A 47,169-nucleotide genomic window follows, 5' to 3' on the forward strand; every position below is an offset into this window, starting at 1 on the left:
GAAGCCAATGTTGGGCCTAATTTAAAGACTTTATTTAACAACTCAGCACGAAGCTCAATTGATATCGTATAGGCAAATTTATCCAGAAATCGTAACCTAAAGAAATTAATTACTTCACGACCAAAGAAACAAATAAAAAAGCCGATTATAGCGACAAGAGCCGACTTCAACCCTTTCCCCATCCACATTGTTGTAAGCGCCTGGGCAATAAAATACGCTTGACCAATTATTACAAGTGCTTGTAAAACAGCAAGGACCATGATAAAAGGCAGCTTATTACGTAAGCCTGGTAATTTGAAAAGTGCTTTATCAATCATTTTTCTTCCTTTTCATATTGGCAATAGACCCAAAAGTGTCAAAGCACTCATTCAAATCTATTGAATAAATATTTGAATAATAGTATGTTAAAAAATTAACTAATAAGTCAATTATACCTAATTTCTAAAAAAAAATAGTGACGTAAAGATTATAAACTTTACGTCACCAAGTCATTCTATTAAATCGTAAATTTTGGTTTATTTTTTAATTCGTTTGCGGAAAACCCAGTATGTCCAACCCATATAGGCTAAGACGAATGGTAAAATTAAAATCACAACCCATTTCATTACATTCAATGTGTAAGGTGTTGATGAGGCATGTTTAATCAAAATTGAATTTGCAGGATCTTTGGCAATCATCACACGAGGGAACATGCCTTGGAAAATGAAAGCTACCAATGCAACAAAGGTAAAGCCTGATGACAAAAATGCTCCCATTTCATTCTTTTTGTAACTAAATAGATGTGCCAAGACTGATAAGAGCACAATTAAACCTAAAGTTGCAATCGTCCCCACCAAGTGTTTATCAAAGAAGTCTGTGTAAATCATGACTAAGATGGCAAAAACAACTTCTCCAGCATACAATACGAAATACAACTTGTTTGCCCATTGATTAGCTCGCTGACGAAGGTCACCTTCCGTTTTTAATGCGATATAATTTAAACCGTGTAAGTAACTCAAGAGAGCAACTGCTACACCACCAACGACTGACAAGGGATTGACGTATGTCCATAATGTTGCATAAACGTCTCCGTTAGCATCTATTGGTACTGGTTGAATCATCCCTGTAAACAATAAACCAAACAAGAACGGAATTGCAAAACTCGAAATTCCTAAAATTTTCACCCAAGTATTTTTAGCTTTTTCAGTGGCTGCATGATGACGAAACTCAAAAGTTACGCCACGAAGAATCAAGCCAACCAAAATAAGCAAGAGAATGTTATAAAAGCCCGAGAAAAGTGAGGCGTACCAGTAAGGGAAAGAAGCAAACATTGATCCTCCCGCTGTTAAAAGCCAAACTTCATTCATATCCCACACTGGACCAATGGTACCAATCGTTTGATCTACTTCTCTTTTATCTTTTGGCAATGTAATAGCAGACATTCCCACACCGAAGTCAAAGCCTTCGAGGAAGAAAAAGCCTGAGAAGAGAACGCCAATGAGGACGAACCATAAAATTTGCATACCTGTCATTTAGTCCACCTCCTTGTGTTCAGTAGGAATTGGATCTTTGGTATTTTTGTTTCCAACAGTTTGGGCTTCAGCTTCAAAAGCTTCTTTACTAAATGGATCCAATTCAACATATGAAGTCGTTGCATTTTCTACGTCACTATTAATCATCAAGCGTCGTGTATACATGATCATCAAGGTACCAAGAATACTAAAGAGGATAAAGTAAACAATATTCGAGAACAAGAGTGAGCCAACGGAGACGCTTGGTGAAACAGATTCTTTTATTGTAAATAATCCATATACAGTCCAAGGATAACGACCCAATTCAGTCACGAGCCATCCCGATGTAATTGCAGCAAATGGAAGGAAAAGTGACCAACCATAGATGCGCATCATCACATTGTTTTCATACATTCCTTGCTTCTTCTTCCGTGTAAGGAAAAGTCCTCCAGCAGATAGAAGCATGAACAACATGCTCAAACCAGCCATGATACGGAAAGTATAGAAAAGTACAGTTACTGGTGGATAATAGTTTTTATCCGTTCCATATTTTGCTTGCAATTCTTTATTGATGTCATTCATTCCATCAACAGAGCCTGAAGGTTTGCGATAGGTCAAGATTGACAACAAGTAAGGAATCTTGATTCCGAATACTTCTTTATGATCGGCTTCATTAAAGAATGCAATCATATCCCATTCAGCTGGGTCGCCTGTTTTTTCGTATACACCTTCGGTTGCTGAAAATTTCATTGGTTGTGATTCTTTAACTTCAAGCATTTGTTGGTCTCCAGCTACAAAGTTCCCAACTGAACCGATTAAGGCTACGAGCAAACCAAGACGAACAACAGGTTTCCAGAAATTAACATCTCCACGTTTTTTCAAAATTTGGAATGCCGAAATCCCTGCGGCTGCGAACCCACCCATCAAGAAGAAGCCCGTTCCAACGTGGAAAAATTCGAGAATGGTTTGATTACTGCTCAATAGGGCACTAAAGCTTGTTAGCGTTGCACGACCACCAATCACTTCATAGCCTACTGGCTTTTGCATAAAACTATTCGCTGCAAGAATCCATAACGAACTCAAAAGTGAACCTATGAAAACTAGGAATAATGCAAAAAGATGAAGTTTTTTACCCAGTCGGTCCCAACCGAACATCCAGATTCCAAGGAATGTTGATTCCATGAAGAATGCAAGTAATGCTTCAACAGCAAGTGGAGCTCCAAAGATATCCCCTACAAAACGAGAGTAATCCGACCAGTTCATTCCGAATTGGAATTCTTGGATAATCCCAGTAACGACACCGACAGCAAAGCTCAATAGCATGATTGAGCCGAAAAACTTGGTGCGTTGCTTCCATTTTTCATCATTCGTCTTAACGTAAATGCATTCCATCAGGAATGTCATAAAAAGCATCCCTACTGAGAACGGAACAAAGAAAAAGTGGAAAACAGTGGTCATACCGAACTGAAAACGAGCTAAATTTTCAATTGTTAACATGTTACCTCCTAATTGATAAGATCCATTCAAGCTCAGTGAAGTTCTTTTAAAAAAATTCCAAATAAATATAACTTAAAAAAACTTTAAAAAGGGTTGATTATTGATCTTAGTCAAACAATAAATACAGTACAATTTTACCATGCTCCATTTAGAAATAATAATCATTGAACTGTAAAAAACTTTTTACAATTTACACATCAATTGTAATGTAAACCATTACCTCATTATAACATTTTTAATCTTTTTCCGCTCATAATAAAAAATTAAAAAAATCTCATTTTTTTTGAACGAATTTATATAAATTTTTTCATTAAAAAGGTCCACAGTTTACAAACGAGGAAAAATCCTGTATAATTGATAAGTATTAAAAAAATTGGGAGGACAAAATGGCTAACATCAAATCTGCTATCAAACGTGCTGAATTGAACACTGCTGCTAACAGTCGTAACTCAGAACAAAAATCTGCAATGCGTACTGCTATCAAGAAATTTGAAACAGCTCCAAGTGAAGATACTTTCAAAGCCGCTTCATCAGCAATCGATAAAGCTGCTTCAAAAGGCCTTATCCATGCTAACAAAGCATCTCGTGACAAATCACGTCTTGCTACTAAATTAGGATAATAAATTGTCTTGTCAGTTTTGACAAGCTTTTTTATTTTGTCAGAGCTGAAAAGAACCTCGATTCTGTTAGAATCGGGGTTCTTTTAATTGAATATTAAAAAATCTCCTTCATTCAATCCAATAAGTGGATCAAAATCACCTGAATTAATCATTTGTTCAGTTAATATATTGTTCTGAATGAGTGACGAATCAGAGCTATCCTCAAACAATGATATTTCTTGATGCGATACGCTCTCTTGATTTAATTGTGATTGCTCATGATTGACTGTTTTTTTATTTTCAATGTTTGATTCATCAACTTTGGTTGCGAGTGGTATTTTAACCTCGTTCCCCTTTAAATCTTGAGGGTTACCACGTGTGACTTCAAAACGTTCAATCAAGAAAGTTTTTCGATTAGAACCTTCCTTAGCCACTGCTTGAGCAAATGCACGTTTTTCACCGAGTAAAATTAAACTTTGTTTTGCACGCGTAATTGCTGTATAAAGTAAATTTCGTTCAAGCATTCGTGAATAATTGGTTACCATTGGCACGATCACTGTCGAAAATTCCGACCCTTGTGATTTGTGAATCGACATCGCAAAGGCCAAGGTGATTTTATACCACTCCGCACGAGGATAGGTTACTTCTTGCCCGTCAAAATCCATGATGATCTCATCTTGTTTTGAATCCGTGTACTTTGCTCCAACTAATTCACTGATGATGCCAAGGTCACCGTTAAAGACGTTGGCTTGAGCATCGTTAACTAAGTGAAGCACCTTGTCCCCTTCACGAAATTGGATGTCATTAAATTTAAATTCATTTCGGTCTTCAAGCGGATTAAATAAATTTTGTAAAAGTAAATTAAGATTGTTAATTCCGGCTTGTCCCTTATACATCGGAGCTAAAACTTGTAATTCAAAAGGGTTATTCCCTTTTTTTTGCCATGCTCCAGCAATTTGTGAAATCAGCTGAGGAACAAATTGAGCATTTGTTTCAAAATAGGAACGATCTGCCTTTCGAGCAGTGAAATCGCTAGGGAGATGACCATCTTTTATAGCATGTGCAAGCGATGTGATTGTTGAATTTTCATCTTGCCTAAAGATTTTATTCAAGCGAACAGAAGGAATTTGCGGAATTCTAAGCAAATCAGCAAAAACTTGACCAGGTCCAACGGAAGGAAGTTGGTCACTATCTCCAACAAGCAAGACTTTCATTGAACCAGGAATGGCTTGGAATAATTTATTCGCGAGCCAAGTATCTACCATTGAGAATTCATCAACGATTAAAAGAGAGCCTGATAAATCGTTACTTGCTTCATCAAATGTGTCATCTGTATTCAAGCCCAGATGTCGATGCAGTGTGGCGGCAGGTAAGCCCGTTAACTCATTCATCCGACGACTGGCACGTCCTGTAGGCGCAGCTAATAATATGGGAAACAAATCATCATTGTAATGATGAATATTCAAATCAATCTTATAAACTCGAGCGTATAACTCAATAAAACCATTGATAATAGTCGTTTTTCCGGTACCTGGCCCTCCAGTCAAAACGAAAAATTGATTTTTCATGGCCCCAATAATTGCTGCCCGTTGTAAATCATCGTAAGCAATTTCTAAATCACGTTCGACTTGCGTTAATTCTTCTAATAATTTTTCTTCCTTAAAATCCGTTCCACGTCGATTTATCAGAGCATTGAGGCTATTTTTTATGCCTTCTTCTGCAAAGAATAGGCTATTTTCAAATAATTTTGTGCCTTCACTTTGAATCTTTCCATCGTCAATCAAATGATTAATTTCAACTGCCACTTCTGTTGGAATAATTTCGATATGTCGCGCGTTTTCTAGTAAATCAATGGCTCCTTCGAGTAAAGCTTTTGCTTCGATATAAGTATCACCCGTTTCAAGTGGCTGAGTGTTAAGCACATGCATAAGTGCTGCTTTAAACCGTTCTGGACTGTCTGCCTCGATTCCAAGGGTCTGGGCAATATTATCTGCGGTTTTGAATCCAACACCTTTAACTTCTTCAACTAAAAGATAAGGGTTCCCCTTAATTTTTTCTAATGTCTCATCTTTGTATATTTCATAAATTTGGAACGTTTGTTTACTTGTCAAACCAAATTCAGCCAGCTGTGACAGAATCTTTTCCATGCCATGATTTTCTCTTATTTTTTTAATAAAACTGTTTCGTTTCGTTGGGGTAAGCAAGTCAGATATTTCTTCCGGGTGCTCCAGAAGATTATCAACCGTATTTACAGGAAAACGTTGAACAATTTTTTCTGCCGTTTTTTTCCCAACGCCTGGAAATTTATCAGACGAGAAATATTTAATCAATCCTGAAGAACTTGTCGGAACTGCTTTCTCATAAGAATCAACAGCCAGTTGTTCCCCATATTTAGGATGTGTGGTAAGAGAGCCGGAAAACGTATAATGATCTCCTTCAATAACTTCTCCAATCGTCCCTGTGACAACAATTTCACTATCTTCATAATCCGCATTTGTGTCATCAATTTCAAGAAGGAGTACTTTATAAAAATTACTTGAATTGCTAAAAAAAATAGCGGCAATTTCTCCAGTAAAATAAATTTTATCATTCATCATAAATTCTTATTCCAAACTGTCATTTTAAAATGGTCATCAACAGATTCTAAAACGGTCAGTGAGTTATTTGTCAGACCACCTTCAGATCGTAATTCTGACTTGGAATATCCAGCCAAGTGTCTCATTCCAGCCGTTCCACTCGCTCCATGACCAACAAGCAAGATATTCTGATAAGGACTTGACAGTAACGTTTTTCCAAGGTCATCGAATCTGCTCAGTACTGACGAAACGGATTCTGCTCCAAATACAGAGCCGTCAAAATGGACCAGGTCATTTCTTGAAGTATACATTTCATGCGGGTAGAGTTTCAATGCCTCTTTAATAGGCATTCCTTCTAAGTCCCCAAAATTCCACTCGGCCAAACGCTCATCAGTGGTAACCGGAAGTTCAGTTAATAGTTGAGCCGTTGTCATTGCACGTTTTGCAGGACTTGACAAAACATAATCAAGCGGGATTGTCTTTAAGTAATCATGAACGCGTGCAATGGAAGTAAACGATTCTTCTAATAAAGGAGAATCACCTGATTGTCCTTGCAATCTTTTTTCCAAATTCCACTCTGTTTTTCCATGACGTACAAAATAAATTTTCATTTTCTTCATTCAACCTTCATAAATGCTATATGCTCCTAGCATTCTAACAACTATTCCTAAACTTTCTAATTCTTCTAATGCAAAACTAATCTTGTCATCACTGACCAAATCAATAATAAAAAAATATTTCCCCAATTTTGTTTTCAATGGTCTTGATTCAATTTTTGTCATGTCAATCCCACGCCAAGCAAAGGTCGAAATTGCTTTGTGGAGCGCTCCAGGCATATTTTCTGGTAAGGTAAGTGCCAATGATACTTTGTCAGAAGATTTTGACAGATTAATCTTAGGCTCATTTTTTCCTAATAGCCAGAAGCGCGTATTGTTTTCTTCAATATCTTGGATTCCTTTAGCAATCAGTTTGAGTGAATAGAAGTCTGCAGCCCTTTCATTTCCAACAGCAGCAATTGCTTCATTTGGATGTTCTTGAACAAATTCGGCAGCCATAGCCGTTGATGCAACTGGAATCAATTTGGATTCTGGATAATTTTTTCTTAAGTACTCTCGTGTTTGTGCTAGGGCTTGAGGGTGCGAATATATTTTAAGTGGCTTTATATTTTCACTCAGCGCCATCAAATTTTGGACGATTGGCATAACGATTTCAGCAACAACGGTGGCTGTACTTTGATGATACAATTTGTCGATGGCAATGCTCACAGGTCCTTCGATTGAATTTTCAATGGGGATAAGTGCATAATCAAATCTGCCGAGTTCATATTGTTCAATAATTTCAGGAATTGTTTCAATTGGCAACAATTGTTCATGTGGAAAAGCTGTTCTAATGGCTTGATAGGAAAAAGACCCTCGTGGTCCTAAGTAGGCAATTTTCATAAATTGTTTATCTTCCTCTTCTTTAGCGCTTGCCAGTTTAATATTTCCTCCGCAAGCTGTTCTGGACTTTTATCTCCAACATTTAATGTAAAATTAGCAACTTCTTCATACCAAGGTTTTCTTTTTTCATAGCGTGCTTTTAAAACATCAAATCCTTGGTTTGCTAATGGTCGAACATTATTCTTGTCCTCTTTCATTCGTTCAACTAAAGTCATCAAATCACCACTCAAATAAACAACATTTTGTACTTCTTGCAATTGCCGTCGATTCTGTTTGGATTCAACAATCCCCCCACCTGTTGCGATGACGACATCATCAAAAACATATTGCATGAGCAGCTTTGATTCAAGCTCACGAAACCTTGCCTCACCATTTTGAGTAAAATAATCCGAAATTGACATCTTCATCTCTTGTTCAATTAGGCAATCCAAATCAATGTAGTCAGCAGTCAATGCTTTGGCGACTGTTGTTTTACCAGATCCCATAAACCCTACTAATATGATACTCATTTTTGGCTCCTTTAATTTGATGAGTTAAGCAATCTTAAGTCATCAAAAAAACTAGGATAACTTGTTTGAATGGCTTCCTCGCCGACTAAAGACATTTGTCCCTCCTGAACTAACAAGGCCGCTATCGCTGCCATCATACCAATCCGGTGATCCCCACAAGCATCCACATGAGTCGCGTGTAAGGGTGTTTTCCCACGAATAATCATTCCATCAGAGGTAGGCGTAATTTCTGCACCCATGTTTTGTAAAAGATGAGTCACAACGCTAATACGATCGGTCTCTTTCACGCGCAATTCTTCTGCATCTCGGATAATTGTCTCCCCTGCAGCTTGAGTAGCCAATAAGGCAATGATCGGTAGTTCGTCAATTAGTCGAGGAATTAATTCCCCCGAAATCTCAGTCCCCACCAAGGCACTCGTGCGAACAACTAATGTCGCTGAATGATTCGTTTCGTCCTCGTGAATTCGAACAACTTGCCCACCCATTTCTTCAATGACATCCAAAATACCGGTCCGAGTCACATTAACTCCAACATTTCTCAATTCTATTTCACTGTTCGGAACAACCAAACCAGCAACTAGCCAAAAGGCAGCCGACGAAATATCCCCAGGAATTAGAACTTTTTGTCCCTGTAATTTCTGTCCTCCTGGAATCAAAATATTTTTTCCAGAAATTGCAATTTGACCACCGAATTGAACGAGCATTTCTTCTGTGTGATCACGCGTTTTTTCTTTTTCTACAAGACGTGTAACTGCTTTTTTATCAGTCTGTAGGGCTGCAAAAATCAAAGCAGATTTGACTTGTGCTGAAGCAACAGGCAGTTTATAATCAATTTCGTGAAGCATGACATTTCCACTGATTTTCAAAGGTGGTAAATCTCTGTCCGTTTCCCCTGCTATTTTAGCTCCCATAAGGCGCAAAGGTTTTGCAATTCGGTCCATTGGGCGCTTTGACAAAGAAGCATCTCCAAATAACTCACTGTCAAAAGGACGACCTGCAAGTATTCCTGAAATTAATCGCGTTGATGTCCCAGAATTCCCCATGTCTAGTGCCTTTTTAGGTGCCTTGAGACCAGAAAAACCTTTTCCTTCAATCGTAATTCTTGAACCATGTTCTTGAATTTGAACGCCCATTGCTCGAAAGGCATTCATTGTTGAAATGACGTCCTCCCCCTGCAAAATGCCTTCTACTTCCGTTTTCCCGTGAGCAATTGAACCAAACATAATTGAGCGGTGAGAAATTGACTTGTCCCCCGGAACTTTCAATGTACCTCTTAAACCTTGCGACTTCGTTTCTAATTTCATTATATTATTCCTTCGAGATAATTATCTTTTATTATAGCACAATAAAACTTAAGGCCGATTCCCTTTTTCATATTCAGACTTAGTAACTGCCCAATAATCGCATCGAACAGAGCGGTCCAACTTATTAACATAAACAAAGATTTGACCCATATTTGTCATTCCTATTTTTTCCATCACTCGGCCTGATTTTTTATTTTCCGAAAAATGTTCTGCCCAAATCAGATTCAATTCTAGCTCATTAAAACCAAATTCAAGCAAACATTTTGCCACCTCTGGAACATAACCTCGTCCCCAGAATTTTCGATTGATGATCCAACCAAATGCTCCCCCATCACCTTCGAGACGTAAATCTATCGTCCCGATAAATTGATTGGATTTTTTCTCGACAATTCCCCAAGAGACCAAGCGGTTCCGAACAAAAAAATCTGCAATACCAGCCTTTGTTGCTTCGATATCTTCATACGGTGGAATTGTTATAAACCGAACCGTTTCGGGATCAGAACCATATTCAAACATTGCTTCTGCATCTGTGATTTCAACTTTCCTCAATATCAATCGCTCAGTTTCAAATCGTTGGTGTTCCGCTAAAATTACATTTCTATTCATAGTTTGCCTCATAATCTTCTTTTGTTTGCGCATAATAGGCCGATAAATGGTAGGAATTATGAAAGAAAGCCCACGTATTAGCCATTTTTTTCAATCCAAGTTTTTCCATCACACGTGATGACTTCGTGTTCTCAATGTTACAACTTGCAGTTACAATATTAAGATTTAAATTATGAAAGGCAAGTTCTTGGATTGCAGACGCTGCCTCAGGGGCAAAGCCTTTCCCCCAAAATTTTTGGTTTAGCATCCACCCTAGCTCCCCTTGATCACCATTAATATGTAACTCGACAAAACCAATCATTTTCCCGTTTAACTTATTCTCAAGCGCCCAAACGATTAGAGCTTCAGGTATAAAATAATTTGCAATTCGATCTTTCGATTGATCCAGCTGAACGTCTGGATTTGTTCCGGTCCCCTCAGTAACATCTGGATTTGACCAAATTTCAAATAAATCAGGGGCATCAGACATTTCAAATTTTCTTAAAATTAAACGTTCAGTTTCAAGAATTTGATGTTCTGCCAATATCGTTTTAATATTCATCACATAATCTCCTCATTCTGCAATATCAAAATCAGTTGCACCCTCTATAATTTCTTTTGCCTGTTCTAGATCGGATGCAGATTTAAAACTAATCTGAAGTTGACCATGGATATCCTCACGATTTTCTTCATTGATTTTAATATTTGTTATCGAAATATCTTGCAAAAGGACTAAAATTTTTAAGATAACACCTTTTTCATCAGGTACTGAAACAAATAGATCATAAAAATTAGGAATTACCCCTCTTCCTTTCAAGATTTCCATATTTTGCCTTATTTTTTTGCCAGAATCAAAGAATTCACTTATTCTAATTTCATCTTTTTCTTCAATAAATTTTATAATCCGGTCTAAGTCCCCCTTAAAATCTTTGATGCGTTCAATGATTTCTTGGCGATTGGAAAGGATAACCGAAGTCCACATCTTACTATTCGCCTCTGCAATCCTAGTCATATCACGAAAGCCACCAGCAGCAAGATGGTTTACCAATGGGTGTTTTTTTGAATATGTATTCGATTGCTGGACTAAAGATGAGGCAATAATGTGAGGAAAATGTGAAACTTGACCTGTAACCTGATCGTGTTCTTTAGGATCAACGATGATAAATTTAGAATGCAAACCTGATAATATATCCTGCAATTCCTCATTTCTTTCAGTCAGAACATAATAAGCATTTTCAAAAAGATTGACATCCGCTGCGTTCACACCTGATTTATGTGAACCAGCCATGGGATGGCCGCCAATAAATTTAATATTTTTGCCATTAAAAATTTGATTTGCTCTTATCATAATCTCATTTTTAGTTGAGCAAGTGTCAGTCAGAACAAGTTCATGAGAAAAATTCATCTGACTTATTTTAGTTAATAAATCGAAAGTTGCATCAATTGGCGTTGCCAAAATAACCAAATCCATCATGGTTACCTGATCAAGTCGGGCAGCTTGATCAATCAAATGATTTTGCAATGCAGTATTAATTGTTGCTTCATTATCAAGGCCGAAAAGTTTGACATTTGGGTGATCACGTCTAATTCCCAAAGCCATCGAACTACCAATTAAACCAAGACCAATGATCAGAATATTTTTCAATTTATTTTCCATAATATAAAACTAATCCATTCTTTTTGTAATAATAACTGTCGTACCTTTTTCAATTTCCGATTCAATTTTAACTTCAAAATCCAATTTATCAAGAATCAAACGAGACAAGTATAGCCCCAGACCTGTTGATTTTTGCTGAATCCTTCCATTGTAGCCAGTAAAGCCGTGTTCAAATAAACGAGGTAAATCCTCGGCTAATATGCCAATCCCACTATCTTTAATTTTCAACTGATTTGTTCCGATATAAATACTCACGCCACCTTTTTTTGTATATTTCACAGCATTATTGATAAATTGTTCAAGTGCTAATTCAAACCAACGGGAATCTGTTGTTATTTTCCAGTCACTTTCTCCTTCAAATTTAAGAAAAAGGTTTTTTTGTATGAAAAAGTTACTGTATTTTTTAACAATTTTCTTTGAAATCTCATTTACTGAGACTGTTTCAAATCTAAAATCTGTCGATAAGTTAGTAATTCTTTGATACTCTAAGAGTATTGTCAAATAATTTTCTAATGTGAAAATCTGATTTTTCAATTCATCGTTATCAATTACGGTCTGAGTCATCAAATCAATTGCTGATAATGGGATTTTCATCTGGTGTGACCATACCCGAATGATATCCATAAACTCTTGATTGGCAAGGGCTTGCTTTTCTAATGATTTCTTAATTTGCCGATTTTCCTTATTTAGGTCTTCTAATCTTATTTCAATGGCTTTCCACCTTGAATAAGAAAAAAATAAATAAACAATGAAAATTAATAGTCCAAGTAAGGTACTATTAAAAAAGGCTATCAGGGGAAGTTTCCACAGCAAAAAATTGACAATATAGATTCCAATTATCAATATAAAAACACCAATTTGTGGTAATTTTACCAGAAAAAATCTACGCCAATACATAGCCTATTCCTCTCTTCGTAATTATGTGCTTATCAAGTTCAATTTCATGTAACTTTTTTCGCAATCTGGTCATTTTGACATTTAATGTATTCAAGTCAATGAATTCTTCCGTTTGCCAAAGTTCTTGCAGTATATTTTCTTTTGTCACAACTTGCCCCTTTTGTCTGAATAAAAGTGTTAATATCTTATTCTCCGACGTTGTCAATTCAACTTCGCTTTTGTCAGTACTGACAATGTTTTCGGCTAAAGCGAAATTCAAGAATTCCAATTTTTCCGCTCCCGAAAAATCATACGATCGGCGCAACAATGCTTTGATTTTAGCCGATAAAATAGATAATGAGAAAGGTTTGGTAACAAAATCATCCGCACCTTGATTCATGGCTGTGATTTGGTTCATGTCATCTGATGAGGAAGAAATAAAAATGATCGGAATTTGTGAGAGTTTTCTAAGTTCAGTCGTCCAATAAAAACCACTATAAAATGGCAATCCGATATCCATCAAAACCAGGTCCGCATCAAATTCTAAGATTTCTTGCTTCACCGCTCTGAAATTTGAAACGCTTTTTAATTTAAATTCATCTTTTAACGCTAATTTGATTGATTTAACAATTGTTTCGTCGTCTTCTACAATAAAAATTTTATTCATTTCCCTATTCCTAATTTATTTTTCATGTTTTAATGAATATCCTATGGCATCCGATCCTATGATTTAACCCCATCATCATTTTCAATTTAGTCCTGTAGGTTTGATATCATTATATCAATAATTCAGGCACACAAAAAGGTAAAATTATGCAATCCGTTTTTTTTGGACTCTTAATCTAAAGCTTTTCATTTATTATATCGCTTTTTGTCAAAATATTCTAAAAATAACAAAACTCTATCCGCATTGATAGAGTTTTGTTGAATTATCGTTCCACAATTTTGTAGTAAACACGAGACGTAATTTTATAGATCAGATAGTAAAGCAGACTTACAATAAGGATCGTGATGATACTCACCATTGCAACAATTGTAACATCTGTTATACCAAATAGCTCTAGGATTTTACTAATCATGATGTAAGCAAATCCGAAGTGAACTATCGAAACAACGATGGGGAGGAAGAAAAGTATTCTAACTTGTGATTTAATCGTTTTCTGAACTTCTCCCTTTGAGAATCCAACTTCTTGCAAAATCTTGAATGAACGTTTGTCCTGTCTTCCTTCCGACAGCTGCTTGTAATAAATTATCAATGCCGCGCCGAGAATAAAACTAATCCCCAAGATAAATCCAATAAAGACAAAGCCTCCAATTTGCGCTTTTTGGCTTTTCATTTGTTCAGACCTAAATGATAAGTCAAAATTCGAATTTTCACCTAAACCTTTTTTAAATTTATTTTCATCTTCAGGTTTAATACTGAACATGACTTCAGTAGAAGATAAAATGCTAACTGAATTATCCTTTTTCTTTATGGCTGTATTGTATTGCTCAACTGCTTGATCAAGGCTATCTTCATCAGCAAAAATCAAAAATACTTCTTGTTTGGTGTGAACATAATTCGGAATGGGAGGAATATCTTTGACCAGACCTTTGACAGGATACGTCGTCCCTTCAAGATTCACAACTTGCGCAGTTTTTAAGTTTTTCTCTGGTGTATAAAGGGCGATTTCATTTTTTGAAAGCCTCGGGAGTTGAGTTGCCCCCAATGCGTTCAATGAGTCAACTGTTATGAAGTTTAAGAAATAGATATCGCTGCTGTAGTAATTGCTACTTTCCCTAATCTTAATTTGATTCTTATTTGAGCCGTTTAATTCAGCACTCAAGCCAGTAGCTGAAAGGATGCTTTTTAGATTCGACACTTTTACGTGAGCGTCAGATGCTATCTTTTCCACTTTTTGTTCAAGTCCCTGACGTGAAATCCGAACTGGACTCTCAGAAGTCTCCTCTTTAGGAGTATAAAAATGATTGTAATAACTGATTTGTGCCTCTGAGGGATAGACATTGCGAATCATTTGGGCTGTTCCGAAATAGAGTCCCACAGTTACAACCATCGTCACAATCGCCATGGACAGCAGAATGGTGATATTTCCAAGCCCTACTGCGTTTGCTTTCATTCGATAGAGCATCGAACTGGTCGTAATAAAATTATGAGGTTGGTAGTAAGAATTTCGCTTCTTTTTCTGTTTTAAAAACCATACTGTAAAACTGATATAGAAAAAGTAAGTTCCAAAAATAACTAAGAGAACGGCAAGAAAAAAATTGGTAAAGGCAGAAATTGGATTTTTAACGGTAATCGCAATGTAATAACCAATCCCAAGTAAAAGGACAGCTATAAGGGCAAAGAAGAAATTGCCTTTAGGTTCTTTTTCACCTTTAGACTCTTCCCTAAGCAAATCAAGACTCGATGAGCGCCAAATAATAAATGTCCCAATCATCATTAGAATTAAGAAGAAAATAAGGAAAATCCCTGATACCATTAGAATTGCATTAAAATTAATCTCAAGATTGAAATAATTTCCCCCGATTAATCGAACAAAAATTAGAAAACTAAATTTTGAAAATGCAATCCCAATGATTGAGCCAACAAAAACAGTAATGATATAGGAAATCATTAACTCAAATAAGGAAACCATGGCGATATTTCCTTTATTGAATCCTAAAATATTATAAAGACCAAATTCACGAGACCTCTGCAATTGTAGAAAGCGGTAGGAATACACCAAGATCATCAACCCAAAAATCGTTAAAATTATGATAGCAAAATACATCAATTGTGCTACGATATCACCACCATAAGGCAATTTATTTACCGATGGGGATAGAGAAATTGCCGCAGCTACGAAAAGCATCACGAACATTGTCACACACGCAATTAAAAAGGGACCAAAACTTTTCATGCCTTTTTTAATATTGCGAATGGCAAGTTTAAAACTCAGCATTTTCATCACCTCCCAAAAAGGCTGTCATGGAGAGAGTGATTTCTTTGGCAAAATCTTGTGAATTTTTTTCACCACGATATAATTGATGATATAAAACACCATCTTTAATGAATAGCACTCGCTTGGCATGACTTGCAGCTAAACTAGAGTGAGTAACCATGATAATGGTTTGCCCAGATTGATTAATTTCTTCAAAAAGGGTCAACAAGTTTTCGGAATTTTTAAAGTCCAAAGCTGCAGTTGGTTCATCAGCCAATACCAAATCAGGTTGACTAATTAAGGCGCGAGCAATCGCAACTCTTTGCTTTTGACCACCTGACAACTCAAAGGGTTGTTTCTCTAGAAGTTCATTGATATGAAGTTGAGGTGCTAAAATATCCAATCGTGTCTTCATGACTTCCACTTTTTCCTTCGAAAGAACCAAAGGTAAATAGATATTATCACGTACACTCAGTGTATCAAGCAGATTAAAGTCTTGAAATACAAATCCTAAATGGTCACGGCGAAAAGCAGAAATATCCTGTTCTTTAATTGCTGTAATGTTTTTTCCATTAAGTAATACTTGACCTTGTGTGGGCTTTTCGAGGGTTGATAGAATATTGAGCAATGTTGTCTTTCCTGAACCAGACTCCCCCATAATTGCGATATATTCACCATCCTCAACACCAAAATCGATGTCTACTAATGCAGTCGTTTCCTCTTTTGAAAAGCGTGTTTTGAATATTTTTTTGAGATGTTTAACTTCTAATAACATATTAATCTTCCTCTTTTTTATGTGTTAATTGTTTCTTAACGGCATGTAGACTATAGGATAAACATCCTGCCATTAATGAGACCAAAATGAGTGTTAATGAAATTAAAGCGATATTAAGTTGAAATAATGTCATGCCAGCCTCCTTATTAATAGTGCGTTACTCTTTGACCAATTGTTCTGCCGCTTTTTGTGGTAAATCCTTGCTTTTTACTTCTTGCCAATTGGTCACACCTTTAACATTATTATATGTTAATTTTAAATATGCATCATGTCGCAAATTATGATCTGCTGTGTACTTTATAACTTTAGACATTCCATTTTCATTATAAGCTGTTTGCTTATAGTGATACAAAGCAAATTTTTCACCTGTGTCTGATTTAATATCTTCCTTTTCACCATCTTCAACAATTTTTACATAATATGATTGACCACCATAGCTGCTTTGATACCAGACATAACCAGCAGCTCCAACGATAAAGATTAAACCAATTAAAACTCCAATTATTTTTTTCATCTTAATCCCCTTTTTCTACTTCTTTATTTCATTTTAACAAGAAATGGCTGACTTTTATCTTACAAAATTGTAAGAATAAAAAAAGAAAAGTTTTTGAAAGACTTTTCTTATTCATTCATTATTGTTTCGGCATATCAACATCTAGCAAGAGCACCTCTTGCCCTTTTGGCTTGATGATTTTAGGATTATAGAAAATAATTGACATTTGAACATAATCAGAGTGCGTTTCTTTTGGTGCTCCAAAAATAATATTATCACGATATTCTAGTGTGAAGCCATCAATAAATTGATTACATTCGTCAATTTCATCAAAAATCATGATGTTCCTTTTATTTACAGTTACTTTGATTTGATTTTGTTCTGGATTCATCAGACCCCTGATTTCAATATGATTTTAACCGGTCACGATAAGCTGTCATGGCTGATAAAAGTTCTGCAAAATTATCCGAATTAAATTTTTCACAGATTTCTTGAGCAAGCACGGTAGCAACGACATTTTCCATAACTACCCCCGCAGCTGGTAAAGCCGTTGGATCAGACCGCTCAACTGATGCTTTATAAGCTTCATGGGTCATCGTATCAACCGACATCAATGGTTTATAGAGTGTAGGAATTGGTTTCATCACACCGCGAACGATAATTTGTTCCCCATTGGTCATGCCTCCTTCAAAACCTCCGAGACGATCACTTTTTCGAGTGTATCCCGTCTCCTTGGTCCAGAATATTTCATCCATAACTTGACTCCCGCGCATTTTTCCAGCCTCAAAACCAAGTCCAAATTCAGCACCTTTAAAAGCATTTATCGAAACGACAGCCGCAGCAATTTTCCCGTCTAACTTCCGGTCAAACTGAACATATGAGCCCAAGCCAGCAGGTACATTTTCGATCCGTACCTCAACAATGCCGCCAATGGTATCCCCAGCTTTTTTGATTTGGTCAATGTAAGCTCTAATTTCATCCGCTTTTTCTTGATCGACAATTGACAAATCATTTTCACGCGCCGTTTGATTAATGGTCTCTACTGACAGATCTTCAGGTAAATTTTCTGAAACATTGACGCCACCAAAATTGACAATATGATTGCCAATTTCAATTTCTAATTCGTGTAATAATTTTTTAGCAACTGCTCCTACTGCCACACGCATTGTCGTTTCTCGTGCTGAAGACCGTTCTAAAACATTTCGTAAATCATCAAATGCATACTTCATTCCGCCAACCAAATCGGCATGACCTGGTCGAGGCTTGGTGAGTCGTCTTTGTAATTTAATTTTATCAGGGACATCTTCTGCCGCCATAATCTGGTTCCAATTTTTGAAATCACGATTCGTTACATTAAGAGTAATGGGGCTACCAATTGTTTTTCCATGTCGAACCCCACTCGTTATTTCAACTTGGTCTGATTCAATTTTCATGCGGCCCCCACGACCATACCCGCCTTGGCGACGTTTCAATTCAACATTAATATCCTCAGCTGTCAACGGCAGTCCTGCCGGTATCCCTTCAATAATAGCTGTTAATCGTGGACCATGTGATTCTCCTGCAGTGAAATATCTCATTTTTCTACCTCATTAATTTCTCATAAAATGGAAGGAGTTGTGTCAATGTATCTACCATTTCATTTATCATTTTCTCATTCGTATTTTCTTCAAAATCTTGAGTTGACCAAATTCGTCCAAATTCCAGTTCCGCTTTTTTAACCTTACTAAACCTTGTGAGCACCTTCGAAAATTCGCTTGCATCGAAAAATTCAGGCTTCGTATGGTCGTTAGATACAACAAAATCTTCTGGGAGTTTAACCCCTTGTAACTTTTCAGCATAGAGCAGTTTGTCTTTCGGTTGATCAATCATTGAAAGATATAGAAAAACATAGTTTTCCCATATTCCGAGCTGAAAATGCACTTCCATTTTGTAGCCTCGTTTTTGGGTCGAAATAGCAGACCAGGTGTTTTCAGGTGCATTCGCTGTCCGTCGAATGTGTTGAGCAATGTGTAAATAAAAATCTTCTTTTGGGTAACGTTCTGTCAGTAATGACAAAAATTGTTCCCCCAGGCTTTGAAATATGGGTTGAATGTCGGCCTTGATTGCTGTCATTCTCGGTTCTAAACCCTCGATTTTAAATACGTTGAAAGAATTTTTATTAAACATTTTTACATCTGACACTATTACTTCCTCGATTACTCTAAATGTTGCAAATCAAAAGCAAACATTATTTTTTCTAAATGACAACTCATTTTTTATGTAATGAATAAATATTTTTACTGAATTTTAACAAAAAAATTTATACTACAAATTTTGATCTCACAAAAATTTAATGATGACAATCCCTACAAGCATGGTCGCGATTCCAACCACTTGCCAAACCTGTATTTGATATCGTTCTGATCGCCACCAACCAAATTGTTGAACGAGCATTGATCCTAAAATCTGCCCAAGGAGTCCCATCATAATGGTTAAGCCTGCCCCTATCTGTGGTACGGCGAGGACTGTAGCTAGGACAAATGTTCCTCCAAGAATACCTCCAATATAATTCCAGGGTTTCATTTTTTTAAAGTCACTTAAATTTGGCACTCGTTTATCAGCGAAAAGTGAAACGAAAAGAATTGCAAGAAAACCAATCAAAAAAGAGAGAAAAGCAGCTTGAGCTGAGTTACCTAGTAAGACACCCAAATGTCCATTAATTGCTTGTTGCATGGCCGAAAGCGCGCCAACAAAGATAGCCCATAAGCGCCACAGGATTAATCCTTTTTGTTTCTGATTTTGACTTTTTTCTTTCAAATTAGGTAATACTACAGCAACGAGGACACCAATTAGGGTGATAAGAATACCGGTAATTCTTGTCCCTCCTATTGAAAGTTGCATAGCACCGAACCAGCCACAAGTATCAATGAGCGTTCCCATGATGATTTGCCCTAAAATTGGTAAGATAACAGTTTGAACTGCCCCCAAACGAGGAAATAAAAGCACATTCGAGGTTAAAAAAATTCCACCTAGAAGGCCTCCTAACCAAATCCAAGCAGGTTGTTGAATAACAAATGTCCAAGATGGAAATAAGGCTTTTGTAGTAACAACAGTAATTAACCCGAGGAAAATAGAACCCATAAGATTAGAAAATGCTGAGGTTAGAAAAGGAGAGCCAAAAGTCTTCCGTAAATCGGCATTGATTGGATTTTGATTGGCCAGTAAAAATCCACCAACCATTGCTAAACCTAGATATAAAAACATAATTCCTCCAAAAATATTAATTTGGAGTTTTTGGGAGCTCACTCTCTCCTATTTGTCAGTCTTGATTGTACTTGATGATTCGTTCAATCGTGTTGATATTTCGACTCGTGAATTGTTCACGAAATTGTCGCTTTGATAATATTTTACCAAAATTTGTCTTCAAGGTCTGCCCAATTGGCACCTGCCAGAAAAAAATGTCGGAAATAATCAGTGCTTTTTCATTTTCAGCGGGCTTGACCTGAACAAATTCTCTCATCGCTGTTTGCGAAAAACTAGATTGGGCAATAAAAATATAAAGATGACAGTTATTTGCCGAAATTTTCGGTCTTTGTTCAAAAACTCGGAATAGTTCAGCATATGTCATTAAAAAGTAAGGAACGGGCAATATCAAATCGAGTAATTCTTTTATTTTGTCCTTGCTTAGATCTGTTTGAAATTGAATATTACCGCTGTTCAAAAAGACTTTTATTTTTTGAAAACCACAGGATTCAATTAAATGTGTCAAATCTTTTTGCGTTAATTTCAGACCTCCCACATTTATTCCTCGTAAAAATACAATATATTTATTCATCTTCTATTAAGAATTCTCTCATTTCTTTGAAAGGAATTTGAAAAATTTCTGCTTGTCCCAATTTGGGAACAAGAACAATTTTTATTGTATCACCTCGACCTTTTTTATCATGCAGTAAGGATTGGTAGAGTTCATCTTCAATCCAAGGGGCATAAGAAGTTGGCAGACCATATTTTTCTGCCATCTGTTTGATCGCATTTGAAATACCAATTTCCATAAGTCCCTTTTTTTCAGCGGCTTGAGCAATCTGAATCATTCCAATTGCAACTGCTTCGCCATGCATCACTTTACCATAACCGGCCGTCGCTTCAATGGCATGACCAATGGTGTGTCCAAAATTCAAATAAAGCCGCACACCATTATCAAGTTCATCCGCCACAACAACTTTCCTTTTGACATTGCAAGAATGATAAATGATTTCCTCCGCATGATTATTTAGTAAATCGGTACTGTCTTTTGCCTGTTCCAAAACATTCCACAACTCCAAGTCAGCAATGGCCGCGCATTTGATGACTTCGCCGAGACCTTCATTAAATTCTCGTTGTCCAAGCGTCCTTAGCACATTAGGGTCAATCAAAACACCATCGGGTTGTGTAAAGGTTCCAATCATGTTTTTTGCGATTTTTGAATTAATGGCCGTTTTTCCACCAATTGAACTGTCCACTTGCGCTGTTAAGCTCGTTGGAATTTGTAAAAAATGAATGCCACGCATATAAGTAGAGGCCACAAATGCAGCTAAATCTCCAACCACACCACCACCGAGTGCAATAATCCCATCAGATCGAGTTAGTTGAGCCTCAGCACAAGCATGCCAAGCCTTTTCCGCTGTTTCCAGATTTTTTTGAGCTTCACCAGCCTTGAAAATAAATATTTCAGTTTCAAAACCGACGTGGTTTAAAGACTCAATTACAGATTGAGCATAAATTGGAGCCACATGGTCATCAGAAATAATCAAGATTTTTTGTTCACGCCAAAGTGAGCTAACCCATGTTCCAACTTCATTGATTGCGCCCTGTTCAATCACTAAATCATAGGGATGATTAGGTAAATCAACACTAATATTCATTATTTACTTCCTTATATTCTCATTTAATTTTAATTTTTCTACTAAGGCTGCTTGAATTTCATCTACTGGCATTTCTTTTCCAGTCCATATTTTAAAACTTTCAGCTGCTTGATACACTAACATTCCGATACCATTTTGGGACAATGCGCCTTGGTTTTCAGACCATTCCAAGAATGGTGTTTTAAGAATCTTATAAATCACGTCAACTACGACTATACCTTTGGATAAACAAATTAAAGATGGGAGAGGCATGCTTTCCCCGTCCATTCCAATCGAAGTTGCATTAACGAGCAGACTTGATTGAGTTATTTTCTCTTGTAATACATGAAAATTATAATCTTTTTGGTTTGCATCTGTTTTGGCTAACTCAAATAAGTTGATCTTGCTATTTGTCAGCACTGACAGTTCATTTAATTTCTTTTTCAATGGTTCGTAGGAATTCGAACGACGTGCAAAGACATTAACTTTTTTTGCCCCGTTCAGGACGGCTTGTACAATAATTGCCATTGCTGCACCTCCGCCACCTAAAATTGTTATTTCTTGACCACAAACATGGTAAGGTATTTTCTCAAGAGAATTGAAAAAACCGATTCCATCTGTGTTATGACCAATCAATTTGCCATTCATTAGAGCGACCGTATTAATCGCCCCGATGATCTGAGCAGATTCCGTTAATTCATCCATGGCAAGCATGGCTTTCTGTTTGTACGGCATGGAAATATTCAAACCAAACATGTTAAGTTTTTTCACATTTGTTAGAATATCTTCTAAATCTTCTGAAGAAATATCCCATGCCAAATAAACACCGTCTAAACCGGTCATTTCGAAAGCCAAATTATGAATAAATGGTGATAAACTATGATTAATTGGTCGAGCCACAACAGCAGCCATCCTAGTGAAGCCTGAAATTTCCATTTGATTAATCCTCAAGTATTAAAAAAAGTATTTACAATTTGTAAATACTATTATACACTATTCTAATATTTAAAGGCTTAAATAAAGCAAAGTTTATGCCTTTTTTCCTTCGAAGTATCTTTTGGCAACGCCAAGCAATGCTGGCAATAACGAAACCACAACGATGGCTATCATAACAAGTTCAAAGTTCTTTTTAATGAATGGGACTTGACCGAACAAATAACCTGCTCCAAGAGCAACAGTGACCCATGCAAATCCTCCGATAAAATTAAAAAAGAGGAACTTTTTGTGAGGCATTTTTCCTGCACCAGCTGTGAAAGGAACAATGGTTCTAATTATTGGCATAAAACGTCCCAAGAAAATTGCCCATGACCCCCATTTTTTGAAGAATTGATGCGCTTCATCCATATATTCTGGCTTCAAGAAACGGCTTAATTTAGGGTGTTCTGGCAAAACCGATCCAAATTTTCGACCGATTTCGAAGTTAACCACGTTGGCGATGAAGGCAATAAGTCCCATCGTAACAATCAAACCTACAAGAGAGAGTTTATTGGGATATAGAGCCACCATTGAACCAACGAAGAATAAAATGGAATCCCCTGGTAAAATCGGAAAAATAACCAATCCTGTTTCGATAAAGATAATTGCTCCAAGAAGGACGTAAACCCAGATGTGAGCTCCTGGCACATTCAAAAAGTGGGTAATCCAATCATTGAAGAAGCCAAAAACTGATAAATTTATAAACATATTTAATTTCCTTGTTTTCTATATTAATAGATGTGAGCTCGCTCACATAACTAATTTTACACTAAAGTGTTGACTTTGACAAACAAGATTCGGTAAATATGATAAATTCACGCCAATTTCTCATATTATCATAAAATTTAACTTAAGCGCAACTGATGTTAGATGATATGACATGTATTGTTGGAAAAACAGTGAGTTTGTGATATAATATTCCAATCTAAAAAATTAAGGGGAAAAGAATGAAAAAGTTTTTTCTATCTTTGGCTACTATTTTGGCCATACTTACTGGATTCTCAATAAGTGCTGGTTCTGCTCATGCCGCAACAACTGTAAAAATTGCGAGTGACAACTCCTACGCACCATTTGAATTCCAGAATTCAGATAAACAATGGGTCGGTATCGACGTTGACATCATGAAAGAAGTCGCCAAAATTAATGGCTGGAATCTTGAAATGAGCTATCCTGGTTTCGATGCATCATTGCAAAATTTACAGGGAGGACAAGTTGATGGCGTAATCGCGGGAATGTCAATCACTGATGCTCGTAAAAAAACATTCGATTTTTCTGAACCTTATTACACTTCTGCACTGACTATTGCAACTACGAAAGCAACAAAAATTACTGAATTTAGCCAACTAAAAGGTAAAGCAGTCGGTGCAAAAAATGGAACAGCCTCTCAAAGTTGGTTGCAAGCCAATCAAAGTAAATACGGTTTCACAATTAAGACTTATTCTGACGGCACTCAAATGTACGCTGCATTAAATGCAGGAAACATTACCGGTGCCATGGATGATGCGCCTGTAATTGCATATGCAATCAAACAAGGACAGAATCTTGCCATTAATATGCCCTCAATTGCCATGAGTGGTGGATACGGTTTTGCTGTTATGAAAGGCCAAAACAAAAATTTGATTGATGGTTTTAATAAGGCATTCAAGCAAATGAAGGCTGATGGAACCTACGACAAAATTTTAGCAAATTATATCGGTTCTTCAAAAAAAGCAACGCCCAAAAAAGCAAGTTATACCATTGCTTCAGATAATAGCTTCGCTCCTTTTGAATTCCAAAATTCAAATAAAGAATACACTGGAATTGACGTAGACTTGCTCAATGCAATTGCTAAAAACCAAGGCTTTACTATCAAATGGAATTTTATTGGTTTCCAATCTGCAGTGGATGCCACACAAGCCGGTCACTCCGACGGTATGATGTCAGGAATGACGATAACGGATGCCCGGAAGAAAGTATTTGACTACTCTGAACCTTATTTTTCTGCCAATTTGACCATTGGTGTTCCTAAATCAAATGATTCGATTAAAGCGTGGAAAGACCTTAAAGGAAAGACCATTGGAGCTAAAAATGGAACTGCTTCATATGATTATTTGAACACCCATGCATCGGAATATGGCTTTAAAGTCAAAGCCTTTACAGATGCCACTACAATGTATTCTTCCCTCGACAATGGCTCAATTCAAGCCGTCATGGATGACGAACCAGTCTTGAAGTATGCCATCAAGCAAGGAAAACAATTCAAAACTCCTTTAAAAGCAATTGCTGATGGACAATACGGCTTTGCAGTTAAAAAAGGTGAAAATCCTGAACTTATTCAGATGTTTAATGATGGGCTCGCAAATCTCCGTGCAACTGGAGAATACGAAAAAATCATGAATAAATACCTTTCAAGCGACTCAACAAAAGAAAAAACAACCGCTGACGAAACTACGGTCTGGGGAATTGTTCAAAACAACTGGGAACAAATATTAAATGGGCTCTGGATTACCATCCAATTAGCACTTATTTCATTTGTTTTGGCTTTGATTGTTGGGATTGTCTTTGGACTCTTCTCTGTTTCACCAAGCAAAACACTTCGCGGTATTGCCCGTGTATACGTTGATATTAACCGTTCACTTCCTCTGCTCGTTTTAACCATTTTCTTATTCTATGGAATTCCAAACTTGCTACAAATGATTACGGGACACCAATCGCCTCTGAATGAATTCACAGCAGGTGTCATTGCCCTAACCTTGAACGAATCATCATATATTGCTGAAATCGTCCGTGGTGGGGTTAGAGCCGTCCCTATTGGACAAATGGAAGCCTCTCGTTCACTTGGTATTCCTTATGTCAAGACAATGCGTAAAGTCATCTTGCCACAAGCAGTTAAAATTACCATTCCAAGTTTGATCAATCAATTTGTTATTACGACAAAAGATACAACACTTGTTTCAGTTATTGGGCTTGTTGAATTACTCCAAACAGGTCAAATCATTGTTGCCCGTAATTTCCAAGCCTTCCGCGTTTATGGAATTATCGGCCTTGTTTATATGATTATTCTCTTATTAATCATGTGGTTAGGTCGCTACGTTGAAAAGAAATTGAAATAAGGAGGAGGATACGAAATGACAAAAACTCAAATTGAAGTCACAGATCTTCACAAATATTATGGCAAAAATGAAGTTTTAAAAGGAATTACTACAAAATTTAATAAAGGCGATGTTGTTTGTATTATTGGACCTTCTGGTTCAGGAAAATCAACCTTCTTACGCACATTAAATGGACTAGAGTCTGCAACCTCTGGTGACGTCATTATTGACGGATATAATTTGACAGACAAAGGTACAGATTTAAACCTGGTTCGTCAAAATGTTGGAATGGTCTTTCAGCACTTCAACCTTTTTCCAAACATGTCTGTCCTAGAAAATATCACTTATGCTCCCGTTGAACTAAAAAAGTTGACAAAATCAGAAGCAAAGAAAAAAGCACTAGAACTATTAGAAACCGTTGGTCTGATGGATAAAAAAGATGCCATGCCAGCCATGTTATCTGGTGGACAAAAGCAACGTGTGGCTATTGCACGTGCATTAGCTATGGATCCTAATGTTATGTTGTTCGATGAACCAACATCAGCGCTTGACCCTGAAATGGTAGGAGACGTTCTTGCCGTAATGCAAGACTTAGCTGAAAAAGGGATGACCATGTTGATTGTAACACATGAAATGGGCTTTGCCCGAAAAGTTGCCAATCGCGTTATCTTTACTGATGGTGGCGTTATCCTAGAAGATGGTACACCAGAAGAATTGTTTGACACACCGCAGCACCCACGACTGAAAGACTTCCTGTCGAAGGTACTGAATGCCTAATAAAAAAACTGTCGCAGGACAGTTTTTTTTTTGGCAATATTGAAATAAGAAACAGCTCTTTGAGCTGCTTTTTAACTAAACTGCTTAATCTTATCTTGAATTTCATTAGCAGATGCTTGCAGTTTCACCATTTCATCAGCGGAAAGTGGGAGTTTTACAACGGCTTCTACGCCGTCTTTCCCAATTATTGCAGGTGTTGAAATGTAAGATCCGAAGTCTGCATCATAATGTGAACAAATAGCTACATTTTTTGCATCTGAAAAGACCAAATTCATCAACCCAACAGTTGCAGCTGCGATGGCCACATTAGTATAGCCTTTTGTATTAAAAACGGCAAAACCACCTTGTCGAGTTGCCTCTTCAATGTCATCCAAACTTATCCCTTTTTTCTCAGCGATTTCTACAAAGGGTTGCCCACCGATACGTACCGTTGACCATGCTGCAAATTGTGAATTACCATGTTCTCCCAAAGCATAACCTTCAATTGTACGTGGATCCAAATTTAAACAATCTGCGACTTGTCGTTTGAGACGAGCCGTATCCAAATACGTTCCCGTTCCCAAAATATGCGCTTTGGGTAAATTCAAATATTTCGAATACATGTCAACGATAACATCATTAGGATTAGTTGTAGCAATCAGAATTCCATTAAATCCACATTCATTCAACTTCTCAGACACTGATTTAACTTCTGGTGCATTAGCTCGTAATTCTGTGAAGCGGTCTCCTCCCGGCTTAATTAAGTCAATATGCCCCAAAGTTGACAAAACAATGTCTGCATCCTTCAAATCAGCATAAGTTCCTGCATATATCTTAACATGATAAGGCTGCAAAGCCAAGGAATCCCACAAGTCATAAACTTCTGCCTTTGCGACTTCGGACTTTTTATCAATCAGAACAAGCTCATCTGCAAATCCACCTTGTACAATATCAAGAGCAACAGTTGCACCAACATGGCCTAAGCCAATAATACCTACTTTTCGCATATCAAATTTCCCCAATCTTGATTATTATCATTGAAATAATGGCTCTATTTTAGCACAAAAAAAGCCAGATTGCTGGCTTTTAAATATAATATTTTTTATTTTATGTTCAATTCAAACGTTTTATTTCTTTAAACTCAACATCCATCGTTTCAAAATAAAAAGCAGACTTGCACTTGATGCTACACCAATACCTAAACCTCCGATTCCAGCAAGCCTTACTTTTGCTGCGTGGTATTCGTCAACAATCGTTTTTGCAGTTTGGGTAATCTCATTTTCATTCTTATCAGTTGATTGATCTTTTGTTTTTTGAGGAGGCAGCGTCACACTTTTTTGTCCCTCCTTACTGGAAGCTACTAGATGAACAAAAGGCATATTATTCTGCTCGTCAAATGAATTCCCTGTTGACGCGAGTAAAGTTTTTTGAGTTTTCACAGTTTGATCAACTTGTTGATCCTCAACATTTTCCTTTTCCGTTAAGCTAACTCCACCTGTTTCAACAACTGACTCATTAGATTCTTCTTGACTATTTTCAATTGAATTGTTGGTATCTTGATTCCCATCAGAAGGTGTGCTTAGCCCGCCATCATTGCCGACAGAAGGAACTTCTTCCAATCTTGGCTTCAAATAAATAACAAAATTAGCATTCTCATCACTTGTGAAATCAGGATTCGCTACTAAAGCATCTGAAATATTATTGTAACTTTCACCATTAGGTGCCACCACATTATTAATTTCGTAATCTTGAGTCAATTGAGGCTCAGTGATGGATTCCCCAGGTAGTCCGCTGATTCTAATTGGATCAGGTAATTTATCCGTTAGGCTTGAGTCTGTCCAAGCATAATTGAAATTTACATTCACCTTAGGTATCGGCTTGTAATAAACTGTCACATTTTGATTCCTGTCAGCGGTCACACGATAAGTGTCTGCATGTTCAAATTGATAGCCGTTTATTGTTGGAGCGACAAATGAATAGCCTGTCTGACTCATTCTTAATCTTCCACTACTTAGAAAAGTAAGCTGATCGCCTTCATAAGCATTGATTGTCGAACTTTGGCTGATACTTTCATTTGTATCAAGATTAACATAATTCACATTCACGGACTGGTACGAACGAGCAACTTCTACAAAAGAATTCAGTTTAAGCAAACCATAATTCGCCCCCGTACCGCCTACAATTCCAATATGCATACGCAATGGAATTGTGATGTTTTCAGTAATCGTTACACTTTGTGCTGTAGGTGACGAAATAGTGAAAGTAATGGTTCCTGAAATTTTTTGAAGCTGTTCATCCAGAGTGGAGGGCTGCCACTTCATTGCCATAGTATTCGTGACTTGATTATTCTCATCTCCAGTATCTGGCGCTGAGGCTGTTACGTAATTGGATGTTTGAACCACACCTTGACCATTTGTTTGTCGAACAGCAATCAGGTTTGAAGGACTTCCAAATGCTCCTGAACCCAACGGGTCAGTAGCTGAATTTCGATACAAATCTCGACCAACAAACAATGAGTCAGATAAGCCGCCTATCCCTAATTTCTCACCAGAAGCATTAGTTTGGTTTTCGGAAATCGTTGAAAGAGCTTCCGGTGAAAAAACAAAACCAAGCGTGTCCCCAGCAGCAAAAGGATTATTTCCAGAAATTGCTTTAAATGAGAAATTCCCTGCCAATTCAAAACTTTTTGTCATATCCACTTCTTGATTTAAAAAAGCATAACCGACAGATGATGTTCTATTATTTACCAATATTGAAGAATAAGTATCCGTTGATGTAGACTCAGTACTCCCCAAATTTATCCAATTTGCAGCATTGTTCCAGTCAGTAAACTGGTCTCTAACACTTACTGCCTTCCCAGTTTCTAACTGAATTGGAATCGTCGAAGTTGAGGTATCTGCATTTATATTTAATGTGAAACTGTCAAAAAAGAGTGCAAATAGTACAAGAATAATTGATAGTCGTCTAATATTTAGTTTACTTTTTAACTGATGAATATCACTTATTCTCATAAAACTGCCTTTCTATCCATATTATCGTAATACAATAATTATATCATTATTTCTTTAGTGTTACAATTAATAAATTTTTTAATTTAAAAGTAACATTTTATTCTTGTTAATGAATGCTTCTTCGATCCATGATGGTGTAAATCTTACAAAAAATTAATACGGATTTGCCAAATCATAAATGGTATCTATTGTCTGTATCGCTTTTAAAATTGGGGTGTGCCATTTTTTGTGCTTGGGTAACCAAATCTTCGCGAGTAACTAAATAAGCCCTTGCTTTTTGGTTTTTGGTCTCTAAGTCAAGAAAAAGTAAGGCTTCTTCTACAGAATTCAACTGATTAGATTCAATGATATTAATCAAATATTTCAACGTTCGTTGATTTAAATACTTCCTAGGAAGTGGTGATTTATCAAATGATTCTTTATCCAAAATAATATCGATTTCAGATGCAATTTTGTTATTTATACTTTGGTATTTTGGAAGTTTACTCATATAAATAAACTTTTGTCCAAATGGCAAATAGTCTTTACTCCAAGAGTAAATAAGTATTTCGCGTAAAATTAAGCCAATTCCCCAAGCCATAAAAGCAATGATAAACATTTGAAAAAATGTACTAAACACTGACATATTTGATACATCCCTTGTAAAAAAATCCGAGGATTGTGAAGAATAAATATACATGACCAAGATCGAAAGAAGAGCAGAGATGAGATTTGATTGAAGAATAATTTGCTTTTCGACAGAATTATTTAATTTTCTTTTCAATTCTTCAAGTTCTGATACTTTTTGTTCCAATTTATCCAAATCAATAAGTAACTGCTTTATATTTCCAGCAACCATCTCTTCTCCCTTCCTAACCTTTTTTTACTTCACTCTAATAGTTAATTTTACCATGAAAATATCTATATATCAATTTTTAATAAATGTCATCTTTTAATAAAAAAATACAACTTGATTGCAATCAAATTGTATTTTTTTATTAAAGATGTTTCGCAACGTTGATTCGGTTTAAAGCGCGGTGAAGTGAAACTTCAGCTCGACTTACCTCATCAACCTTATGTTCGGCTTTCGCCTTTTCAATATCACGTTCTGCACGTATTTTTGCTCTTTCAGCACGAGAAACATCTATGTCGCGCTCACGTTCAGCAGAGTCAGCGATAATCGTCACGACATTGTGACTGACTTCGATAATTCCGCCGTTAACCGCTACGTAATCAACTTTTCCTTTTTTATCCTCTGGACGGCGAATTTTCAACTCATCGATTGCAAGTGCTGCGATTGTTGAAATCATATGAGGCAAAATCCCCATTTCACCACCAGTAGTACGTGCCAAAACAAAGAGTCCATGATGATTATAAACGATACCATCAGGTGTTATGACTTGGACTGTCATTTCGTCAAGATTTTCAGCCATTTTTCCTCCGATTGATTTCTTTACAAGTAAAGTTTTTCGTCGAATATTGAAACCGAAATTTCAAATTCATGAGATTTTTGTGCACCTTTTATAATTCCTCAAAACACACAACTATTAAATAGAATCACTCTATTGAATTAATCATTTGATTAAAATCCCATTTTCTTGGCTTTCTCAATAACATCTTCGATTGGACCAGCACTACGAAAGGCATCTTCTGGCAATGAATCATATTTGCCATCAAGAATGGCTTTAAAGTCTTCAACTGTCTTCTCAACTGGAACATAAGAACCAGGTTGACCTGTAAATTGTTCAGCAACGTGGAAGTTTTGTGAGAGGAAGAATTGGATGCGACGTGCACGCCCAACCAAAACTTTTTCATCATCAGACAATTCGTCCATCCCAAGAATTGCAATAATATCTTGCAACTCTTTATAACGTTGCAGAACACGTTGAACTTCCATAGCGACCTCATAATGTTCTTCACCGACAATTTCAGGTGAAAGTGCACGTGAGGACGATGCAAGTGGGTCAACGGCAGGGTAAATCCCTTGTTGCGTTAAGCGACGTTCCAAGTTAGTTGTTGCATCCAAGTGGGCAAAGGCTGTCGCTGGAGCTGGGTCAGTATAGTCATCCGCAGGTACATAGATGGCTTGAATAGATGTAACAGAACCTTTTTTCGTAGAGGTAATCCGCTCTTGAAGTTGTCCCATTTCAGTTGCAAGAGTAGGTTGGTATCCAACTGCAGAAGGCATGCGACCTAACAGGGCTGAAACTTCTGAACCTGCTTGAGTGAAACGGAAAATATTATCAATGAACAAAAGAACGTCTTGGCCCTCCACATCACGGAAATATTCAGCCAGAGTAAGTCCCGTCAAGGCGACACGCATACGTGCTCCAGGTGGCTCATTCATTTGACCAAAGACCATGGCTGTCTTAGCTAAGACACCCGATTCTTTCATTTCAAAATAGAGATCGTTCCCTTCACGCGTACGTTCTCCAACACCTGTAAAGACTGAGATGCCACCATGTTCTTGAGCAATATTATGAATTAATTCTTGAATAAGAACAGTTTTACCAACACCGGCACCACCGAAAAGACCAACTTTCCCACCTTTGAGATATGGGGCAAGTAAGTCAATAACTTTAATTCCTGTGACAAGAATTTCATTTGCTGTTGAAAGTTCATCAAATGTAGGTGCTTGTTTGTGAATTGGGCTACGTTCAGCATCTTCGGCAAATTTTTCACCTGGATCGATCGTATCACCGAGCACATTGAATACCCGCCCGAGTGTTTCTTTACCAACAGGAACTGAAATTGGTTTTCCAGTATCGAGGACTTCGAGTCCACGAGTCAAGCCATCAGTTGATTCCATCGCAATGGTACGAACAGCACCATCACCAAGTTCAAGCGCAACTTCTAGCACGATTTTTGTTTTCACACCATCGACATTTTTGTAAACGACGAGTGCGTTATTAATCTCAGGCAATGTTGCACCGCTTGCAAATTCCACGTCTACGACAGGTCCAATGACCTGAGTAATTTTACCAGAACTCAATCTATTTCCTCCTTGTTTTATTTCTTGGACAAATCAACTCATTTTTTTGATTTGTTAATTTCCCCAAGAGTTTATTTTATTCGTTTTGTCTTTGTCATTGCTGACAGTTTCTAATTTTTATAAGGCCGATGCACCGGCTACAATTTCCGTAATTTCTTGCGTAATAGCAGCTTGACGTGCACGGTTATATTGAACGGTTAAATCATTAATTACAGAATGAGCATTATCAGTTGCCGTACGCATTGCTGTCATACCTGCTGCGTGTTCAGCTGTTTTGGCATCAACAATGGCACCGTAAATCATAGACTCTGCATATTGCGGAAGTAATTGGTCCAATATAGATTCACGGCTTGGTTCATAATCAAACAAATCAGTCGCTTTTCCAGATTGTTCAATGCCATCAAAACTAATTGGTAACATTCTCTCCATCCGAACTTGACTGATTAAAGAATTCACATGGTGATTGTAACATACGTACAACTCATCAAATTCTTCAGCTTGGTATAAATCAACGGCTTCAGATACAATTTTACGCACTTCTTCAAATGAAGGTTGATCAGACAGATTTCTTAGTTCATAAGAAACTTTGATATTACGTGCATTGAAAAAATCCGCACCCATTCCTCCAAGAACCATGACTGAGAAAGCGTCATCGTTTTGTTCCTTCATCAGTTCTGACATAACAGATTTCAGAATGTTGGCATTATATCCACCGACTAAACCTCGATCCGAGGTAATCACGAGGTACCCCTTCTTCTTTACCGGACGTTTCAATAACATCGGATTTTTAGAAGGTTCCCGATCATGTGAAATCAAATCCACAGTGACTTGATGAACTTTTGAAGCATAAATCTGAAATCTTTTTGCATGACTTTCTGACTTCTGTAATTTAGCTGCGGAGACCATTTGCATGGCACCTGTAATTTGACTCGTTTTTTTCGTTGAGGCAATTTTTGATTTAATTTCATTAAGTGAAGCTGGCATATTTTATCTTTTGTAATTCCATTTCTAATTCAACTTCCTAAAAGTTGGACTAATTTTAATGGTCATATTAGAATGATATAGAATTACAATAACCCCCTTTACTTAGTATAATTTGTCGTATTTTTGAATGCATTAATTGCTGCATCCAATTTGTCTGTTTCAGGCAAATCTTTTGTATCTGTAATGATTTGCATCAAATCAGCATAATTTGCATCAAAGAAATCAAACATCTTGTTTTCAAAATCAAGAATGTCATCAACAGGAACATCATCAAGGAACCCGTGAGTCAAAGCATACAAGATTAAAACTTGTTTTTCAACAGCTAAAGGATGATGGAGTGGCTGTTTCAGAACTTCCACGGTACGCCGTCCACGATTCAATTTTGATTGTGTTGCCGCATCCAAATCTGAACCAAATTGAGTGAAGGCTTCAAGTTCACGGAACGAGGCCAAATCAAGACGCAAAGTTCCAGCAACTTTCTTCATTGCTTTAATCTGAGCAGCACCACCAACACGAGAAACGGAAGACCCCGCATCTATGGCCGGACGAACACCTGAATAGAATAAATCATTCTCAAGGAAAATTTGTCCATCTGTGATTGAAATAACGTTAGTTGCAATATATGCAGAAATATCTCCAGCTTGTGTTTCAATAAATGGAAGAGCAGTCATAGAACCGCCTCCCAGTTCATCAGAAAGTTTAGCTGCACGTTCAAGTAAACGTGAGTGAAGATAGAAAACGTCACCTGGATACGCTTCACGACCTGGTGGACGACGAAGCAAGAGGGAAAGTTCACGATAAGCCACGGCTTGTTTTGATAAGTCATCATAGACGACCAAAACGTGTTTTCCATTATACATAAATTCTTCGCCCATCGCTGCTCCCGCATAAGGTGCAATGTAGAGCAATGGAGAAGGTTGTGATGCTGATGCAGTAACGACGATTGTATAGTCCATTGCACCATATTTCTTAAGTGTTTCAACTTGCGTACGAACAGTTGATTCCTTTTGACCAATTGCGACATAGATACAAATCATATCCTGTCCTTTTTGGTTCAAAATTGCATCAATCGCAACAGAAGTTTTCCCTGTTTGACGGTCCCCGATAATCAATTCACGTTGTCCACGACCAATTGGTACGAGCGCATCAATGGCTTTTAAACCAGTTTGAAGTGGTTCAAATACAGATTTACGTTGCATAACACCAGGAGCTTTTGCCTCGACAGGACGAGTTTTACCAGTATTGATATCCCCCAATCCATCAACAGGTTGTCCAAGTGAGTTAACGACACGTCCGATGAGTTCTTCACCGACTTGAACTTCCATAATTTTACCTGTACGTTTAACAGTGTCTCCTTCACGAATGGAAAGAAAATCACCAAGTACAATGATACCTACATCAGTAGCATCAAGGTTTTGCGCCATCCCTAAGACACCATTAGAAAATTCAACAAGCTCACCACTCATTGCATTTTCAAGGCCATAGGCACGCGCGATACCGTCACCAACATAAGTGACGACACCAGTTTCAGCAACTTCGAAATCTGGTGTAAAATTTTCAATTTGTTGTTTAATCAGCGAGCTGATTTCATTTGCATTGATTGCCAAAGATTTACTCCTTTCTTACAATATTTCTTGAGCGATTTTCGCTAATTGAGACTTGATTGAAGCATCAATAATTTTTCCTCTAGAATTAATTACAAAACCACCGAGAATTTTTTCGTCAACTTTATTTATAAGGTTGACAGTACTTAAATCAAATTTTGATTGAGCAAGTTGACTAAATTTAGCTAATTGTTCATCCGTCAGAGGAACGCTAGAAACGACCTCCACGTCTGCAATTTTGAACATACTATCAGCAGTCTCGTTGACTTCTTCTAATATTTCCATTAAACTTGACAATCGACCATTTGCCCGGACAGTATTCAAAAAATTGCGCATTAATTCAGAGGCAGATTGATTGATTGTATCAATTATTTGCGATTTTGCTTCAACAGAATAAACATCGCTGGCAAAGAATGTCTTTAAATTTGATGTTTCAAATAGTTGAGTAAGTTCTTTAACTTCGTCAAGAATTTCTTTTACTTTATTTTGTTTTTGAGCAATTTCGAGCAGTGCCTTGCTGTATTTTTGTGAATTTATTTTTGTCATCTTATTCTCCTAATTTAGCGAGATAAGAATCAATTAATTCAGACTGTGCTTTTGGATCTAGGGATTGACCAATCAATTTTTCGGCAATTTTTACTGATATATCAGCAACATCACCTTTAACCGAATTGAGCGCTTCTTGGCGTTCTTGGGCAATTTCATCTTTAGCACGTTTTTTAACAATTGCAACTTCTTCATTTGCTTGGGCAACGATTTTAGTACGGTTTTGAGCCGCTGTATCGTTTGCCGTTTGAATAATATTGGCTGCTTCTTCCTTTGATCCGGCAAGTTCATTTTCTCTTTGTGCAACTAATTTTGCTGCTTCAACTTTTGATTCCTCAGCAGAATCAATGTCATCTGAGATTTTCTTTGCACGTTGTTCAAATATACCTGTAATTTGTTTCCATGCAAAAACACGAATCAAAACAATTAGGATAATAAACGCACCACTCGCAACAATAACGTTACCAATAACGGTATTGGGAGTAGCTTCTAATAAATTAAACATATTCTACTCCTATTCTTCTTCTAATACTTTGTGGCTGATATAGAGATTTGTCAATAAGACAAAGACGTAAGCCTGCAGGGCTGAAATAAAAAGTGAGAATCCAATCCAGGCCATTTCTAAGATTATCGCGATCGGATATATCCAAGTACCAATTGAAATCATGCTTGCAATTAAGCCCAACATAATTTCACCGGCAAAGATATTTCCATAAAGACGAAGACCAAGTGAAAGGGTATTTGTAAATTCTTCCAAAATATTCATAGGAAGAAGGGGTTTAGGATCATGCCAAAAGGCCACTTGGAAATATTTTTTAAAGCCAAACTTTTGAACTCCAAAGACGTTAGCTAAAACGATAACTAAAAGAGCTAAAGTTAAGTCAACAGAGGCATCAGCAGTTGGTGATTTCCAAAGTGAAACTTCGTGTGGCGTACTCAATTTTGTAATTAGACCGATTGAGTTAGCGATTAGAAGGAATGAGAACAGGGTAAAACTTAAGAGTGAGTAACGAGGTGCTTCATGGCTACCAAGCATATCTTTGCCGATACCATTTACAAAATCGACTACCCATTCTAATACGTTTTGTTTACCAGAAGGTTTCAGCTGCATTTTACGGCTAGCCCAGAATATTAGACCAAAGGCAACCAATAACGTTATGATGGTCATCGTCGTGACGGTTCCATCAAACGCAACTGGCCCAATATAGAAGGTCCAAGTTGATTCCATATTCCGTTTCCTTTCTAGTTAATCATTCATTTATTGAATAAATTCTTAACGGAAAACGAATGTCATAGCAAGTGCGATGAAGAAAGTACCTTCGGCGAAGGCAATACCCATAAACATCCCGACACGTAGTTTTGCTTCTAATTCAGGTTGACGTGCAAGAGATTTCAAATAGTTTGAAACTACGAGCGCATCACCGAGTGCTGCTCCGAGGGCTGCGATACCAATCGCAAGTGCGGCAAGATTACCAGTCATTGTAATTCCTCTTTTCTTTTTTTGTGGCTTTCCACAAATTGATATTACTAGAAAATTATAGCTTTATTCTTGTTTTTTGTCAAAAAAATGTACGAAATTAGGGTGTTTATTTAGGAAAATAACTACCATGAATAGTTTGCTTGTTTTTTGTTCAATTTATTGAACGAATTTGGGTGAATCTTCTCCATGGATAAAAAAGATTGAGTAAAGCCTCAATCTTCATATTGTATTAAATTGCTCTTTCTTCTTTTACATAATCAATTGGAAGCCATTCAAATACGCGCTCAATCATTTTTGTCCAATAGTACCATTCGTGAATTCCATCTGAGGTTTCATATGTTAAATCAAAATTCATTTTTTTCAATTCTGATGCGGCAAATTCATTACCAAGGTAGAGTTCATCTTGCTTGCCACACCAAGCGAAAAGTTTTGGTTTTTCTCCTTCATAGCGTTCAGCAAGTGATAAAATTTCATTGTCTGAGCCTTTAAACTGTTCCCAGTTGCCGAAAATCCCTCCCCAATAGGCAGCATTTTCATCAAAACGATCTTCCATTCCATTAAAAGTGAGTACCCCTGAGAGACTTGCTGCATAACTGAAGCTGTTTGTTCCCAAAGCTAGTCGAAAAGCACCATAACCGCCCATAGAAAGTCCTGCGATGAAATTCTTTTCACGTTTTGTTGATAAATGAGGGAAAAAGTTATGAATGACTTTGGGTAACTCAATTGCAGTCGCATCAAAGTAGTTCATACCATAGGTTGTATTTACATAAAAACCTAAATCTGTCGAAGGCATAACAATAGCTACATTGGTTTTCCGAACGAGTCGATCTATTCCTGAACGCGAGAGCCATGAATTTTCATTTCCAGACATTCCATGGAGTAAATATAAAACAGGAATGTCACTTTCAGTAATTCCTTTAACTTTGGAGGCTTCTGGATAAATCACCTTTACATTTCGATTCATCCCTAAAACTTCACTATAATATTCAAGATTAATAATCGCCACCTTGCTCTCCTTTTCAATTATCTTTAATTGAATCAGTAAGTCTTTACCGTATTCGTTTACATTATATCATTTTACTGTCCTAATTTGCCATTGATTGCTGCTCCTATAAAATTGGATTGCACCGTAAAGGTCCGTTCGTAGGACTTTTATTTTATTTTTATTATATGTTTCTAATGTTTCTTGATTGGGATGCCCGTAACGATTATTTTTTCCTACAGAAATAAGGGCGATCCGCGGACCTATTCTTTCAATAAAATCTGGGTCTGAGCTTGTTTTACTCCCATGGTGCCCAGCTTTTAATACATCAACTTTTAAAAGAGGAAAATTGTTGATTAATTCTTTTTCACCCTCTCGTTCTAAATCACCTGTAAACAGAAATCGACTGCCGTAAAAATTACCATAAGTAATAATTGAATCATTATTATCTCCTTTTCCTGTATATCCACTGGACAATATTTCTAATTTACTATTGAAAATCGGTATTGTATCTCCTGTTTTAACTACATGAACCGGAAGATTAGCTTTTGTTAACTTACTAACAAATACCGGATTACTTAATTCTCCTGGACTAACTAAAACTTCACTGATTTTTATTTTATCAGCTAATTTTAGAAAGTCTCCAACATGGTCATCGTCAGTATGGGTTAAAATTAAATGATCAATTTTACCAACGCCGATGGATTGAAGATAGGGTATTAGTGTATATTCCGCATTTGTCTTAGCCTGTGCGGATTGCCAGGGCGCATATTTCATAAACGAAACTTTCCCTCCAGTATCAATTAGGATATTTTGTTTATCAAAACGATCTTGTAAAAAAATTGAATCCCCTTGCCCTACGTCAATTACCGTAATTGTTGGTAGAAATGGATATTTACAAGTTAGATAGATTAATATTAATCCCGAAAGAAAAAATAGTCTCATTTTTGTATGCCGATAAAAATCAATAAATAGACCTGTGAAAATGAACAAGAGTAAAAGCTGGACTATATTTGGGCTTCCAAACACGAAAGGATAGTGTAGAGGTTTGTCTATTGCCCGTATCAGTCCTTCCAAAACAAGAAAAATAAAATTACATGGAATAATGATTCCAGTAAATGAAACAAAAAAAGCAATGATAATTAATGGCAATAAAATTGTCGAAAAAATGAAACTAAAAATAAAAGTCAAAAGAATCGATAGAGGTTGAAAACTGTGAAAGTAGAAAATCAAAAGCGGGAGTGCCACTAAAGTTAGACAAATGGATGACCAGAGATAATTTACAACATTCGTTTGAGCTTTCTTCGTTTTTTTAAAACTAGTCATACACATTGCAAAAGCATAAAGTATGGTGAGCTGACCACCAATCGTCAGTAAAGCCTTAGGCATAAATATGAGAATCAAAATTAGCATCATTGCGAAATTATCAATTTTTCGATAAGGAAGTAATTTTTGAACTAATGCACGAATAACTGAAATCGATAATCCAGTCAAAAAGGCGTATAAAATAGAAAAGGGGATTTGAAGAATTTTTATCTTTTCCCTCGTTAATCCCAATCGTAAGAAAATTTTTCTAAACCAGTCTAGAAAAAAGTTGACATGCATGCCACTGAGCGCGAACAAATGGATTATTCCTAAACTTGAATAAAGATCACTCATTTCCCCAAAATCTTTACCTAAATATCCAAACAGTAGACCAGTTATGTAATTGGAGCACGGACTGGGAAATTTTTTTTGGATATGGATAATTGCCCGACGTCTAAGCAATTGAAGACTAAAATTAGAATTCGTTTGAATACCGTTAATCGACTCAATATTGATTTGACGATAAATATTTTGACTCGCTAAATATTTGACATTATTAAAGCCATTATAATTTCTGGCTCCCTCAGGTTTACTCAATGTCCCTGTAAAAACAAGCGTCCCATTCTTATCTAAATTTTTAAAGAATTTTTGTTCGTCCTCTGTTTTTAGTTGGTAGTAAACTTGGTATTTTTTTCCACATGAAGTCCCAATAAAACTAAGCCGATTCCCATTAACTTCAATACTATCTGGTTGATATTCAATTTTTGAGAGTTGGTTCGGTTGATGTTCGGCGTTTTTCTGATCGTAAAGCAGACAGGAGCTAAAATAAATCGTAAATAAAATTAAGATTGGGAGCATTAAAAAATACTTCCTACGAAAAAGTTGAATAAGCGAAAAAATGAATAGCACCAATAAAGAGAAATGGAATGAAAAAATGAGAAAATAGAGTAATACAAGAAGATAAACCAAATAGATCAAGGGGAAAGGGATTTTATTCATCTACAGTAATACTTTCCTTCAATTTGGCTACTGTTTTTGCACCGAAACCTGATATTTTGCCAAGATCATCAACGGATGCAAAATTCCCGTTTTGGGTTCGATAATCAATAATATCTTGAGCTTTTTTGGCCCCAATGCCACTCAAGGTCTGAAGTTGTGTTATATCAGCTGTATTGATATTTACCTTATTGCTCTGCTCTGTCGTACTAGGTTCTGTCAGTGCGGATGAATTTTGATGGGTTTGATTTTGAGCCACTGCTGGTGCATTTTCACCAATTTGGGCAACATAAATGACTTGTTCGTCTTTGAGTTTTGCGGCTAAATTGATTGAATTTCGATCTGCCTGTGCAGTGAAACCACCGGCCATCTGAATTAAATCTGAGAGCCTTTGATCGTTTTTAACTCGATAAACTTGGGGGTGCTGGACAGCTCCTTTTAAATCCACCGCAATCTCTGACTTGTCCCCTGAACTTGAACGGCTTGTTAGTTTTGACTTACTCCCTGAAAAGCTTTCGTCAGAACTGACCGCACTAATTCCACTTTCGAATTTTGTTTCTTTTATCCTCTGATTGGAACTAAAAAAATAAAATATAATCCCCGCTACCAGTGCAATGAAAATGATCACTGCTTTTTTTAAATTTTCTTTAATCCAATTAATAATATTTTCCATAAACTTATATACGAAAAAAAACCTGTTTGTCACAGGAATTTTTACTTATATTAATTAAAGTGCAAAAAGCTCATATGGATACCAAAGACGAATCGCAAAATCAATAGGATAATGATAATTACTGCAACGATGGCAAGCCTTATTGGTAGTGAGAGTAAATGTCTTCCATTCCCTTTTATTTTGACTGTGCCTAATCTGCCGTTATTTTTCCCAAATATATTTCTGAACAGCTGGGTAACAATTTTATCATCAGAATAGGATAAGACATTACGTGAATAAATTTTTTCACCAGCCTTCGCTACGGCTACAGTTGCGACAATTTGGAGCCCCAATGCAAGCCATGCTTCAACTGTTGTAGAATATTGAATGGCATAGCGTGATGTCATGAGAGTGGGACTAATGAAAGGGATGAAGCTAAGAACTTTCAATATCACATTACTTGGCACAGCTGCTCCAGCGATTCCACCAATATATCCAATCATTGATAAGAAAGCAATCGGTTGTGTGGCTTGTTGAACTTGTGCTTGTTCATTAACTAAAGATGCAACGATTGAAGCTAAGAACAAATAACCTAAAATTCCTGCCAAAGCCATCATAATAAGATAGACACCGAATCCCACTGTAATTCCTGACAACAAGCCTTGGATTTGCTTGACCGCACTCTGTGTCTTAATAAATGGATAAGCAATCGAGAATCCAACAACATAAATCCCAATTTGTGTGAGTGCCAGCATGATCACACCGAGAATTTTTCCGTAATATTGAACATTAGAACTGGTTGCTGCGAGTAGCGTCTCCATAATTCGACTTGATTTTTCATTCCCAATTTCTTGTCCAATAATTCCGACATACATCATTAAAAGAACGAAAATCAATACTGAGGCAATCGTGCCGACTGCAATATTTGCGCCTGTTCGGTCATCGCCTCCACTGGTTTTCCCACTTGTGGTTTGTGTCTCCATGGTCAATTTAGCAGGCGTAAGGAGCGCTTGAACATCAGTTGATGTCAGCCCAAGTTTTTTTGCCGTTTGACTGATTTGGATTTCGGTCAGTGCTGATTGAAAACTTGTCTGATCAAATTTTACTGCTGTTTTCGTCCCTGTAACAATCGTATAAGCTCCTTGATCAACAGTCAAGTACCCATCAATAGAACCTGAGCTTAATTTGGAGCGGGCTGCATTTAGGTCCGTCGTTTCACTAATATCAACTTTTAAGTTTTTATCAGCCTTTAAAATTTGAGCCAATACTGGTTCATTAACAACTGCCATATGAGGTGTTGCATTTATACCAGAGCTGACAATGAGACCAATAATGAGATAGACTGCTGCAAGTAAGAAGGGGGAGACAACCAGTGCCCAGAATCCAGCCCCTTTTATTCGGCTTCGATAGATATTTTTAGCAACAAGCCAGGTTTGATTTTTCATAAACTTGCCTCCTTGTCAGGACTGACAACTTGATTTTTCAATTTTTCTTCATCTTTTTCGGCAACTTCCAGGCGGAAAATCTCATCAAGTGACGGAGGGGCTTGAACAAAAGCCTGAACATAACCATCTCCAGCAACTTTTTGGAAAATTTCCCGTCCAACTTTAGCATCTAGTAATTTAATCGAACGCCCTGAACTTTGCTTATTAACAGATATAACACCTGGAATAGTCAATAATTCTTGATCTGAGATGGGAGATTCCAAGTAAATGCGCGTCCGTCCATAACTTTCACGAATTTCTTGAACGGTGCCACTCAATACTGTTTTTCCATCTTTCAACATCAACAATTGATCAGACAAAAGCTCAACATCACTCATGTTGTGATTTGAAAAAATGACCGCTGCTCCATTGTCACGACTATGCTTTATTTCATTTCGCAAAAGTTCCGTATTGACCGGATCTAGCCCAGTAAATGGTTCATCTAGAATTAAAAACTCAGGTTCATGCAATAAAGTTGCGATAAATTGAACCTTTTGCGCATTCCCTTTTGACAAAGTTTGGACTTTATCTGTTGGTTTACCAACAACTTCGAGTCGTTTCATCCAATCTTTTAATTTAATCCGAGCATCGGCTCGCTTCATTCCGTGAAGTTCAGCGAAATACATGATTTGATCTTCTACAGTCATTTTTTGGTAGAGTCCACGTTCCTCTGGTAAGAAACCAATTTTTTGTTTGGTTGCTTGGCTTATTTCCTCACCATTCCATGTAATTCTTCCCTCATCAATCCCGATAAATTTTAAAATCATCCGAAACGTTGTCGTTTTTCCGGCACCATTTTGTCCAATTAATCCCATGACTTCGCCAGGATTTATATTCATCGTTAAATGATCCACTGCCACTTTTTCACCGAAACGCTTTGTGACATTATCAATATTTAAAGCCATATGTACTCCTTTTCAACTAATGAAGTTTCTTACCAACTGAATATATAAACAGCTACTCGTTTCACTACCATTATACACAATATTCAATATAATACAATATAAAAGCTGACTCATTCTGCATTTTTTTTCTTCTCTAAATACCAGCCCAATACAACGATTGAAAAAACAATTGCCGACCATAAATAAGCTAGAATCTGAAAGAATTCACCGTTGATTTTCCCTAATATAATCAAGGATTCCTTCGATTGAATCAAACGATACAAAGAAAGAATGGGAATAATCCAATAAATTATCGCCAAAATCTGAAACAATCGAACTTGTTTAGGGTTAACCTGCGTCCCGAAATAAGCGCCACGTAGCATTCGATCCCCCAGAAAAAAGATTGAACTTATCGCCAGAATAACAATATTTTGATTTGTTGTGCTAATCCAATTGATGTTGCTTGTCTCCATAAAAATTGTATTGAAAAAGAGCAAAAGTCCTGCAAAAATTAAAGTGTCTGCATAAACGGCACCCATCAATACCTTTTGGCGTTCATCCAACTCATTGCGCCGCCCTGAATTTTTTCTCATTCCTATGAAAAATGCTAGAGCTAAAGCTGTAAATAAACCTGAAAAGAAGCCCAGTCGCGTTTGATTTATTTTTGTATCATAAATCGCTAAACCAGCAAAAAACAAGGCTAAAACAAGCGAAACAATGGCCATATAAAAATTTATTTTTCTTGATCTGCTTTTATACATTTACTGATCTCCTTTATCATCTTCCCAAAATAAATCGTCAAGCGTTTTACCAAGAACCTTGCAAATTTCGATGCAGAGACTAATCGTTGGGTTATATTTTCCTGATTCAACTGCTACAATCGTCTGTCGGGTGACGCCGACCGCCTCTGCCAGATCATTTTGAGTCATTCCACATAATGTTCGAGTAGCCTTGAGTTTTAAATTCTTCCCCGTTATCCTACCCTCGATTCTATATTATTTCCTATTTTTCTAGCTGTAGTATAAAATATATCATTCAAAAAGTCAAATATAATATACTTTTATCAAAATAAATTTGACAAAAAAACTGACTCCCGCCAGCTCAACTCATTCAAGCAAATATTCAATGTCTTCTGTTGTCAGTTCTGTAACAGACTTTATTGGCTTCACGTTGCCTTCAGTTTGTAATTCTTTATCCATCCAACTGATTCCATACCACTGATTAAATTTATAACCTGATTTTTCAAAAATACCAATCCAATGAAAGCCTAAACTTTCGTGAAACTTGACACTGTTCTCATTTGGAAAAGTGATGCAGGCGTACGCCCGTTGATAATTTAATTTTGTCAAAGCGAACAATAATTTTTGGTATAACTGCTTGCCTACACCATGTTGCGTTTCGTTTTCATCAACATAAATTGATAACTCGACAACCCAATCGTAGGCTTTGCGTTCACGATATCTTGAAGCATATGCATAACCTATAATTTTTCCTTCTTGAAGCGCAACAAGATAAGGAAATGTCTCGGAAATTTGTTTGATTCGATCAGCAAATTCTTCTACTGTGGGGACTTCATATTCAAAAGTGATTGCAGTTTTTTTTACATATGGCTCATAAATAGCCACTAAATCACCAGCATCTTCTGCTCGTGCAAATCGAAAATCCATCGTCTTGTCCTTTTCTTTTTTTGCTCATTATACTTTTTTTCACAGCCATTTACAAGAATTTAAAAGAAAAAGCTGGTCATCCAGCTCATTTTGTTTTTAAATTATTGAAACAATGACAAGACCAATAGCGGTCAGAACAACTAAGAATGCAACCATACAAATTGCAAAATATTTGGCATATCCAGCGATCTCACTTCGTCCTTGAACAGAAATGACTTTATAAGCAATCAGCGTTGCCATAGAGGCGGTCAGCATCCCGACTCCCCCAACATCTGCACCTAAGATAACAGCGACGCCATGCGTTGTAAATGGGGACATCAGAACAGCCGATGAAATATTAGAAATGACTTGACTAATTAAGACGGTACCAAGAAATGCGCCTTGCGGACTTGACGCGAGATTTGAAACAAAAGTTGTGATTTGTTCTATATCAACTAAATTTCCTACAATGATAAAGAAACACATGAAGGTTAGGATTAAATGGTAATCGGCAGACTTAAATAATTCACGCTTATAAAGAAAAACAATCAGAGAAGTAATTCCAGCAGCAATCCAGTAAAAATTAATTCCACCAATGGCAACTTTTGTAAAGACAGAGGTTGCCATTAGAACCATCAAAGCGACGAAAACGACAACTTCAACAATATTAAAATCTTTCGGTTTTGTGTCAACATGAATGGGGTCTTTATCAATTAAGAAACAAGCCAAATTCAAGACGATAAAACCAGCAATCCACATTGGAACAGTTCCTTTGAAAAACGCCATGTTATTAGACGACAAATGGAAAAAGTTATAAACATAAAGATTATGTGGATTACCGAAGGGTAATAAAGTCGAGCCCATGTGACATGCGGGGACAATGAAAGAAGCACCCCAGTAAACTGACTTACGATTTTCCACATGCTTTGTAATATATAAATACAAGGGCAACATCGTTAAAATCGTAAGATCATTTGTGAAGAAAACAGCCAAAAAGAACGTCAAATTTGTTGTAAAACGAACAAGTTGACGCGTTGTTTTGGACTTGCTGACCATCGATTCCCCGATGTAACGGAGGAGACCTGACTCTCTAAAGCCACCGATAACTAACATCAGCCCAAAAACAGTGGCAATGACTTTCCAGTCAAAAAACCTCGTGGTAAAATGCGCTTGTCCGAAAACCATCGCGTTGAGCGCTATAATGAAGGAAACCAAAAAGACTTTGTCTACGACAAAAAATTGCCAAATTTTTGCCCAAAGACTTTGATTCCCAAGCTCTGAAGAGGTATGTTCCATTTCTTCCCCTAACTTTTTAAGTAAAAACACACTTCATCTATTATATCAGTAACTTAGTAAATATCAAAGTACTTTTTAATTTTTTTTCAATTAAAAATTTATTAAATTTAAATGTAAAAAGCTCTCCAAAATGAGAGCTTCGTGAAGTATTGTATTTATCTAATCTGTTATTACCCGATAGAACCTTCCATTTAAAAATGGAATTACTTAATCTCATTATATGACCTAAAACATTGATATATAAGCATTAATTAGTTTAAAACATTTTTAGTATAATACCATTCTGACATAAAAGTTTAATACTTATGCCCCTTTTTTGCCCCCTAATTTCATAATATACTATCTTGCTTTTTCAGCTTAACAAGCAACTCTTTCAGGCTCATTTTTAATATTAAAATTGTGTTGAAAAATAAACTAGTAATGATTTTATTTTGTGACCATCAAAAATGTCGGGAGCAAACCGCTGGAAACCGCGTAACTTCAAATTTTCGTTAGGTCACGAAAAATGGCCTACATTTTCATATCAAATAGGCGAAAATGTTAACATGTCATGTACCACGTTAATAGTTTACCTTTTTCCTCAAAAAAGTTAACACCTTTGTGCAACAAAAAAGCCGTCCATACCCCTCAGTAATGAACAACTTTTTGAATATATCACACAATTATTATAGCACTTGAAATTTTAATTGCAACAGAAAGCACACGCATTAGGAAACGTGTGCTTGAAAAATTGGTTTACACGTACATTATAGCACTTATACCTTTATTGTCAAATAGAAAAAGCACCCTAAACTGGCAAGAAAAAGGTACTCTGTTGGTATAGCACTTCAAAAAGGAGTGCACATTTATTATAACATTACTATTATACTTGTCAAAACAAAAAAAGCCGTCCATACTGTCCCCTAGCATGAACGACTTTCAACTTTTAGTGTGTTAAACATAAAAA

The 47,169-nt window shown here is 36.7% G+C and carries 48 protein-coding genes (1 of these 48 cut by a window edge); 3 read left to right on the top strand and 45 right to left on the bottom strand.

The genetic code is table 11. From position 1 onward, the window contains the following. The 3 genes from cydD to RT41_RS07730 form a co-directional block, all read right to left on the bottom strand. A protein-coding gene (gene cydD, locus RT41_RS07720) for a thiol reductant ABC exporter subunit CydD (protein ID WP_096818642.1) crosses the window boundary here: on the bottom strand, positions 1 to 317 show its start. 1,393 nt of this gene lie to the left of the window's left edge; 317 of the gene's 1,710 nt are visible here — the first part of the coding sequence; the start codon lies at positions 315 to 317; the stop codon falls past the left edge of the window. A 198-nt stretch (positions 318 to 515) separates the two neighbouring features. Beyond that, positions 516 to 1,511, bottom strand: a complete 996-nt coding sequence (gene cydB / locus RT41_RS07725) for a cytochrome d ubiquinol oxidase subunit II (protein ID WP_096818645.1) — start codon at positions 1,509 to 1,511, stop codon at positions 516 to 518. After that, positions 1,512 to 2,987, bottom strand: a complete 1,476-nt coding sequence (locus tag RT41_RS07730; RefSeq protein ID WP_054639327.1) for a cytochrome ubiquinol oxidase subunit I — start codon at positions 2,985 to 2,987, stop codon at positions 1,512 to 1,514. Between the two features lie 386 nt (positions 2,988 to 3,373). Between RT41_RS07730 and rpsT the strand changes: the two genes are divergently transcribed. Beyond that, positions 3,374 to 3,607: a 30S ribosomal protein S20 gene (gene rpsT / locus RT41_RS07735; protein WP_054639328.1), complete on the top strand. Its 234-nt coding sequence runs from the start codon at positions 3,374 to 3,376 to the stop codon at positions 3,605 to 3,607. Between the two features lie 83 nt (positions 3,608 to 3,690). Here rpsT and recD2 read toward each other — a convergent pair whose 3' ends face one another. The 22 genes from recD2 to RT41_RS07840 form a co-directional block, all read right to left on the bottom strand. Next, a complete protein-coding gene (gene recD2 / locus RT41_RS07740; RefSeq protein WP_096818742.1) occupies positions 3,691 to 6,180 on the bottom strand; it encodes an SF1B family DNA helicase RecD2 in 2,490 nt (829 codons plus the stop codon). Then, the gene (locus RT41_RS07745) at positions 6,180 to 6,773 is read right to left on the bottom strand and encodes a histidine phosphatase family protein (RefSeq protein ID WP_054639370.1); all 594 of its coding nucleotides are present in this window, start codon (positions 6,771 to 6,773) and stop codon (positions 6,180 to 6,182) included. The genes recD2 and RT41_RS07745 overlap by 1 nt, the downstream gene beginning before the upstream one ends. Before the next feature lie 9 nt (positions 6,774 to 6,782). Next, positions 6,783 to 7,601 (bottom strand): prephenate dehydratase, encoded by an 819-nt coding sequence (pheA, locus tag RT41_RS07750; protein WP_096818647.1) that lies wholly within the window; start codon positions 7,599 to 7,601, stop codon positions 6,783 to 6,785. Then, positions 7,598 to 8,110, bottom strand: coding sequence for a shikimate kinase (locus RT41_RS07755; RefSeq protein WP_096818650.1), 513 nt, complete (start codon positions 8,108 to 8,110; stop codon positions 7,598 to 7,600). The genes pheA and RT41_RS07755 overlap by 4 nt, the downstream gene beginning before the upstream one ends. Before the next feature lie 11 nt (positions 8,111 to 8,121). Then, positions 8,122 to 9,414 carry a 3-phosphoshikimate 1-carboxyvinyltransferase gene (aroA, locus tag RT41_RS07760; RefSeq protein WP_096818652.1) on the bottom strand — a complete coding sequence of 431 codons (1,293 nt, stop codon included), beginning with the start codon at positions 9,412 to 9,414 and terminating at the stop codon, positions 8,122 to 8,124. A gap of 48 nt (positions 9,415 to 9,462) precedes the next feature. Further along, the gene (locus RT41_RS07765; protein WP_096818655.1) at positions 9,463 to 10,020 is read right to left on the bottom strand and encodes a GNAT family N-acetyltransferase; all 558 of its coding nucleotides are present in this window, start codon (positions 10,018 to 10,020) and stop codon (positions 9,463 to 9,465) included. Further along, a complete protein-coding gene (locus RT41_RS07770; RefSeq protein ID WP_054639330.1) occupies positions 10,013 to 10,561 on the bottom strand; it encodes a GNAT family N-acetyltransferase in 549 nt (182 codons plus the stop codon). The genes RT41_RS07765 and RT41_RS07770 overlap by 8 nt, the downstream gene beginning before the upstream one ends. 12 nt (positions 10,562 to 10,573) lie before the next feature. Further along, the gene (locus RT41_RS07775; protein WP_054639331.1) at positions 10,574 to 11,656 is read right to left on the bottom strand and encodes a prephenate dehydrogenase; all 1,083 of its coding nucleotides are present in this window, start codon (positions 11,654 to 11,656) and stop codon (positions 10,574 to 10,576) included. A 9-nt stretch (positions 11,657 to 11,665) separates the two neighbouring features. After that, positions 11,666 to 12,553, bottom strand: a complete 888-nt coding sequence (locus RT41_RS07780) for a sensor histidine kinase (RefSeq protein WP_096818660.1) — start codon at positions 12,551 to 12,553, stop codon at positions 11,666 to 11,668. Continuing rightward, entirely contained in the window at positions 12,540 to 13,199 is a 660-nt protein-coding gene (locus RT41_RS07785; protein ID WP_054639332.1) for a response regulator transcription factor, read from the bottom strand. The genes RT41_RS07780 and RT41_RS07785 overlap by 14 nt, the downstream gene beginning before the upstream one ends. A 262-nt stretch (positions 13,200 to 13,461) precedes the next feature. Next, positions 13,462 to 15,474 carry an FtsX-like permease family protein gene (locus RT41_RS07790; RefSeq protein WP_096818746.1) on the bottom strand — a complete coding sequence of 671 codons (2,013 nt, stop codon included), beginning with the start codon at positions 15,472 to 15,474 and terminating at the stop codon, positions 13,462 to 13,464. Beyond that, complete coding sequence (locus tag RT41_RS07795) at positions 15,461 to 16,228, bottom strand: ABC transporter ATP-binding protein (protein WP_054639333.1); 768 nt, start codon at positions 16,226 to 16,228, stop codon at positions 15,461 to 15,463. Before RT41_RS07795 ends, RT41_RS07790 begins: the two co-directional genes overlap by 14 nt. A gap of 1 nt (position 16,229) precedes the next feature. After that, positions 16,230 to 16,361 (bottom strand): hypothetical protein, encoded by a 132-nt coding sequence (locus RT41_RS10750; protein ID WP_281251381.1) that lies wholly within the window; start codon positions 16,359 to 16,361, stop codon positions 16,230 to 16,232. A gap of 24 nt (positions 16,362 to 16,385) precedes the next feature. Continuing rightward, on the bottom strand, positions 16,386 to 16,742 hold the full coding sequence (locus tag RT41_RS07800) for a YxeA family protein (RefSeq protein WP_054639334.1): 357 nt from the start codon (positions 16,740 to 16,742) through the stop codon (positions 16,386 to 16,388). A 118-nt stretch (positions 16,743 to 16,860) separates the two neighbouring features. Then, on the bottom strand, positions 16,861 to 17,112 hold the full coding sequence (locus tag RT41_RS07805; protein WP_054639335.1) for a hypothetical protein: 252 nt from the start codon (positions 17,110 to 17,112) through the stop codon (positions 16,861 to 16,863). A gap of 13 nt (positions 17,113 to 17,125) precedes the next feature. Continuing rightward, entirely contained in the window at positions 17,126 to 18,298 is a 1,173-nt protein-coding gene (gene aroC, locus RT41_RS07810; RefSeq protein ID WP_096818662.1) for a chorismate synthase, read from the bottom strand. Positions 18,299 to 18,302: 4 nt separating this feature from the next. Beyond that, positions 18,303 to 18,887, bottom strand: coding sequence for a DUF1054 family protein (locus RT41_RS07815; RefSeq protein ID WP_096818749.1), 585 nt, complete (start codon positions 18,885 to 18,887; stop codon positions 18,303 to 18,305). Positions 18,888 to 19,040: 153 nt separating this feature from the next. Next, a complete protein-coding gene (locus RT41_RS07820) occupies positions 19,041 to 19,964 on the bottom strand; it encodes a DMT family transporter (protein ID WP_096818665.1) in 924 nt (307 codons plus the stop codon). A gap of 55 nt (positions 19,965 to 20,019) precedes the next feature. Then, positions 20,020 to 20,535 carry a DUF1697 domain-containing protein gene (locus RT41_RS07825; protein ID WP_096818667.1) on the bottom strand — a complete coding sequence of 172 codons (516 nt, stop codon included), beginning with the start codon at positions 20,533 to 20,535 and terminating at the stop codon, positions 20,020 to 20,022. Continuing rightward, on the bottom strand, positions 20,528 to 21,601 hold the full coding sequence (gene aroB, locus RT41_RS07830; protein ID WP_096818670.1) for a 3-dehydroquinate synthase: 1,074 nt from the start codon (positions 21,599 to 21,601) through the stop codon (positions 20,528 to 20,530). The genes RT41_RS07825 and aroB overlap by 8 nt, the downstream gene beginning before the upstream one ends. 3 nt (positions 21,602 to 21,604) lie before the next feature. Further along, entirely contained in the window at positions 21,605 to 22,516 is a 912-nt protein-coding gene (aroE, locus tag RT41_RS07835) for a shikimate dehydrogenase (RefSeq protein WP_096818672.1), read from the bottom strand. A 93-nt stretch (positions 22,517 to 22,609) separates the two neighbouring features. After that, positions 22,610 to 23,263, bottom strand: coding sequence for a VTT domain-containing protein (locus RT41_RS07840; protein WP_054639338.1), 654 nt, complete (start codon positions 23,261 to 23,263; stop codon positions 22,610 to 22,612). 239 nt (positions 23,264 to 23,502) lie between these two features. Between RT41_RS07840 and RT41_RS07845 the strand changes: the two genes are divergently transcribed. Both RT41_RS07845 and RT41_RS07850 read left to right on the top strand, forming a co-directional pair. Then, complete coding sequence (locus tag RT41_RS07845) at positions 23,503 to 25,647, top strand: amino acid ABC transporter substrate-binding protein/permease (protein WP_096818674.1); 2,145 nt, start codon at positions 23,503 to 23,505, stop codon at positions 25,645 to 25,647. Between the two features lie 15 nt (positions 25,648 to 25,662). After that, on the top strand, positions 25,663 to 26,403 hold the full coding sequence (locus RT41_RS07850; protein WP_096818677.1) for an amino acid ABC transporter ATP-binding protein: 741 nt from the start codon (positions 25,663 to 25,665) through the stop codon (positions 26,401 to 26,403). 71 nt (positions 26,404 to 26,474) lie between these two features. Here RT41_RS07850 and RT41_RS07855 read toward each other — a convergent pair whose 3' ends face one another. The 20 genes from RT41_RS07855 to RT41_RS07950 all read right to left on the bottom strand — a co-directional run bounded on the left by RT41_RS07855 (position 26,475) and on the right by RT41_RS07950 (position 46,223). Next, positions 26,475 to 27,389 carry a lactate/malate family dehydrogenase gene (locus RT41_RS07855; protein WP_096818679.1) on the bottom strand — a complete coding sequence of 305 codons (915 nt, stop codon included), beginning with the start codon at positions 27,387 to 27,389 and terminating at the stop codon, positions 26,475 to 26,477. A gap of 120 nt (positions 27,390 to 27,509) precedes the next feature. Continuing rightward, positions 27,510 to 29,393: a lectin-like domain-containing protein gene (locus tag RT41_RS07860; protein ID WP_096818681.1), complete on the bottom strand. Its 1,884-nt coding sequence runs from the start codon at positions 29,391 to 29,393 to the stop codon at positions 27,510 to 27,512. A gap of 172 nt (positions 29,394 to 29,565) precedes the next feature. Further along, positions 29,566 to 30,231: a hypothetical protein gene (locus tag RT41_RS07865; RefSeq protein WP_096818683.1), complete on the bottom strand. Its 666-nt coding sequence runs from the start codon at positions 30,229 to 30,231 to the stop codon at positions 29,566 to 29,568. Between the two features lie 139 nt (positions 30,232 to 30,370). After that, entirely contained in the window at positions 30,371 to 30,805 is a 435-nt protein-coding gene (locus RT41_RS07870) for a F0F1 ATP synthase subunit epsilon (protein ID WP_096818686.1), read from the bottom strand. 149 nt (positions 30,806 to 30,954) lie between these two features. Beyond that, positions 30,955 to 32,364: a F0F1 ATP synthase subunit beta gene (gene atpD, locus RT41_RS07875; RefSeq protein ID WP_096818689.1), complete on the bottom strand. Its 1,410-nt coding sequence runs from the start codon at positions 32,362 to 32,364 to the stop codon at positions 30,955 to 30,957. A gap of 117 nt (positions 32,365 to 32,481) precedes the next feature. Further along, positions 32,482 to 33,348, bottom strand: a complete 867-nt coding sequence (locus RT41_RS07880) for a F0F1 ATP synthase subunit gamma (protein ID WP_096818692.1) — start codon at positions 33,346 to 33,348, stop codon at positions 32,482 to 32,484. 98 nt (positions 33,349 to 33,446) lie between these two features. After that, positions 33,447 to 34,955: a F0F1 ATP synthase subunit alpha gene (gene atpA / locus RT41_RS07885; protein ID WP_096818695.1), complete on the bottom strand. Its 1,509-nt coding sequence runs from the start codon at positions 34,953 to 34,955 to the stop codon at positions 33,447 to 33,449. A gap of 15 nt (positions 34,956 to 34,970) precedes the next feature. Continuing rightward, positions 34,971 to 35,498, bottom strand: coding sequence for a F0F1 ATP synthase subunit delta (locus RT41_RS07890; protein WP_096818697.1), 528 nt, complete (start codon positions 35,496 to 35,498; stop codon positions 34,971 to 34,973). Position 35,499: 1 nt separating this feature from the next. After that, positions 35,500 to 36,003 carry a F0F1 ATP synthase subunit B gene (gene atpF, locus RT41_RS07895; protein WP_096818700.1) on the bottom strand — a complete coding sequence of 168 codons (504 nt, stop codon included), beginning with the start codon at positions 36,001 to 36,003 and terminating at the stop codon, positions 35,500 to 35,502. Positions 36,004 to 36,012: 9 nt separating this feature from the next. After that, on the bottom strand, positions 36,013 to 36,726 hold the full coding sequence (atpB, locus tag RT41_RS07900) for a F0F1 ATP synthase subunit A (protein ID WP_096818703.1): 714 nt from the start codon (positions 36,724 to 36,726) through the stop codon (positions 36,013 to 36,015). Between the two features lie 45 nt (positions 36,727 to 36,771). Further along, entirely contained in the window at positions 36,772 to 36,978 is a 207-nt protein-coding gene (locus RT41_RS07905) for a F0F1 ATP synthase subunit C (RefSeq protein ID WP_054639343.1), read from the bottom strand. Between the two features lie 229 nt (positions 36,979 to 37,207). Then, positions 37,208 to 37,984: an alpha/beta hydrolase gene (locus RT41_RS07910; RefSeq protein WP_054639344.1), complete on the bottom strand. Its 777-nt coding sequence runs from the start codon at positions 37,982 to 37,984 to the stop codon at positions 37,208 to 37,210. Positions 37,985 to 38,050: 66 nt separating this feature from the next. Beyond that, positions 38,051 to 40,264 (bottom strand): DNA internalization-related competence protein ComEC/Rec2, encoded by a 2,214-nt coding sequence (locus tag RT41_RS07915; protein WP_096818708.1) that lies wholly within the window; start codon positions 40,262 to 40,264, stop codon positions 38,051 to 38,053. Then, positions 40,257 to 40,934: a helix-hairpin-helix domain-containing protein gene (locus tag RT41_RS07920; protein WP_096818711.1), complete on the bottom strand. Its 678-nt coding sequence runs from the start codon at positions 40,932 to 40,934 to the stop codon at positions 40,257 to 40,259. The genes RT41_RS07915 and RT41_RS07920 overlap by 8 nt, the downstream gene beginning before the upstream one ends. 50 nt (positions 40,935 to 40,984) lie before the next feature. Further along, a complete protein-coding gene (locus tag RT41_RS07925) occupies positions 40,985 to 42,358 on the bottom strand; it encodes an ABC transporter permease (protein WP_054639346.1) in 1,374 nt (457 codons plus the stop codon). Then, the gene (locus tag RT41_RS07930) at positions 42,355 to 43,302 is read right to left on the bottom strand and encodes an ABC transporter ATP-binding protein (protein WP_096818715.1); all 948 of its coding nucleotides are present in this window, start codon (positions 43,300 to 43,302) and stop codon (positions 42,355 to 42,357) included. Before RT41_RS07930 ends, RT41_RS07925 begins: the two co-directional genes overlap by 4 nt. 110 nt (positions 43,303 to 43,412) lie before the next feature. Then, positions 43,413 to 44,042: a hypothetical protein gene (locus RT41_RS07935; RefSeq protein ID WP_096818718.1), complete on the bottom strand. Its 630-nt coding sequence runs from the start codon at positions 44,040 to 44,042 to the stop codon at positions 43,413 to 43,415. Further along, on the bottom strand, positions 44,043 to 44,258 hold the full coding sequence (locus RT41_RS07940; RefSeq protein WP_281251382.1) for a helix-turn-helix transcriptional regulator: 216 nt from the start codon (positions 44,256 to 44,258) through the stop codon (positions 44,043 to 44,045). A gap of 129 nt (positions 44,259 to 44,387) precedes the next feature. Beyond that, entirely contained in the window at positions 44,388 to 44,948 is a 561-nt protein-coding gene (locus tag RT41_RS07945) for a GNAT family N-acetyltransferase (RefSeq protein WP_054639349.1), read from the bottom strand. Between the two features lie 96 nt (positions 44,949 to 45,044). Then, positions 45,045 to 46,223, bottom strand: a complete 1,179-nt coding sequence (locus RT41_RS07950) for an SLC13 family permease (protein ID WP_096818722.1) — start codon at positions 46,221 to 46,223, stop codon at positions 45,045 to 45,047. Between the last annotated feature and the right edge of the window lie 946 nt (positions 46,224 to 47,169).

This window comes from Lactococcus fujiensis JCM 16395 (genome assembly GCF_002441655.1).
In the GTDB taxonomy this organism is placed as follows: Bacteria; Bacillota; Bacilli; order Lactobacillales; family Streptococcaceae; genus Lactococcus; species Lactococcus fujiensis.

Coding starts and splice junctions, on each gene's coding strand:
- cydB (WP_096818645.1), bottom strand. CDS start 1,511: ATGACAGGTATGCAAATTTTATGGTTCGTCCTCATTGGCGTTCTCTTC.
- RT41_RS07730 (WP_054639327.1), bottom strand. CDS start 2,987: ATGTTAACAATTGAAAATTTAGCTCGTTTTCAGTTCGGTATGACCACT.
- rpsT (WP_054639328.1), top strand. CDS start 3,374: ATGGCTAACATCAAATCTGCTATCAAACGTGCTGAATTGAACACTGCT.
- recD2 (WP_096818742.1), bottom strand. CDS start 6,180: ATGAATGATAAAATTTATTTTACTGGAGAAATTGCCGCTATTTTTTTT.
- RT41_RS07745 (WP_054639370.1), bottom strand. CDS start 6,773: ATGAAAATTTATTTTGTACGTCATGGAAAAACAGAGTGGAATTTGGAA.
- pheA (WP_096818647.1), bottom strand. CDS start 7,601: ATGAAAATTGCCTACTTAGGACCACGAGGGTCTTTTTCCTATCAAGCC.
- RT41_RS07755 (WP_096818650.1), bottom strand. CDS start 8,110: ATGAGTATCATATTAGTAGGGTTTATGGGATCTGGTAAAACAACAGTC.
- aroA (WP_096818652.1), bottom strand. CDS start 9,414: ATGAAATTAGAAACGAAGTCGCAAGGTTTAAGAGGTACATTGAAAGTT.
- RT41_RS07765 (WP_096818655.1), bottom strand. CDS start 10,020: ATGAATAGAAATGTAATTTTAGCGGAACACCAACGATTTGAAACTGAG.
- RT41_RS07770 (WP_054639330.1), bottom strand. CDS start 10,561: ATGAATATTAAAACGATATTGGCAGAACATCAAATTCTTGAAACTGAA.
- RT41_RS07775 (WP_054639331.1), bottom strand. CDS start 11,656: ATGGAAAATAAATTGAAAAATATTCTGATCATTGGTCTTGGTTTAATT.
- RT41_RS07780 (WP_096818660.1), bottom strand. CDS start 12,553: ATGTATTGGCGTAGATTTTTTCTGGTAAAATTACCACAAATTGGTGTT.
- RT41_RS07785 (WP_054639332.1), bottom strand. CDS start 13,199: ATGAATAAAATTTTTATTGTAGAAGACGACGAAACAATTGTTAAATCA.
- RT41_RS07790 (WP_096818746.1), bottom strand. CDS start 15,474: ATGCTGAGTTTTAAACTTGCCATTCGCAATATTAAAAAAGGCATGAAA.
- RT41_RS07795 (WP_054639333.1), bottom strand. CDS start 16,228: ATGTTATTAGAAGTTAAACATCTCAAAAAAATATTCAAAACACGCTTT.
- RT41_RS10750 (WP_281251381.1), bottom strand. CDS start 16,361: ATGACATTATTTCAACTTAATATCGCTTTAATTTCATTAACACTCATT.
- RT41_RS07800 (WP_054639334.1), bottom strand. CDS start 16,742: ATGAAAAAAATAATTGGAGTTTTAATTGGTTTAATCTTTATCGTTGGA.
- RT41_RS07805 (WP_054639335.1), bottom strand. CDS start 17,112: ATGAATCCAGAACAAAATCAAATCAAAGTAACTGTAAATAAAAGGAAC.
- aroC (WP_096818662.1), bottom strand. CDS start 18,298: ATGAGATATTTCACTGCAGGAGAATCACATGGTCCACGATTAACAGCT.
- RT41_RS07815 (WP_096818749.1), bottom strand. CDS start 18,887: ATGTTTAATAAAAATTCTTTCAACGTATTTAAAATCGAGGGTTTAGAA.
- RT41_RS07820 (WP_096818665.1), bottom strand. CDS start 19,964: ATGTTTTTATATCTAGGTTTAGCAATGGTTGGTGGATTTTTACTGGCC.
- RT41_RS07825 (WP_096818667.1), bottom strand. CDS start 20,535: ATGAATAAATATATTGTATTTTTACGAGGAATAAATGTGGGAGGTCTG.
- aroB (WP_096818670.1), bottom strand. CDS start 21,601: ATGAATATTAGTGTTGATTTACCTAATCATCCCTATGATTTAGTGATT.
- aroE (WP_096818672.1), bottom strand. CDS start 22,516: ATGGAAATTTCAGGCTTCACTAGGATGGCTGCTGTTGTGGCTCGACCA.
- RT41_RS07840 (WP_054639338.1), bottom strand. CDS start 23,263: ATGTTTATAAATTTATCAGTTTTTGGCTTCTTCAATGATTGGATTACC.
- RT41_RS07845 (WP_096818674.1), top strand. CDS start 23,503: ATGAAAAAGTTTTTTCTATCTTTGGCTACTATTTTGGCCATACTTACT.
- RT41_RS07850 (WP_096818677.1), top strand. CDS start 25,663: ATGACAAAAACTCAAATTGAAGTCACAGATCTTCACAAATATTATGGC.
- RT41_RS07855 (WP_096818679.1), bottom strand. CDS start 27,389: ATGCGAAAAGTAGGTATTATTGGCTTAGGCCATGTTGGTGCAACTGTT.
- RT41_RS07860 (WP_096818681.1), bottom strand. CDS start 29,393: ATGAGAATAAGTGATATTCATCAGTTAAAAAGTAAACTAAATATTAGA.
- RT41_RS07865 (WP_096818683.1), bottom strand. CDS start 30,231: ATGGTTGCTGGAAATATAAAGCAGTTACTTATTGATTTGGATAAATTG.
- RT41_RS07870 (WP_096818686.1), bottom strand. CDS start 30,805: ATGGCTGAAAATCTTGACGAAATGACAGTCCAAGTCATAACACCTGAT.
- RT41_RS07880 (WP_096818692.1), bottom strand. CDS start 33,348: ATGCCAGCTTCACTTAATGAAATTAAATCAAAAATTGCCTCAACGAAA.
- RT41_RS07890 (WP_096818697.1), bottom strand. CDS start 35,498: ATGACAAAAATAAATTCACAAAAATACAGCAAGGCACTGCTCGAAATT.
- atpF (WP_096818700.1), bottom strand. CDS start 36,003: ATGTTTAATTTATTAGAAGCTACTCCCAATACCGTTATTGGTAACGTT.
- atpB (WP_096818703.1), bottom strand. CDS start 36,726: ATGGAATCAACTTGGACCTTCTATATTGGGCCAGTTGCGTTTGATGGA.
- RT41_RS07905 (WP_054639343.1), bottom strand. CDS start 36,978: ATGACTGGTAATCTTGCCGCACTTGCGATTGGTATCGCAGCCCTCGGA.
- RT41_RS07915 (WP_096818708.1), bottom strand. CDS start 40,264: ATGAATAAAATCCCTTTCCCCTTGATCTATTTGGTTTATCTTCTTGTA.
- RT41_RS07920 (WP_096818711.1), bottom strand. CDS start 40,934: ATGGAAAATATTATTAATTGGATTAAAGAAAATTTAAAAAAAGCAGTG.
- RT41_RS07925 (WP_054639346.1), bottom strand. CDS start 42,358: ATGAAAAATCAAACCTGGCTTGTTGCTAAAAATATCTATCGAAGCCGA.
- RT41_RS07930 (WP_096818715.1), bottom strand. CDS start 43,302: ATGGCTTTAAATATTGATAATGTCACAAAGCGTTTCGGTGAAAAAGTG.
- RT41_RS07935 (WP_096818718.1), bottom strand. CDS start 44,042: ATGTATAAAAGCAGATCAAGAAAAATAAATTTTTATATGGCCATTGTT.
- RT41_RS07945 (WP_054639349.1), bottom strand. CDS start 44,948: ATGGATTTTCGATTTGCACGAGCAGAAGATGCTGGTGATTTAGTGGCT.
- RT41_RS07950 (WP_096818722.1), bottom strand. CDS start 46,223: ATGGAACATACCTCTTCAGAGCTTGGGAATCAAAGTCTTTGGGCAAAA.